Raw genomic sequence first — 53,510 nt, forward strand, 5'->3', positions numbered from 1 at the left:
CCACGTCCCGCCGCGGCCGGGGTCCTACGCCGAGCGGGACCTCAACGTGATCGGCCCCATGGCCCGTTCCGCCCGCGACCTGCGCCTGCTGCTGTCGGTCATCGAGGCCGGTCCGCTCGCCCCCAAGGCGCCGCCGGCCGACCTCTCCCAGACGCGGATCGGCCTGTGGCTCGACGACCCCATGTGCCCCCTCGACCCCCAGGTGTGCGCGGTGATGGAGGCCTTCGCGCAGGAACTGCGCGCGGCCGGCGCGGAGGTGGAGCCGATCGCCTGCCCGGTGGACATGAGGAGCCTGCTGTTCGCCTACCAGACCCTGTTGGGCGCGGTGCTCGGCGAGGACCTGCCGCCGCGGACGCTGCGCCAGATGGAGCGCGTCCGGGCGTTCGCCGGCCTGATGGGCGCAAGCGACGACCCGTTCTCGGCCGGCCACCTGGCGCGCGCCTACACCGCCCGGCACCGGGAATGGATGGCCGCCGACGCGGTCCGGGCGCGTCTCCGCCACGAGATCGGCGAGGCGTTCGAGCGCCGCGATGTGATCCTGGCGCCGATCGCCCCGGTTCCCGCCTTCCCGCACGACCGCAAGCCCTTCACGCGGCGTACGCTGGCCACGAGCGACGGCCGATCCATCCCCTACAGCTCGATGCTCACCTGGATCGCCCTGCCCACCGCCCTGCACCTGCCGGCCACGGCTGTCCCGGCCGGGCGCACGCCGGGCGGGCTGCCGGTGGGCGCCCAGATCATCGGGCCGCGCGGCGGGGACGCCCGCACCCTCGCCATCGCCCAGGCCATCGACGAGAACATCCGCGGCTTCGAGCCGCCCCCGCCCTGAGCGCCTTCCGCCCGGCCGCCCAGCCCCTATCTTGGCTACGATGCCCGCCAGCCCGCCCCTCCTCGTCCGTCCGCCCCTGCTCGTCCGACAGGCCGTCGTCGGCCAGATCCGCAAGCTCGTCGGCGGCACGGGCGACGACAGCATCGAGCGCAACCGCGCCGACACCGGCCTCTTCGGACCCGACAGCGCCTGCTGGAAGGTGCACGGCGACTTCACCAGCATGATGGTGGGCGGGATCGCGGCGCTGTTCCTGCAGATGCTGCACCCCGGGCCGCTGGCCGGGGTCTGGGACCACTCCAACTTCCGGCGCGACATGCGCGGCCGCCTGGGCCGCACCGCGCGCTTCATCGCCGGGACCACCTATGGCGACCGCGCCGAGGCCCAGGGCTACATCGACCGCGTGAGGCACATCCATGCCGGCGTGACCGGCGCGCTTCCCGACGGCCGGCCCTACGCCGCCGACGACCCCGAGCTGCTGACCTATGTGCACGTGGCCGAGGTGAGCGCGTTCCTGGCCGCCTACCTGCGCTACGTGGATCCGGATTTCCCGGACGCCGAGCAGGACCGCTACTACGGCGAGGTGGCCGAGGTCGCCCGGCGGCTGGGGGCGATCGACCCGCCCACCACCCGCGAGGGGATCGCCGCCTACCTCGAGGCGGTCCGCCCTCACCTCCGCTACGACCAGCGCACGCGCGCGGTGGCCGCGGCGCTGCTCTCGCAGCCCCCGCCCAGCCCCGCCGCGGCGCCGGCCATGACGCTGGCCTTCGACGCGGCCAAGGACCTGCTGCCGGACTGGGCGGCCCGGATGCATGGCTTCCGGCTCTCGCCGGTCCGCCGGGCCACGACGCGGGCCGGCGTCCGGACGCTCGGCGCGGGGATGCGGTGGGCGCTGACCAACAGCGCCGAGGCCCGCGCCCGCCGTCGCGCCGCCGAGCTGACCGGCCCCGCGCGCGCCGCCGCCCCGGTTCAGGCCTGAGGGGGCGCCGGCCTCAGCGCGGCCAGGGCCGCACCCCCACGAAACCGCCGTCGATCGGCAGCAGCACGCCGGTGACCCAGCGCGACTCGTCGCTCGCGAGGTAGGTCGCGGCGTAGGCCACGTCCCAGCCGGTGCCCTCGGTCTGCAGCGGGACCGCCCTGGCGCGGCGCTCGCGCGCCTCCTCGCCCATGCCCGCGACCAGGGGCGTGTAGACCGTGCCGACCACCAGGCAGTTCGACCGGACGCCCTCGGCCGCATGGTCGGCCGCCACCGAGAGGGTCAGGCCCTGCAGCCCGGCCTTGGTGGCGGCGTACGCCACGGCGCCCGGCGTCCCGGAAAGGCCGAGCAGGCCGGCCGTGGACGAGATGTTGACGATCGATCCGCCGCCGCCCGCCCGCATGCGCGGGATGCAGGCGCGGCAGCACAGCATGGCCGAGGTGAGGTTCGTCTCCAGCAGGCGATGCCAATCGTCGAGCGACACGGTGACCGTGTTGCCGCCCGCGCCCACGCCGACGTTGTTCACCAGAATGTCGACCCGGCCGTAGCGGTCGGCCGCGAAGGCGGCCATGGCCTCGGTGTCTTCGGGGCGCGTGACGTCGGCGGCGAAGGCGCTGGCCTCGCCGCCCTCGGCGCGGATCGCGGCCTCCAGCGCCGCCGCCCGCTCGGCCGAGCGGTTCACCAGCACGACGCGGGCGCCCTCGCGCGCGAACAGCATGGCGGTGGCCGAGCCGTTGCCGTCGCCTTCGCCGCGCGCGGCCGCGCCCGTGACGACCGCGACCTTTCCCGAAAGCCGACCCATGACGCACCCCAAGCCGATACACCCGGCGCGCAGCCTATCGCCGGACGCCCGGGCGGGGAACGCAGGCCGTCGATGTCAGCGCGAGAGCTCGATCCAGACCGGCCCGTGGTCGCTCGAGCCTTCCTTGGCGCGGTGGTGGCGGTCCACGCCGGCGGCCTCGAGGCGCGGAGCCAGTGTCGGACTCAGCAGCAGGTGGTCGATCCGAAGGCCGGCGTCGCGCTGGAAGCTGTTCCGCCAGTACTTCCAGAAGGTGTAGACCCGCGCCTCGTCGCCGAACACGGCCCGCAGCGCGTCGGTCCAGCCGCGCCCGCGCAGCCAGGCGTAGGTGTCCTTCAGCGAGGGCTGGAAGAGCGCGTCGTCGCGCCAGCGTTCGGGGACATAGACGTCCAGGTCCGTGGGCATGATGTTGTAGTCGCCCACCAGCACCACGGGCTGCCCGGTCTCCAGCAGCCAGTCGGCGTGGGCCATGAAGCGCGCGTACCAGGCCTCCTTGGCGGCGTACTTGGCGCTGCCGACCGGGTTGCCGTTGGGCGCGTAGAGGCATCCGACCAGCACGCCCTTGACCGCGGCCTCGATGTAGCGCGCCTGCGCCCCGGCCTCGTCGCCGGGCAGGCCGCGCCGCGTCTCGATCGGGGTCACGCCTCGCGCCAGGATCGCCACGCCGTTCCAGCTCTTCTGCCCGTGCCAGACGGCGCCGTAGCCGGCCTTCTCGAACGCCGCCGCGGGGAACCTGTCGTCCGTCGTCTTCAGCTCCTGCAGGCAGGCGACGTCGGGCCGCGTGTCGGCGAGCCAGGCGAGCACATGCTCCAGCCGCCCGTTCACCCCGTTGACGTTGTAGGTCGCGATCCGCATGGCGGCCGAAGGCGCGGCCGCGGCGCGAGGTTCCGTTTGGCGGCTCAACGGCCGCCTGTGGACCCGAAGCCGCCGGCGCCCCGGGCGGTGTCGTCCAGGCGCTCGACCTCGGCCCAGCGCGCCTGCGTCACCGGCGCCACGACCAGCTGGGCGATGCGGTCGCCCCGGCGGATCGTGAAGTCCTCGGCGCCGAGGTTGATGAGGATCACCTTCACCTCGCCCCGATAGTCGGCGTCGATGGTGCCGGGCGTGTTGAGGCAGGTGACGCCGTTCTTGAGCGCCAGGCCGGAGCGCGGACGGACCTGCCCCTCGAAGCCGTCGGGCAGGGCGAACGCCAGGCCCGTCGGCACCGCCTGGCGGTCGCCCGGCCGCAGGATCAGGGGCTCGTCCTGCGGCACCGCGGCGCGCAGGTCCATGCCGGCGGCCTGGGCGGTCTCGTAGGCCGGCAGCGGCAGGTCGGCGTTGTGCGGCAGGCGGGTGATCGGGACGGTGGGGCCGGACACGGGGCTAGAACTCCTCGGCGATGCGGGCGGCGAGCCGGCGGGCGACCTCGCCCTTGGGCATCCGGTCCCATCGCTCGATTCCGCCGGCCGAGACGATGGCCACCGCGTTCTCGTCGCCGCCCATGGTCCCCTCGACCGCGACGTCGTTGGCGACGATCCAGTCGCAGCCCTTCTTCGCCAGCTTGGCCTGGGCGTTGGCCTCGACGTCGTTGGTCTCGGCCGCGAAGCCGACGACCAGCCTGGGCCGCGACGCCGCCCGGGACAGCGTGGCCAGGATGTCCGGGTTCTCCACCAGGGCGATGGGCGGCGGCCCTTCCGGCCCCTTCTTGATCTTGCGGTCGCCCGCGCTCTGCGGCCGCCAGTCGGCCACCGCGGCCACGCAGACGGCGATGTCGGCGGGCAGCGCCGCCTCGCAGGCCGCCAGCATCTGCCGCGCCGTCTCCACGTCCACGCGGGTGACGCCGGCCGGCGCGGGCAGCGCCGTGGGGCCGCTCACCAGCGTGACGTCGCAGCCCAGGGCGGCCAGGGCCGAGGCGATGGCGTAGCCCTGCTTGCCCGACGAGCGGTTGGTGATGAGGCGAACCGGGTCGATCGGCTCGGCGGTGGGGCCGGCGGTGACGATGGCCCGCCGTCCGGCGAGCGGGCGCGCCGCGGCGCCGGCCAGCGCGGCCTGGACGGCCGCCAGGATCGCCGCCGGCTCGGCCATCCGGCCGGGGCCGTACTCGCCGCAGGCCATGGAGCCCTCGTCGGGCCCGACGAACAGCACGCCGTCGGCCTTCAGCCGCTCGAGGTTCCGCCGGGTCGCGGGATGATCCCACATCCGCACGTTCATGGCCGGCGCCATCAGCACGGGCTTGTCGGTGGCCAGGAGCGTCGTGGAGGCGAGGTCGCCCGCCAGGCCGTTGGCCGCCTTGGCCATCAGGTCCGCGGTGGCCGGGGCCACCACCACCAGGTCGGCCGAGCGCGACAGCTCGATGTGGCCCATCTCGGCCTCGTCGGTGAGGCTGAAGAGCTCGCTGTAGACCTTGTCCTCGGCCAGCGCCGAGAGGCTGAGCGGCGTCACGAATTCCGCGCCGGCCTTGGTCAGGATCGGCCGCACGACCACCCCCGCCTTGCGCAGGAGCCGCGTGAGCTCCAGCGCCTTGTAGGCCGCGATCCCGCCGCCGACGATCAGGAGAACCCGTCTTTCACTCACAGGCGCCGCCCCGCTTCAGAGGGCCCCGATGTAGGTCATCCCACGGGACTCGACAAACGCCCGCACTTGTGTTCTATGTTTGTTCTTGCACAGCTTCAGCTGGAGAAATTCATGTCGGCAATCAGGACGTTTCTGCTCGCGGCCGTGGCCGCCGTGGCGATCAGCGGCTGCGACAATGGCCCGTCGGCCGTGGCGCAGAAGGACGGGGACCGGGCGGCGCCGGCCGGGGACAGGCGGGACGAGCTCGCCTCGGAGACGTCGGCGCGGGGCCAGGGCGGCGGCGACAGGTCCGGCGTCGATCGCCGCGATGACCCCGTGAAGCTCGTGGACGGCAGGCCGATGTGGTCGGCCAGCCGCCGCTATTCCGCCGAGGAGAACGCCCGTCGCGCCTTCGCCCGCAACGGCGAGGCGTTCGGCGCCGACAGCCTCCAGGCCTTCGTGGAGAAGGCCCACGCCTTCGTCTCGGACCCGCCGAAGGGCACGCAGACGCTGAAGCGCCGCAACGGCGACACCCTGTTCTACGATGCGAAGAGCAACACCTTCGCCGTCGCCAGCAAGGACGGGGCGCCGCGGACGATGTTCCACCCCGACGACGGCCCGGCCTACTGGGCCGAGCAGAAGACGCGCGAGGCGCGGCGCAGCCAGTCCGCCCGCCGCGGTCGCGAGGACGACGACGCGTAGACCCGTCCGTCCGGGGATCAGGCGAGCAGCCAGCCGGCGACGAACGCGAGGCCCGAAGCCAGCGCGCCCAGCGCGAACCAGAGCAGCGGACGGCCCGGCGTCGGGGGTTCGATCACCGCCACGGGCGCGGGCTCCGCCAGCCGGGCGATGTTGCGGATCGCGGCCTCGGCCTCGCCCGCCAGCTGCCTCACGCGGCTGACCGGCGACAGCTCCCGGGCGATCCAGCGGCGGACCACCGGCTCGGCGGCGGCCCAGATGTTGTGGTCGGGATCGATGCGCCGGGCCACGCCTTCGACGGTCACCATGGTCTTCTGCAGCAGCACCAGCTCCGGCCGCAGGTGCATGTCGTAGAGGGCGGTGATCTCGAACAGCTGGGTCAGCACCCGGCTCATGGCCACCGCGTCGGCCGTGCGGCCGAACACCGGCTCGCCCACCGCCCGCAGCGCCTGGGCGAAGGCCTCGACGCTGTGCCGCGCCGGAACGTAGCCGGCGTCGAAGTGGACCTGCGCCACGCGGCGATAGTCGCGGTTCAGGAAGCCCCAGAGGATCTCGGCCAGGTACCGCCGCTCGGGCGCGCCCAGCCGGCCGATGATCCCGAAATCCACGGCGAACAGGCGCGCCGGCGCCGCGCAGAAGAGGTTGCCCTCGTGCAGGTCGGCGTGGAAGACGCCGTGGTCCAGCGCCTGGGCCAGGAAGGCGCGGGTGAGATTGTCGGCCAGCGTCTTGCGGTCGAGACCCGGCTGCTCCAGCGCCGCGTCGTCCGAGAGCGGAAGCCCCTCGGCCCAGGCCATGGTCAGCACGCGCTTGCCCACCCCGTCCCAGACGACGCGGGGGGCCGACATGTAGCCGTCCTTCTCCATCACCTCGCTGAGCTCGTCGGCCCCCGCCGCCTCCAGGCGCAGGTCCAGCTCCAGCTCGGTGGCGCGGATGACCGTGGCGGCGAACTTGCGCGGCTCCAGCCGGCGGACCGGCGGCGCCCAGCGCTCCATCAGCCGCGCGGCCAGGGCGAGCACGGCGGAATCCGCGGCCACCCGCCGCTCGATCCCGGGGCGCAGCACCTTCACGGCCACCCGCCGCCCGTCGCGGAGCGCCGCCTCGTGCGCCTGGGCCAGCGACGCCGCCGCCACCGGCTCGCCGAACGTGTCGTAGAGCGCCGAGAGCGGCCGCCCGAGGTCGGCCTCCACCGCCGCCCGCGCCTGCGCCGTGGGGAACGGCGCCAGCCGGTCCTTCAGGTGGCCCAGGTCCTCGGCGAAGACGCGCCCGAAGATGTCCGCCCGCGTGGACAGGAACTGGCCGAGCTTGATCGCCACCGGCCCCAGCGGCTCCAGCGACCGCGCCAGCCGCTCGCCCGGCCGGCCCTCGCGCCGCGTCGCGAAGACCCTGAGCGTCCGGGCCAGGGTCCGCGAGCCCGCGGAATAGTAGGCGTCGAGCTCGCGCGGCAGCAGCGCGTCGTTGCGGAGCAGGGTCCAGCCGGCCCCGAGCAGCCGCAGGTAGGCGCCGAGCGAAGCCATGCGCCGCTCAGACGGCCCGCGCGGTGTGCAGCGCCGCCACGCCGCCCGAGTAGTTGGTCCAGCCCACCTGGCCGAAGCCCGCCGCGGCGATCATGCCGGCGAACGTCTTCTGGTCGGGGAACCGGCGGATCGACTCCACCAGGTACTGGTAGCTCTCGCGGTCGTTGGCCACCCGCGCCCCGATCTCGGGGATCACCTTGAACGAATAGGCGTCGTAGGCCGCGCGCAGCGCCTCGGTCACCGGCCGCGAGAACTCCAGGCAGAGGAAGCGGCCGCCCGGCTTCAGCACGCGGCGCGCCTCGCGCAGGGCCGCGGGGATGTCGGTGACGTTGCGAATGCCGAAGCTGATGACGTAGGCGTCGGCGCATCCGTCCGGCAGGGGGAGCCGCTGGGCGTCGCCCACGGCCCACGAGATCTCGGGGACCACGCCCCGCTCGATCCCGGCGGCGATCATCTCGGCGTTGTAGTCGATCACGAAGACCTGGGCGTCCGCGCCCCCGCGGCGCTCCTGCGCGCGCCGCGCCATCCGGGCGAACCGCCGCGCCATGTCGCCGGTGCCGCCCGCGCAGTCGACGATGAGCTCGCCGGGCTGCGGGTTCAGGCGCGCCGCGACGGCGTCCTTCCAGAGCCGGTGCACGCCCGCGCTCATCAGGTCGTTCATCAGGTCGTAGCGCCGCGCGACGCGGTCGAACACGCCGCGCACCAGGCCCGGCTTCTCGGCGGCGTCCACGTCGCGGAAGCCGAAGGTGGCGGAAGGTCCCGTCATGGGCGCCCTTCTAGCCTCCCGGGGTCCGCCCGCAAAGGCGAACCGCCCCGCCGGCGCATGTTGGGCCCTTGGCGCATGCGCGGCGGCATGCCAAGCCGGAGCCATGCCCGAACTTCCGGAAGTCGAGACGGTCCGCGGCGGACTCGCGCCGGTCCTGGAGGGCCGTCGCCTGGCGCGCGTCGAGGCCCGCCGGCCCGACCTGCGCTTCCCCCTGCCGCCCGGCTTCGTGCAGGTCCTCACCGGTGCGACCGTCCTCAGGCTGGAGCGGCGCGCCAAGTACCTGCTGGCCCGCCTCGACCGCGAGGACACGCTCGTCATGCACCTGGGCATGAGCGGCCGCTTCGAGATCGCCCGCCCCGAGGGGGAAACCCGGCCCGGGCGCTTCCACTACGCGCCGGACCCCGACCCCAAGCACGCGCACATCGTCTTCGAGACCGACGCCGGCGTGCGGGTGACCTACTACGACCCCCGCCGCTTCGGTTACATGGCGCTGGTCAACAGCTCGACCCTCGAGCTTCACCCTTGGTTCGCGGGCCTCGGGCCCGAGCCGCTGTCGGACGCCTTCGACGCCGCCCACCTGAAGGCCGCCTTCCAGGGCCGCCGCCAGGGGCCCAAGACCCTGCTCCTCGACCAGCGGATCGTCGCGGGGCTGGGCAACATCTACGTCTGCGAGGCGCTGAACCGGGCGCGGATCTCGCCCTTCCGCCCCGCCGGCCGCATCTCGGCCGCGCGGCTGGCCGTGCTGGTCCCGCAGATCAAGGCGGTGCTGTCCGAGGCCATCGCGGCCGGCGGCTCCACCCTGCGCGACTTCGCCCAGGCCGACGGCGCCCTCGGCTACTTCCAGCACAGCTTCCGCACCTACGACCGGGAGGGCCAGCCCTGCCGCAACGCGGGCTGCGGCGGGATCATCGCCCGCCGGGTGCAGGCCGGCCGCTCGACCTTCTATTGCCCGGCCTGCCAGCGATGAAGGCCGTCGCCGCCGCGCTCGCGGCCGCGCTCGCCGTCGCCGCGCCGGCCGCCGCCAGGCCGCCCATCTGGACCGTGAAGGACGCCGATTCCGAGCTGGTGATCTTCGGCTCCATCCACGTCCTGCCGCCCGGCCTGGACTGGCGGCCGCCCGCCCTCGATGCGGCGCTCGCCCGCGCCGACGACGTCTGGTTCGAGCTGCCGGTGGACGCCGCGACGCAGCAGGAGTCGGCGCGGGTCGCCGCGGAGTCGGGCGTCCTGCCGCTGGGACAGTCGCTCTTCCGCCAGCTTCCGCCCGCGGACGCCCGGCGGCTGATGAAGGTCGCCGCCGCCTATGGCGTCGATCCGCTCACGCTCGATCGGCTCGAGCCCTGGTTCGCCGAGGTCGCGCTGGCGGCCGCCGCCTACCGCAAGGCCGGCGCGACCAGCGACTCCGGCGTGGAGGCGGCGGTCGGCGCCGCCGTCCCCACGGGCGCCCGGCGCCGGGCCCTGGAGACGCCGGCGCAGCAGATCGCCCTCCTGGACGGCGCGCACGCGGCCGACCAGCTCGCCTCGCTGCGGTGGACGCTGAAGGCGATGGAGCGCGACCCGCAGGCCTTCGCGGCCCTGGTGCGCGCGTGGATGGCGGGCGACGTCCGCGCGCTCGACGCCCGGGCGCTGCAGCCGCTCCGCCGCACCTCGCCCGGGCTCTTCCGGCGGCTGGTCGCCGACCGCAACGCCGACTGGGCGCGGCAGCTGGACGCCCGGCTGAGGGGCTCGGGCCGCACCGTCGTGGTGGTGGGCGTGGGCCACCTCGTCGGGCCCGAGGGCGTGCCGGCCCGCCTGCGCGCGCTTGGCTATTCCGTCACGGGGCCGTAAGTCGGCTCGCGAACCATCGGGAGCGGACATGGCCTACGAGACCCTCATCGTCGAAACCCCGAGCGCGGGCGTCACGCTGATCCGCCTCAACCGGCCGCAGGCGCTGAACGCGCTCAACAGCGAACTCCTCGCCGAGCTGTCCCACGCCCTGGACGAGGCCGAGGCGGACAACGACGTGCGCTGCGTGGTGCTGACCGGCTCGGAACGCGCCTTCGCCGCCGGCGCCGACATCAAGGAGATGTCCGACAAGTCCTACGCCGAGATGTTCCAGTCGAACTTCTTCGGCGCCGCCGGGCAGCGGCTGGAGCGCTTCCGCAAGCCGATCATCGCCGCCGTCGCCGGGTTCGCCCTGGGCGGCGGCTGCGAGCTGGCGATGCTGTGCGACATCATCATCGCCGCCGACACCGCGAAGTTCGGCCAACCCGAGATCAACCTGGGCGTCATGCCCGGCATCGGCGGCACGCAGCGCCTGCCGCGCGCGGTCGGCAAGGCCAAGGCGATGGACATGGTCCTGACCGCCCGGATGATGGACGCCGCCGAGGCCGAGCGCGCCGGGCTCGTCAGCCGCGTGGTGCCGGCCGACAAGCTGATCGAGGAGGCGCTGGGCGCGGCCGCCAGGATCGCCGGGCAGTCGATGCTGGCCGTGATGATGAACAAGGAGCTGGTCAACGCGGCGTTCGAGACGACGCTGTCCACCGGCGTGACGATGGAGCGGCGGCTGTTCCACTCGCTCTTCGCCTTCGAGGACCAGAAGGAGGGGATGGCCGCGTTCATCGACAAGCGGAAGCCGGACTTCAAGGGCCGCTGAGGTGGCGCAGGACTGGCGGGTCTTCCGGGACGAGAACGCCGCGCGGCTGGAACGCCAGACCGGGCAGGACGTCGCCGCCTGGAACGCCCGCATCGCCGCCGCGGCCCTGCCCGACGTCGACGCCCTGCGCGCCTGGCTGAAGGCCCAGGGCGTCACCGGCTACTCCGCGCAGCTGCTGCGCTGGGAGACCTTCGGCTACCCCGACTTCATGACGGCCAGCGCCGACGAGCTGGTCGACGCCCAGTTCGCCGACCGCCCGGCCCTGCGGCCGGTCTACGATGCGGTGATCGCCGCCGCCCTGGCGCTCGGGGACGTCACCGTCCAGACCCGCAAGACCTATGTCTCGCTCGTCGGCCCGCGCCGCACCTTCGCGCGGGTGCAGCCCACGACCAGGACCCGCCTGGACGTGGGGCTGCGGCTGGACGCCGCGCCGGGCGCGGGACTGAGGCCCAACCGCATCCACGAGAGCATGCCCGTGGGCCTCGCGCTGGCGCGTCCGGAGGACCTGGACGCCCAGGCGCTGGACTGGCTCCGGAAGGCCTATGACGCGAACGCCTGACGCCGGCGATCATCCGCGCCTGCACGCATTGACCGGCGGGCGCCGTTTCAGTATATCCGCGCCTCCCATTTCGCCCGCCGGCCCACCGGCGGGCCCGACCGTTTGAAGAAGAGTTCCGAATGGCCAATACGCCCGGCGCCAAGAAGGCGGTCCGCAAGATCGCCCGCCGCACCGAAGTGAACACCGCCCGCCGCTCGCGCGTGCGCACCTTCCTGCGCAAGTTCGAAGAGGCCGTGGCCTCGGGCGACGCCGGCGCCGCCAAGGCCGCGTTCGTGGAGGCCCAGTCCGAGCTGATGCGGGCCGTCTCCAAGGGCGTGGTTCACAAGAACACCGGCTCGCGGAAAGTGTCCCGCCTGGCCGCCCGCCTGAAGAAGATGTCGGCGGCCTGAGGCGACGGCGGGGACCCTCGGGTTCCCCCTCTTATCCCCTAGGATTTCTGATGCGGCGCCCCGTTCCGGGGCGCTCATTTTTTGTGCTCGAAATGGGCCCGAAAACCCGTCGTCTGCGACCAAACGGCTCAGCTTCCACACCCGGTTTTCGGGCTTTCCCTTGGACTGAAAAGGGTCCCTTGGGAGTCAACAGAAATAAGTCTCGACGGGGCAAAGAATCACCGTTGACCCCCCACGGTCCCAAATTAGTGTCGGGGCTCTTACAGGTTCTTTCCTTGATCCCGGGGACAACCGGGACAGCGGCGGGGCGAACTGCGCTCGCCGCGTAAGCATCTGTTTGCGTTAAAAAATTCGGCGTCAGGGGGTTGGGGGCCCTGGCTGGTCAGCGAGAACTCAATTGGGGTTGTTAAGGATGACGAGCGGGGGGGCTGCGGGAGCAATGGCGAATGCGCCGGCCACGGCCGTTTGGAGCAAGACGTGCCAGGTTCTCAAGCGTGAGCTGGGCGACGCGACATTCGGTTCCTGGCTCGGTCAGGCCGCCCTGCGGGAGAGCGGCGACGAAGTCTGCCTCGTGGCCGCCACCGGCATCGCCCGCGACTGGATCCGTCACAACGCCTGGCGCCGCATCGGGGAGCTGTGGGCGCAGAACGACCCGCTGGGCCGCCGCCTCGACCTCAAGAGCCGCATGGAGGTGGAGAGCGCCTCCCTCAGCAGCAATCCGCCGGTCGCCGCCAACGGTTCCCCCCCAACCGCGCCCGTCACGCTTTCGGCCGCCCCCCAAGCCGGAGCTCCCATGACCGCATCTGTCTTCGAGATCGAGGCCGAGACCGTGGCGCCCGTCGCCGCGCGTCAGGGCCGCCTCCAGGGCCTGCAGGAACGCTATACGTTCGACACCTTCGTCTCGGGCCCGGCCAACGAGTTCGCCTTCGCGGTCGCCCGCCGCGTCGCCAGCTGGGCGGACGGCCACTTCAACCCGGTGATGTTCCACGGGCCCTACGGCTTCGGGAAGACCCACCTGCTGAACGCCCTGGCCTGGGAGGCCATGCGCACCCAGCCCAGCCGCCGCGTGGTCTATCTGTCCGCCGAGCGCTTCACGACGACCTTCGTGAACGCGATCCAGACCCGCCAGACCGCGGCGTTCAAGGACGAGCTGCGCAACGCCGACCTGCTGCTGATCGACGACGTCCACTTCGTGGCCGGCAAGACCCAGACGCAGGAGGAACTCTTCCACACGCTCATCGCCCTGGTGGACGACGGCCGCCGGGTCGTGCTGACCGCCGACCGCTCGCCGACCGAGCTGTCCGAGATGGAGCCGCGCCTGCGCAGCCACCTGCAGGCCGGCCTCGTCTGCGGCATCGAGCCCGCCGACCGCAGCCTGCGCCTGGGCATCCTGGAGCGGAAGCTGCACACCCTGGCTCAGCAGGGCGGCTTCGTGCCGGCCGCGCGCGCCGAAGTGCTGCAGTTCCTGGCCGACCGCTTCACCGACAGCGTGCGGGAGCTGGAAGGCGCGCTGAACACCCTGATCGCCCGCGTGGGCGGCGACATCGCGCGGCTGGGGCTCGACGAGGCCCAGGCCATCCTGCGGCCGCACCTTAGCGTCACCGAGCGCAAGGTGACCGTCGACATGATCCAGAAGGCGGTGGCCGAGCACTACGCGCTGAAGCAGGCCGACCTGATCAGCGAGCGCCGGGCCCGCGCCGTCGCCCGCCCGCGGCAGGTCGCCATGTGGCTGGCCAAGCAGATCACCACGCGGTCCCTGCCCGACATCGGCCGCCGCTTCGGCGGACGCGACCACACCACCGTCCTGCACGCCGTCCGCCGGATCGAGCAGCTGAAGGGCGAGGACGCGGTCATCGCCCGCGACATCGACGTCCTCCTGCGCAAGCTTCGCGGCTAAGAGCGCGTTCCGAAAAGTGGGAACCGGTTTTCGGATCCGAACGCGCTCAAGCTATTGATCTAGAGCCGCATTTTCCAGTTCAGACGGTTCCGTCTGAACGGGTGAGGCTCCAGGCGCTGCGATCCTGCGGACGCTTGGCGAGGGGCCCGCGGAGACGCGGGCCTTTTGCTATGCCCGCGCGCGCAGCAGCCGCAGGGCGACGAGGCCGGCCGGCAGGTTCAGGGCGACGGCCGTCAGCACGCCGGGCGCATAGCCGCCCAGCGCCACGGCCGCGGGGACGTGCGGGACCAGCACATTGACCAGCAGGATCGCCGCGATCGTGCGCAGCGCAGCCGCCTTGGCGGGCGAGCCGGGCCCGCAGCCGGCCCAGAGGGCGACGCCGACGCCCGCCGCCGTCACCAGGGCCAGCATGGTCCAGAACACCGCGACGGGCGGCGCGCCCGGCAGGATCTCCAGGATCGCGGCGCGCTTCAGCGGATAGCCGACGGCCTCCTCCAGATCGTGCAGCGTCAGCGCGGCGGCCAGCAGGCCCGCCGCCAGCCCGCGCCGCCGATCGGGCGTCACGCCCGCAGCGCGTTCACCGCCGCGCCGATGAGATCGTAGGTCTCGAACTCGGAGTCCCCCTCCCACGATTTCCGCCAGGCGCTCCACACGATCGCCACGACCTGCTCGCGCGGGTGGACGTAGATGAACTGGCCGAAGATCCCCTCGGCCGTGAACGCGCCGTCGTGGACGCCGCCGGGGGGCAGGACCCACCACTGGTAGCCGTAGCCCAGCGGGTAGCCCGGTTCGAGCTTGCCGAAGCCCGTGGCGGGAATGTCGGGCCGGCCGGCCAGATCGCGCCAGCCGGCGGGCAGCACGCGTCGGCCGCCGGCGACGCCGTCCTCCAGGATGAACTGCCCGAAGCGGCCGAAGTCGCGCAGGCGCGCGCTGACGCCCAGCCCCGCCAGCTCCAGCCCGTCCCTGGACTCGAGCTGCCAGTAGCCGTCCGCCTCCATGCCGGCGGGCCCCCAGATCTTCTCGGCATAGAGGTCGGCCAGACTCCGGCCGGTGGCGGCGGCGACGATGGCCCCGAGGACACAGGTCTCGCCCGTCGAGTAGTTGAATTTCGTCCCCTGCGGCGCGGCGCGGGGCAGGGTTCGCATGAGCTCGATCACGCCGCCCGGCCGGCCCTCCGCCAGCACCCGGCCGAAGCGCGCCACGTCAGAGGCGCCGCTGGGATCGTAGTCCTCCTTCCAGGCCACGCCCGAGCACATGCGAAGGATGTTGCGGACGGTCACGCCCTCGTAGGCGGAGCCCTTCAGCGCCGGCAGGTAGCGCTCCGCGGGATCGTCCAGGCTGCGGATCGCGCCGTCGTGCAGCGCCGCGCCGGCGAGGGTCGCCGTCATCGACTTGGCCGTCGAGAAACTGGTCCAGCGGCTTTCGGGCGTGTTGCCCATGCCGTAGCGCTCGAGCGCGATCTCGCCCCGCTTCAGGATCAGCAGCCCCGCCGTGCGCCGGCGGGTCATGTAGTCGTCCACGGACCTCGTGGCGCCGCCGCTGCGGAAGGTCATCGCCTCCAGGGACCGCGCATGGGACGGCAGCGCGCGGACCGACGTCCCGCGGCGGATCGCCCGCACCGGCCGCGTCTGGTCCTGGTTGCGGAAGGTGGCGGCCTGGTTCTCGGGCGTGGTGTCCAGCACGTTGGGCGCCGCGACCTCGCCCGACTGGCCCCAGGCGCGACCGGCCATCGCGGCGGCCGCCGCGCCTCCGATCCAGGCGCGCCGATCCATCACCAGTCCGACCATGTTCCCCTCCCGCCCGGCGACGTTCTGGCCGGCTCGACCCCATGCTGCCCGTTTACCTACCGCGCCGCCACCCGGCGCCCCCGCGCCTCGCGCTCGGCCGACCGTGGCCGGCGCGCCCGAACGCGGATGTCGCCCGATGTCATCGCCTATCTCCGAAGATGCCGCTCGAACCAGCCGACCATCGCGGTCATGGCCGCGGTCGCGTAGGCGTCGGTCTTGGCCGGGTCGCCCTTGACGTAGAAGTCGTGATCGGCCCCGGCGAAGAGCCTCAGCTCGTTCTGAACGCCGGCCCTGTCGAGGGCGGCGCGCATCAGTTCCGACTGTGCGGCCGGCACGCCCCGGTCCGCATCGCCGTGCAGGAGCAGAGTCGGCGGATCGCCCGGGTCGACGCTGTGGATCGGCGAGATGGCCGGCAGGAGGCTCGGGTCGACATTGAGGGCCCCGGGCCTGAGGCGGCCCTGCAGGAGAACCGCCAGATCGGTCGGCGGGAAGTAGGCGACGACCGCGGCGATCCGGTTGCCCGAGCGCTCCAGCGCGTTCGTCGCGGCGGGGTTTCCGTCGTCGGCCATCATGCCGGCGACGAGCGCGAGATGGCCCCCGGCGCTGGCGCCCCAGGCGCCGATGCGTCCGGGGTCCGCCCCGTAGTCGGCGGCGTGAAGCCGGATGTGGCGCATCCCGAGCCGGACGTCGGCGACGGCGTCGGGCGCCTGGAAGCGCGGAGCGGACGCGTGATAGAGCGCGACCACCGTGAAGCCCTTGTCGATCAGGGCCTGGTAGCGAGCCTGGCGTTCCTCCGGCGGGCCCCAGGACGAGCGGTAGCCGGCCGACACCATGTTGACCACCAGTGCGCCGTTGGCCTTCTTCACCGGCCTGAAGACGTCGTAGGTCAGCGCCATGCCGTCGCGGTGTCCGTAGACGACGTCGCGCACATAGGTGGCCGTCTTCAGCTCGGCGGGCGTCGGCGCGCGGAGCGCGTCGCGGGGATAGCCGCTCAGCGGCGGGCCGGGGTCCGCCACCGGCGGCGGAGCCGGATCCTGCGCCAGGGCGGAGCCGCCCCCAAGGGCCAGTGCGACGGCGAGCGCAGCGCGGCGGAGCCTGTTCATGGACGATCCCCTCTGACGGCGACCCTAGAGCGCGTTCCGAAAAGTGGGAACCGGTTTTCGGATCGAGACGCGCTCAAGTTCTTGATTTAGCGCCTCATTTGTCCCGCTCAGACGGTTCCGTCTGAACGGGTGAGGCGCTAGCGTCGCCAAGGGCGGCGCGCCAACACCCGACCGGGGGCGGCAGGCTGAACGGGAAAGGGCGGCCGGATCGCTCCGGCCGCCCTCCTCAGGTCTTCCGATCGAGCCGTCGCTTACGCGTCGGCCTTCTCCTCGGCCTTTTCATCCTTCTTCGACAGGTCCTCGCCGGTCTCCTGGTCGACGACCTTCATGGAGAGGCGGGTCTTGCCGCGGTCGTCGAAGCCCAGGAGCTTCACCTTGACCGACTGGCCTTCGGAAAGGACGTCCGAGACCTTCTCGACGCGCTTGTCGGCGATCTGGCTCACGTGGACCAGGCCGTCCTTGGCGCCGAAGAAGTTCACGAAGGCGCCGAAGTCGACGATCTTCACCACCTTGCCGGTGTAGATCTGGCCCACCTCCGGCTCGCTGGCGATCGACTTGATCCAGTCGCGCGCCGCGTCGATCTTCGACTGCTCGGCGGCCGCGATCTTGATCGTGCCGTCCTCGCCGATGTCGACCTTGGCGCCCGTCTCGGCGGTGATCTCGCGGATCACCTTGCCGCCCGAACCGATCACTTCGCGGATCTTGTCGACCGGGATCTTGATCGTCTCGATCTTCGGGGCGAACTCGCCGAGCTGCTCGCGCGGCGCCTCCAGGCCCTTCTTCATCTCGCCGAGGATGTGCTCGCGGCCGCCCTTGGCCTGCTCGAGCGCCTTCTTCATGATCTCCTCGGTGATCCCGGCGATCTTGATGTCCATCTGAAGCGACGTGATGCCGTCGGCGGTGCCGGCGACCTTGAAGTCCATGTCGCCCAGGTGGTCTTCGTCACCCAGGATGTCGGAGAGGACCGCGAAGCCGTCCTGCTCGAGGATCAGGCCCATGGCGATGCCCGACACCGGCTTCTTGATGGGAACGCCGGCGTCCATCAGGGCCAGCGAGCCGCCGCAGACCGTCGCCATCGACGACGAGCCGTTCGACTCGAAGATCTCGGACACGAGGCGGATCGTGTACGGGAACTCGTCGTAGGCGGGCAGCATCGGGCGCAGGGCGCGCCAGGCCAGCTTGCCGTGGCCGACTTCACGACGCCCGGGGGCGCCCATGCGGCCGGTCTCGCCCACCGAGAAGGGCGGGAAGTTGTAGTGCAGCATGAACTTCTCGAAGTACTTGCCTTCGAGGGCGTCGATCAGCTGCTCGTCGTCGCCGGTGCCCAGGGTGGCCACGCAGAGCGACTGGGTCTCGCCGCGGGTGAACAGGGCCGAGCCGTGGGCGCGGGGCAGGACGCCCACTTCGGCCACGATCTGTCGCACCTGGTCGACCTTGCGGCCGTCGATGCGCACGCCGGTATCCAGGATGTTGCGACGGACGACGTCGGCTTCCAGGTCCTTGAAGATGGCGCCCAGCTTGTCGGGGGCCAGACCGTCGGGACGCGCCTCGGACTTCCCGAACGCGGCGACCGCCTTCTCCTTGGCGGCGCCCACGGCGGCGTGGCGCTCCATCTTGGCGACGATCTTGTAGGCGGCGGCCAGGTCGGCGCCGACCACCTTCTTGATCTCGGCCTTGATGGCGTCGGTGTCGTCCGGCTGGAACTCGAAGGGCTCCTTGGCCGCGTGCTCGGCGAGCTCGATGATCGCATCGATCACCGGCTGCATCGACTTGTGGGCGAAGGTCACGCCGCCCAGGACCTGCTCCTCGGAGAGCTCCTGGATTTCGGACTCCACCATCATCACGGCGTCTTCGGTGCCGGCGACCACCAGGTCCATCCGGCTTTCCTTCATCTCGTCGAGCGTCGGGTTCAGGACGTACTCGCCGCCAACGAAGCCCACGCGGGCGGCGGCGATCGGGCCCATGAACGGAGCGCCGGACAGCACCAGGGCGGCCGAGGCGGCCACCATGGCGACGATGTCGGGGTCGTTCTCGAGGTCATGCGCCAGCACGGTGGCGACCACCTGGACCTCGTTCTTGAAGCCCTTCACGAACAGCGGGCGGATCGGACGGTCGATCAGGCGGCTGGTCAGGGTTTCCTTCTGCGAGGGCGCGCCCTCGCGGCGGGGGAAGCTGCCGGGGATCTTCCCCGCGGCGTAGAACTTCTCCTGGTAGTTCACCGTCAGCGGGAAGAAGTCCTGACCGGGCTTCGCGCTCTTGGCGTAGACGGCGGTGGCCAGCACGATGGTCTCGCCGTAGGTGGCGAGGACCGCGCCGTCGGCCTGACGGGCCATGCGGCCGGTTTCGAGCGTGAGGGTCTTGCCCCCCCACTCGATGGTCTTGCGTTTGATATCGAACATCTTGGCTTCTTTCTGGTCCCGCGGGCGTATTCCCGGCGGGGGCGGACAGGGGATCGGTCTTCCGAAATCCTCTCCAATGGCACAGGCTCAAGAGGATCTCGTTGCGACCCTCGGCGTATGGGATGGAGCCTTGGCTCCGGGCGCTGCATCGGACCTCCGGCCTGTGACGGAGGAGCAGCCTTCAAACGAAACGGACCCGGCCCCAGGCGGGGAACGGGTCCGGTCACTTCAACCTAGCGGCGCAGGCCGAGCTTCTCGATGAGCGCCTGATAGCGAGCCGCGTCGGACTTCTTCAGGTGGTCGAGGAGCGAACGGCGGGCGGAAACCAGCTTCAGCAGGCCCCGGCGCGAGTGGTTGTCCTTCTTGTGCGTCTTGAAGTGCTCGGTGAGGTTCGCGATCCGTTCGGACATGATCGCCACCTGAACTTCGGCGCTGCCCGTGTCCGCGTCGCCGCGGGCGTGGGTCTTGATGACTTCGGCTTTACGTTCGGCCGTGATCGACATCGGGTTTCTCCGCTCTTCAAAGGTTGAAGACGCGCGAAGGTTCGAGCCGGCCCGCACGCATCTCGCAGAGCGCCACCATCGACCCGCCCGCCATCGCGGAAACGGTGCGTGAGCCCGGCTTGAGCCTGGCCTTCACCGCTTCGACCTGTCGGGGAACGAGAACGATCGATCGTCCCTGCTTCAATCGGAAGGCGTCTTCGTCGGTCACGGCCAGCACCGGGATGTCGTCCAGTGCGGTCTCGACCGGAAGCAGGGCCTCCGATTGGCGGGCCTCATAGCCCAAATCCTCCAGAAACGCCAGCGCCACCGCCGATTGCTCGGTGAAGGCCCCCACACGCGTGCGGCGAAGGGCGCTCACATGGCCGCACGCGCCGAGCGCCTCGGCGATGTCGCGGACCAGGGCGCGGACGTAGGTGCCCTTGCCGCAGTCCACGTCCAGCGTCACGTGATCCTCGTCCTCGGCGTCCACGACGCGGGCGTCGAAGATCCGCACCTTCCGCGCGGCCAGCTCCACCGTCTCGCCGGCGCGGGCGAGGTCGTAGGCGCGCTCCCCGTCCACCTTGATCGCCGAATAGGCGGGGGGGACCTGGTCGATCTCGCCGATGAACCGCGGCAGCACGGCCTGCACCTGGGCCAGCGTCGGGCGAACGTCCGACTCCGCCAGCGTCGCGCCTTCACGGTCGTAGGTGGCGGTCGTGCGGCCCCAGGCGATGGTGAAGCGGTAGCTCTTGTCGGCGTCCACCAGGAACGGGACGGTCTTGGTCGCCTCGCCCAGGGCGATCGGCAGCACGCCGGTGGCCAGCGGATCCAGCGTGCCCGCATGGCCCGCCTTCTGGGCGTCGAACAGCCGCCGGACGCGGCTCACGGCGTGGGTCGACGTCAGGTCGTAGGGCTTGTCGAGGTTGATCCACCCCGAGATCGCCTGCCCCTTCTTGCGGCGAGCCACCTAGTCCTCGTCCTTCCAGGAGTCCGAGGGCGCGTCGGGGGTCAGGTCGCGCCGGACACGGGGGTCGTCGAACAGCTTCGCCATCCGCGCGGCCTCGTTGAAGCTTTCGTCGTGGCGGAAGTGCAGGTCGGGCGTGAAGCGCATGTCGATCATCCGGCCGAGGTGGCCGCGCACGAACTTCGCGTGCCGGTTCAGCGCCTTGACGACCTCGTCGGCGTTCTCCCCGCCCAGCGGCTCGACGAAGACGGTGGCGTGGCGCAGGTCGGGGTTCACCCGCACCTCGGTGACGGTGACGGACACGCCGGCCAGGACGGGATCGTTGATCTCCTCCTCGCGGAAGATCTCCACCAGCGCATGGCGCACCAGTTCGCCGGCGCGGAGCTGCCGCTGCGACGGACCTTTCGGGGCCGCGCGGCCGCTGGAATGGGGTCGTTTCATGGAAGTCGGCCTTCAGCGACCTGGCGGGCGGATCGGACGCCCGCGCAGGAAAGCGGCGGCTTCTACTTCCTTTCCCGCCGGCGGGAAAGGGGGACCGCTCGCCGGCCCCGGCCCTCGAGCCAGGGGTTGGGGGACGGTTTCCCTGTCGCAAGAGCCGCCCGCTTCAACCGCGGAGATCGCGGAGGCGACGCGGAGACTTCTGCGCTCTCTGCGTTCCTCTCCGCGTCCGCCGCGGTTCAGGAGAGCGCCTGCGGCGTCCGCACGGAAGGCCGTCGGCGACCCGCGATAAGCCCCGCCCCTTCCCGGAGTGGAAGAACTAGGCCCCGGTGCGCTCGCGGAAGAACTGGATCACGCGCTGTTCGGCCGCCTTGGTCGGGCCGTCCTCCTTCAGGTGCAGGGTGAGCACCGAGTGCGGCGGGATGAACGACGGCGCGGCGTCCTCGTCCTCCAGTTCGATGGCCTCGAAGCGGTCGCCGAACTCGCGGCGGTAGCGTTCCCAGCGCGCGTCGCCGACCAGCTTGTCGCTCTTGAAGCGCAGGCCGATCATCGAGAGGTCCTCCTCGGCGAACCGGCGGCGCGCGCAGGCGATCTCGGCCTCGGTGGCGTCGATGCCGCCCTTGTCCTTGGCCGCGCCGGCGGGCATCGACGGCTGCGAGAGCACCGGCGCCACGACCGAAGGCTCGGTCATCATCGCCAGCGCGAACCCGCCCGTGAAGCACATGCCCACCGCGCCCACGCCCTTGCCGCCGCAGTCCGCGTGCGCCTTGCGCGCCAGGGCCCGCAGCCAGTCGACCACCGGGCTCGACTTGTCCTTCGCCCAGATCGTGAACTCGCGCCGCACGCAGATCACGCCCAGCATGCTCTGCAGCGCGTAGCCGCGGCTCGCGGGCTTCCCCGGCTTTCCGAACAGGCTGGGGCAGTAGACGGTCATCCCCGCGGCCGCCACCCGGTCGGCGAACCGGATGACCTGCGGGTGCAGCCCCGGCATCTCGTGCATCACGATCACCGCCGGGCCCGACCCGCGGGTCCAGACGGGGAACGTCCGGCCGTCGTGGGTGAAATCGAACCTCGCGTAGTCCTTCAGCGCCGCTTCGTAGCCCATGTCCTCGCTCCCCCGTCGTCGGAGCAGCTTAGCGCGATCAGCGGCGGACGCGCAGCATCCCGACGTCGCCCTCGAAGCCGGACAGCTTCCATCGCCCGTCGGGCGCGTGCGTGAACATGAGCAGGCACGGTCCGTCCTTCTTGCTGGTGGCGCAGACCCGCCCGTCCGGCAGCGGCCGGAGCAGCGTGGAGATGCCGATCGGGCCGGGGATCTTCGTGTCGCTGCGGTAGCCGTAGCTCGCCGCCACCGCCCGGAACACGTCGGGCTGGATCAGGGCGTCTCCGGCCATCCGGGCCAGGCTCGGCGCGAGAATGGCGGCGAGGCCGGCGGGCACGCGGCTGTCCTTGCCCGCCTCGGCGACGAGGCGGCCCTCGATCTCGCGCTGCAGGGCCGGCCGGTCCACCAGGGCGTCGAAGGCGGCGCGGTCGTTGTCGCGGATGGAGATGAGCAGGGCGTGCACGTCGCTCGCCGCGTCCAGCTTCTGGACGGTGGCGCAGGCCGACAGCGCCAGGGCCAGAACGGCGATCACGAATCCGCGCATGTGCATCCTCCACCCAAGCTGCGCTACAACAGGACGGCATCGCATGGCGAACCGAAACCGCAGATGAACGCGCAAGGCTCCGATCCGGACCCGCCGATCCTGCAAACGGCGCGGATGACCTTCCGTCCGTTCACCGCGGACGACTTCGGTCTCCTGGCCGAGTTGCACCGCGATCCCGAGGTCGGCCGCTACATGGGCGGCGTGTGGGACGACGCCAAGATCGCAGCCGTCCTGGACGATTTCGTGTCCGAGCACGCGCGCCGGGGGCACTCCAAGTGGTGCGTCCACACCCGCGAGGGCGTGTTCGTCGGCCGCGCCGGCCTCAGCCTGTGGCGCGCCACGGACGAGTTCGAGCTGGGCTACGCCTTCCGGCCGGAGTTCTGGGGCCAGGGCCTCGCCACCGAAGCCGCCCGGGCGGTCGCGGCGTGGGCCTTCGCCAACACCGAGGCGCCCTACCTGATCGCCTTCACCGAGCCGCAGAACTACGGCTCCCAGCGGGTGCTGGAGCGGATCGGCATGGTCCGCCAGGCCGACCGCGACATGGGGTTCGCGACCCCCAGCGCCTTCTTCCGCATGGAGCGGCCGGCGCGGTAGGCGCGCCGTGACCGACGGGCCGCTCGTGAAAGGAGCCCCGGGCGCGGGCCCGAGGCTCCAGTTCACGCCACGCCGGGCGTCGGCAGGTCCGGACGGACTATTCGGCCGCGACCGGCGCGCGGGCCAGGCCGCGCAGCACGTAGTTCAGGACGCCGCCGTGCTTGAAGTACTCGAGCTCGGTGGGCGTATCGATCCGGCAGCGGACCGGGAAGCGGGCGATGCGGCCGTCGCTCGGACGGTACATCTCCACGATCAGCTGCTTGCGGGGCGCCAGGTCGGTGAGGCCGCGGATGGTCACGATCTCCTCGCCGGTGAGGCCCAGCTTGTGCCAGCCTTCCTGCAGGAACTGCAGCGGCAGCACGCCCATGCCCACCAGGTTCGAGCGGTGGATGCGCTCGAAGCTCTCGGCCACCACGGCGCGGACACCCAGCAGCTTGGTGCCCTTGGCCGCCCAGTCGCGCGACGAGCCGGTGCCGTATTCCTTGCCCGCGAACACCACCAGCGGCCGGCCCTCGCCCTGGTAGCGCATGGCCGCGTCGTAGATCGACATCTCGTCGCCCGAGGGGAAGTGCTTGGTGACCCCGCCCTCGATGTCGGGCGTGATCCGGTTGCGGATGCGGATGTTGGCGAAGGTGCCCCGCATCATCACCTCGTGGTTGCCGCGCCGCGCGCCGTACGAGTTGAACTCGGACTGCGGCACCTGGCGGTCGCGCAGGTAGACGCCGGCGGGCGACGTCGCCTTGATCGAGCCGGCCGGGCTGATGTGGTCGGTGGTGATCGAGTCGCCGAACACGGCCAGGACGCGGGCCTCGACGATGTCGGTGACGGCCTTCGGCTCCATCTCCAGCCCGTCGAAGTAGGGCGGGTTGGCCACGTAGGTGGACGTCATGTCCCACTCGTAGGTCTGGCCGCCCTTCACCTTGATGCCCTGCCAGTTCTTGTCGCCCTTGAAGACGTCGGCGTAGCGGGTGGCGAACATCTTGTTGGTGACGTGCTTGCGCTGCAGGGCGGCGATCTCGGCGGTGCTCGGCCAGATGTCGCGCAGGTAGACGGGCTTGCCGTCCTTGCCCTCGCCCAGCGGGTCGTTGGCCAGGTCGGTCAGCATCGAGCCGGCCAGGGCGTAGGCCACCACCAGCGGCGGCGAGGCCAGGTAGTTGGCGCGGACGTCCGGATTCACCCGGCCCTCGAAGTTGCGGTTGCCGGACAGCACCGAGACGGCCACCAGGTCGTTCTTCTGGATGGACTCGCTCACGGGCTCGGGCAGCGGGCCCGAGTTGCCGATGCAGGTGGTGCAGCCGTAGCCCACCAGGTTGAAGCCCAGCGCGTCGAGGTGCTTCGTCAGCCCCGCGGCCTTCAGGTAGTCGGTGACCACCTGGCTTCCGGGCGCCAGCGAGGTCTTCACCCAGGGCTTCACCCGCAGGCCCTTCTCGACGGCGTTCTTGGCCACCAGGCCCGCCGCGATCAGCACGCTGGGGTTGGAGGTGTTGGTGCACGAGGTGATCGAGGCGATCACCACGTCGCCGTTGCCGAGGTCGTAGTTCTCGCCCTCGACCTTGTAGCGCTCGGAGAGCGTGTCGGCCTTGCCGAAGTCGCCGGCGAGGGCGGCCTTGAACTCGTCGGCCGCCGAGGTGAGCACCACGCGGTCCTGCGGGCGCTTCGGACCGGCCAGCGAGGCCGTGACCGTGCCGAGGTCGAGCTCCAGCGTGTCGGTGCAGACGGGATCCGGATCGGTCGGGTCGCGCCACATGCCCTGGGCCTTGGCGTAGGCCTCGACGAGGGCCACGCGGGCCGGATCGCGGTTGGTGGCGGCCAGGTAGTCGATGGTCGCCTGGGTGACCGGGAAGAAGCCGCAGGTGGCGCCGTACTCCGGGGCCATGTTGGCGATGGTCGCCTGGTCCTCGAGGGTCATGTTGGCGAGCGCCGGGCCGTAGAACTCGACGAACTTGCCCACCACGCCCTTCTTGCGGAGCATCTGGGTGACGGTGAGCACCAGGTCGGTGGCCGTCGTGCCCTCGGGCAGCTCGCCGGTCAGCTTGAAGCCGATGACCTCGGGGATCAGCATCGGGATCGGCTGGCCCAGCATGGCCGCCTCGGCCTCGATGCCGCCCACGCCCCAGCCCAGCACGGCCAGGCCGTTGATCATGGTGGTGTGGGAGTCGGTGCCGACGACGGTGTCGGGGTAGGCCACTTCCTGGCCCTCGTCGGCGTTCGTCCAGACCGTCTGCGCGAGGTACTCCAGGTTCACCTGGTGGCAGATTCCGGTGCCGGGCGGCACGACGCGGAAGTTGTTGAAGGCCGAGGAGCCCCAGCGCAGGAAGTTGTAGCGCTCCATGTTGCGCTCGTATTCGCGCTCGACGTTCTGCGCGAAGGCCTTCGACGTGCCGAAGTAGTCGATCATCACCGAGTGGTCGATGACGAGGTCGACCGGGTTCAGCGGGTTGATCTTCTCGGGGTTGGCGCCGAGCTTGGTCATGGCGTCGCGCATGGCGGCCAGGTCGACCACCGCGGGCACGCCGGTGAAGTCCTGCATCAGCACGCGGGCGGGACGGAAGCTGATCTCGTGTTCGACCTTGCCCTTGTTGTCGAGCCAGGCGGCGACCGCCTTGAGGTCGTCTGCGCCGACCGAGACGCCGTCCTCGTTGCGCAGCAGGTTCTCGAGCAGGACCTTCATCGAGATCGGAAGCCGCGAAATGCCGGTCAGCCCCGCTTCCTCGGCGGCCGGAAGGCTGTAGTAAGCGTAGGCTTTGTCGCCGACCGTCAGCAGACGGCGGGTCTTGAGGGTGTCCACGGACGCCATAGAGGGAGATCCTTTCTCTGTTCCGGCCACCCAGGACCACCCGAGGGATCGCGCGCTCTCGAAGAGACGGACTCACAGGGTTCGTCTCGGCGCGGCGTTGGCTCCCCCCAGGTGCGGCGGCCGACACGTTCATAGACCCGCCCTCTTACGCCGTCCATGCATGCGACGACGGCGCGACGCGTGGAGCGAAGCCTGCCTGTCTTTCGGCGTCCTTCCGCGATCTCTGCGGTCTAGTGGGAGCAGAGCGTTGATCCGGACGCTGACCATCGAGGACGCAGCGCTGCGGCGGGGCGGGCGGCTTCTGTTCGAGGGGGTGTCGCTGACGCTCCAGGCGGGGCAGGCGTGCGCGCTCACCGGCCCCAACGGCTCGGGCAAGACCAGCCTGTTGCGCGCGGTGGCCGGCCTCGTGCGGCTCGAAGGCGGCGCCATCGGCTTCGGCGACGTCGACCCGCACGACGCGCGCGGCGGCGGGCTGCACTTCGTGACCCATGCCGACGGCCTGAAGCCGGCGCGCACGGCGGCCGAGGAGCTGGCGTTCTGGAGCCGCTGGTGCGGAGGCTCGGAGGCCACCGCCCAGGCGGCGGCCGAGGCGCTCGAACTCGTCCCGCTGCTGCGCCTGGAGGTGCGGCGACTGTCCGCGGGCCAGCGGCGGCGGCTGACGATGGCCCGGCTCCTGGCGGCGCCGCGCGGGCTCTGGCTCCTCGACGAGCCTCTCAGCCCCCTGGACGCCCGCTGGCGCGAGACGTTCGGAAGCCTGATGCGCCGCCACCTGGCGGAAGGCGGCCTGATCCTGGCCGCCGTGCACGATCCCCTGCCGATCCCGACCCTGAGCCTGGAGCTGCCCGCGTGAACCGGCTCGTCGCCCTGCTCGCGCGCGAGACGGCGCTGGCCTGGGGGCGCGGCGGCGGCCCGATGGTCGCCGTGGCCTTCTACGCCGGCGTGGCCACCTTCCTGCCGCTGGCCATCGGGCCCGAGCCGACGCGGCTCGCCGCCATCGCCCCGGGCGCGGCCTGGGTCGCCCTCGCCCTCGCCTCCCTGCTGTCGCTGGAGCGCCTGTTCGAGCGGGACTACGAGGACGGCGCGCTGGACCAGCTCGTGCTCTCGCCCGCGCCGCTCGAGCTCACCTGCCTGATCAAGTGCCTCGGCCAGTGGATGGCGAACGGCGCCCCGCTGGCCCTGGCCGCGCCCGTGGCCGCCATCGGCCTCGGGGCCGACCCCGCCTCGGCGCCGCTCACCCTGGCCTGCGCGCTGCTGGGCGGCCTCGCCTTCGCCTTTCTGGGGGGGATCGGCGCCGCGCTCAGCCTCGGCGCCCGGCGTGGCGGGCTGCTGACGGCGGTGATCGTCCTGCCGCTGTTCGTGCCGCCGATCATCTTCGGCGGCGGCGCGCTGGACGCCTTCGCCGCGGGCCTGCCCTGGACGGGCGGCTTCGCGCTGCTGGGCGCCTATGCGCTGGCGACGGTGGCGGTCGGGCCCATCGCCATGGCGGCCGCCTGCCGCAACGCGCTGTCCTGACCATGACCAAAGCTTAACTGGCGTCGGGATCGCGCCGTCGCATCCTGGGCCCTCGGAGGGGCCTGCAGGAGACGCCGACATGTCGAACACCACCACCTGGCTGCTGGCCGGCGCGGCCTTCGCGCTCTGCGCGGGCGGCGCGATCGCGGCGGCGAGCCCGGAAACCGCCGCCCGCGAAGCCGAGGCCGACGCCCGCGACGCCATGATCCGGAGCCGCGAGGCCGCGATGGCCAGCCGCGAGCAGGCCCGCGAGGCAAGGGAGGCGGCGCGAGAGCGCGCCCATGAGGCCGCGGCCCGCGCCCGCGAGGCCGGCGAACGCGCGCGCGAGGCGGCGCTGGAGGCGGCCCGCTACAGTCGCGAGCTGGGCTCGGCCCACCGGGATTTCGCGCATTTCGACCATGGCGAGGGCCGGGCGGAGTACCTGACCCGGGCGCTGCAGCTTCGCCCCGACCAGACGCCGGCGCTGAGCGCGTTCCTCGAGGCGACGAAGCGGCAGGGCCGCCACGAGGTCCGCCTCGACCGCAGCCGCGGCGACGGCCGCACGACCCTGCAGCGGCTCGACGACATGCAGGCCCGCATGGCCGAGCAGCAGGCCGAGGCCGGCCGCCGGATCGCGGCCGTGAGGACCTTCTACGGTCAGCTCGACGCCACCCAGCAGAAGGCGTTCGACTCCATGCCCATGCTGATGCTGGTCGGCCCCGCGGTGGGCCCGATGGTGCTGCCCGGTCCGATGCCGGTCGTGCTTCGCGCGCCGCCCGCGCCGCCGGTCCCCCCGACGCCGCCCTCCCCCCCGAGCAGCCTCTGAGCCGGGCGGCGTCGCCCACGGCCCCTTGCGATCGCCTGCGTCCCCGCTGCGGGCGCTTGCGGGGGGCCGCGCCGGGCCCTATGGCGAGCACATGAGCTGGGCGCCCGCCTTCCTGTCCAATCCCGAGCGGTTCATGGCGTTCTCGCGCTGGGCCGCCCCGCTGTTCGGCCTGATCGCGGTCGGCCTCGGGGTCTGGGGCCTGTGGCTGGGCTTCAACGTCCCCGACGACTACCAGCAGGGACAGACGGTGCGGATTATGTTCATCCACGTGCCGGCCGCGTGGATCTGCATGTTCATCTACGTCTGCCTGGCGGTGGCGAGCTTCCTGTCGCTGATCTTCCGCCACGCCCTGGCCGACGCCGCCGCCCAGGCTGCGGCCCCCCTGGGCGCCGCCTTCACCTTCCTGGCGCTCGTCACCGGAGCGCTCTGGGGCCGGCCCATGTGGGGCGCCTACTGGGTCTGGGACGCGCGCCTGACGTCGGTGCTGGTGCTGTTCCTGATCTACCTGGCCTACATCGCGCTTCGGGCGTCGCTCGACGACGAGACCAAGGCCAGCCGCGCGGCCGCGATCCTGGCGCTGGTCGGCGCCATCAACCTGCCGATCATCAAGTACAGCGTGGAATGGTGGAACACGCTGCACCAGGGCGCCTCGGTCTTCCGCGCCGACGGGCCCACCCTGGCGCCGGTCTTCCTCTGGCCGCTGCTCATCATGGGCGTGGCCTACCTGGCCGCCTTCGGCTCGCTCTGGCTCGTGCGCATCCGCGGCGAGGTCTGGAAGCGCCGCGCCGAGGCGGCGGCGATGCGGACGGCGAGGGGCTGACGTGTTCGACGCGAAGTACGCCGAGTTCATCATCCCCGCGTTCGCCGTCACCGCCGTGGTGTTCGCCGGAATGCTCTGGACGTCGCTGGCGCACGCGCGGCGCTGGCGGAAGCGCTTCGAGGAGCTGGACCGCAAGTGAGCCGCTGGCTCGCCGCCCTCCCGCTGGTGGCGCTGGTCGCCCTGGGCGGCCTCTTCTACTTCTACGCCCTGCGGCGCGATCCGCAGGTCCAGCCCAAGGCCCTGGTCGGCCGCGAGATGCCCGACCTGACGCTTCCCACGCTCGCCGAAGGCCAGCCCGTCCGCCTGCGGAGCGCCGTGCAGGGGCCCGCGCTGGTCAATTTCTACGCGTCCTGGTGCGCCCCCTGCGAGGTCGAGCACCCGGTGCTGATGGGGCTGAAGGGCCGCGGCGTGCGGGTGGTCGGCGTGGCCTACAAGGACGCGCCGTCGAATGCGCAGGCCTTCCTCACCCGCCTGGGCGACCCCTTCGCCGAGGTGCTGGTGGACCGCGACGGCCGGGCCGGCGTCGAGTTCGGCGTCACGGGCGTGCCCGAGACCTACCTCGTGGGGGCGGACGGGAAGGTCATCGAGAAGCACACCGGGCCGCTCACCGAGGCCGACGCGACGCGGCTCGCGAACCGCGCGCGTTAACCGCGCGTTGAGGGACCGGCGGCAATGTCGCCGGACCCGTTAACCATGTTCGGCCCAGCCCCGTGACCACCATCCGCCCGAACATCCTGCCGCCGTCGCACCAGGGCCCGCAGCCCCAGGACCGCGACCGCATGGCCGCCCAGCGCGCGTTCTTCGCCCAGGCCATGGGCCAGGCGCAGGCGGCCGCGGCGCCCGCCCCGTCGCCCGTCTCGGCGCCGGTCTCGGCGCCGGTCTCCTCGGGCGCGACGGTCGCGGCCGCCCGGACCGCCGCCTCCCCGTCCAGCGCCGAGGCCCCGCAGAAGATCCTGCGGCCGGGGTCCCTGGTCGACATCCGCGTGTGACCGGTCGGACGGCTAAGACTCGAAATTAACTAGAATTTATCTGGGAACACGGTTCGGGGCTGCGGGTTTAGCAGCATCATGGCCACCCAGCGCGACAGTCGGATTCGGCAGGAAGCCGCCGCCCTATGGCGCGAGCTCTATCAGGAGCCGCCGCCGGCCGCCGAGGGCGCCGACCTGCTCGACATGATCGTGGGCGGCCTGCCCGAGCCGTCCTACGACAGGATCGCGAACCCGCACCTGCGGCCGGCGAACATCAGCTTCCCGAAGCGCTGAGCGCCCTATTCGGTGGGCGGCGGCGGCAGGTCTTCCGTCTTCATGTAGCGCATCAGCAGCGGCACCTGGCTGAGCGTGAAGACGAGCGTCAGGATCATCAGGCCGGGGAAGCGGAACACCACCCAGACGGTGTCCGGCTGCGTGCGCCAGACCACCTCGTTGATCGCCGCGAGCGCGAAGAACATCCCCGCGTAGCGCAGGGTGAGCTGCCGCCACACCGGCTCGGGCATGGTGAAGGCGTCGCCCAGCACCAGCTTGAGCGGGTTCTTGCGCATGGCCAGGCCGACCAGCAGGGCGGCGCCGAACAGCCCGTTCATGATCGTGGGCTTGATCTTCAGGAAGCGCGCGTCGTCGAAGACCAGCGTGAGCCCGCCGAACAGCAGCGCCGCGCCGCCGGCGATGGCGGGGAAGGGCGCGATCCGCCGCTCCACGGCCAGGCCCACGGCCAGGGCCAGCGCCGAGCCGCCGACCAGCCACCAGCTCGCCTGCACCAGGTTGCGGCCCGTGGCGAAGTAGGCGGCCAGGAAGATCGCCAGCGCCGAATAGTCGACGAACCAGCGCACCCAGTGCCTGCGGCTGGAATCGCTCATCTGATGGGCTCCGAAAGGCCCACGAGGCTGCGGGCGAAGGCGTGGGCGTCGAAGGGCTGCAGGTCGTCCACGCCCTCGCCGACGCCGATCAGCTTGATCGGGCTGTCCGACGCCTGGGCCACCGGCACCAGGACGCCGCCGCGGGCGGTGCCGTCCAGCTTGGTCATCACGATCCCCGACACGCCGATCTGGTTGCCGAAGATGTTCTCCTGGGCGAGCGCGTTGCGGCCGACAGTGGCGTCCAGCACCAGCAGCGTCTCGTGCGGCGCGTCGGGGTCGATCTTCTTGACCACCCGGATGATCTTGAGCAGCTCGTCCATCAGGCCCTGCTTGTTCTGCAGGCGTCCGGCGGTGTCGACGAGCACCACGTCGTAGCCCTCGTCCTTCGCCTTCTGCACGGCGTCGAACGTCAGCCCGGCGGCGTCCGATCCCGTGGGCCGGCCCATGAAATCGGCCCCGGCCCGCTCGGCCCAGATCTTGAGCTGCTCGACGGCGGCGGCGCGGAAGGTGTCGCCGGCCACCACCAGCACCTTCGCGCCCTGGCGGACGAGGTCCGTGGCGATCTTGCCCAGGGTCGTGGTCTTCCCCGACCCGTTCACGCCGATGAACAGGACCACGTAGGGCCGCGGGCCGGCGAGCGGCTCGAAGCTGCCCGCGCGGGTCGCCAGTTCCTCGCCGATGGCCTTGCTCAGCGCCTCGCGGATCTCGGCCTCGTCGACGTCCTTGCCGAACTTCTCGGCGGCGAAGCGCTCGGTGATACGGGCGGCGGAGTGCGGGCCGAGGTCGGCCTCGATCAGCATCTCCTCCAGCTCGTCGAGCTTGGCCTGGGTGAGCGGTTCCTTGGCGACGAACACCTGGGCGATCTGCTCGCCCATCTGCTTCGACGACTTCGTCAGGCCCTCGGTGAGCCTCTGGAACCAACCGCGTTTGGGTTCGGACATGGGGCGGGCTTCTAGCCGTCTCCGGCCGCCCTGGAAACCGGGCGCAACGCCCTGCCCGCCGCTGGCCTTTCCCGCTTGCGGGAAAGGGGGACCGCTCGCCGAGCCCGCAGGGCGTAGAGCGAGGGGTGGAAAGGGTAAGCCCCAGTCCCCGCGCTCAAGACACGCCCCCTGCCCGCCGCTCGCCCTTCCCACCACCCGCTCTTCGCTTCGCTCGGCGGGCGGTCCCCCCTTCCCGCGCGCGGGAAGGGAAGGTGCAACACGCGCCCCCTTCCTTTCCCGCCTGCGGGAAAGGGGGACCGCTCGCCGAGCCCGAAGGGCGTAGAGCGAGGGGTGGAAAGGGCAAGCCCCAGTCCCCGCGCTCAGGACGCGCCCCCTGCCCGCCGCTCGCCCTTCCCACCACCCGCTCTCCGCTTCGCTCGGCGGGCGGTCCCCCCTTCCCGCAAGCGGGAAGGGAATTTGCTTTGCCGTGGATGGCGGTCGACCGCATCAAGGGGCGCATGGATCCGCTGGCGACCACGCTGATGGTGCTCGACTACGCCGCCGTGGCCGTGTTCGGCGCCTCGGGCGCGCTGGCGGCCGCCCGGCGCAAGCACGACATCATCACCTTCGGCTTCTTCGCCGCCGTCACCGGCGTGGGCGGCGGCACGCTGCGCGACCTCCTGATCGGCGCGCCCGTCTTCTGGGTGGCCAAGCCGCAGTACGTGGCGGTCTGCCTCGCCGCCGCGACCGCCGTCTGGGTGTTCGGCTGGGGCCGGCGGGGCGAGCGGATGCTGAACTGGCTCGATGCGCTGGGGATGGCGGCCTACTGCGTCGTGGGCGCCCTGAAGGCGCTGTCCCTGGGCGTGCCGGCCTTCTCGGCCGTGGTCATGGGCGTGCTCACGGCGGCGTTCGGCGGCGTCATCCGCGACGTCCTGGCCGAGGAGCCGTCGATCCTGCTGAAGCGCGAGCTCTACATCACCCCGGCGCTCCTGGGCGCGGGCGTCTTCGTCGGCCTGGACGCCATGGGCCTCGCGCCGGGAGTCGCGGGCGTGCTCGGCTTCCTCTGCGCCTTCGCGCTGCGGGCGGGCGCGATGCTGTTCGGCTGGCGGATGCCGGGCTTCCCCGGCCGCGGCCCGCCCCCGGACGCGGCGCCCTAGGGCCTGTCCGTCTGCCTCGACACCACGCCGGCGAAGGCCTCGGACGGGCTCTCGCCGGTCCTGGGGTGGGTCCAGGGCGGCAGGTCGCCGAGGTGGTCCACGTAGGAGAGCTTGGCCGGCCAGACGAGCTGGGTCGCCGGGGCCGCCGCCTCGGGGTCGTCCAGGGCGCCGATCGAGACGCCGACGCTGTCGCCCATCTCGAAGCTGAGCGGCGTGCCGCAGGCCTCGCAGAAGCCGCGCTTCACGGCCTCGGAACTCTGGAAGTACTTCGGGGGCCCGGGGATCCAGCGGAACTCGAACACGTCCACGTACGGCCCGAAGAAGCCGCCCGTCGCCCGCTGGCACATGCGGCAGTGGCAGATGCTGGACCGTCCCAGCCGCCCCGCCTCGAACCGCACCGCGCCGCATTGGCATCCGCCGGTGAACGTCATGCCGCCTCCTCAGGTGTCGCGGTCAGGATGCTGCAGGCCGACGATGCTGGCCAGATGCGCGGCGGCCCGCGGCTCGTCGGGCGCGTGGGTCGGAAGGTCCGGGAGCCCGTCGACCCACGGGAGCTTGGCCGGGCTGCCCAGCTGTTCGCCGGGCCGGGCGGCCGCGGGATCGTCCAGCGCGCCGATCATCACCGACGTCAGGCCCGCGGCGTGCTCCCAGGTCAGCGGCGTGCCGCAGGCCTCGCAGAACCCCCGCCAGACCTTGTTGGAGCTCTGGAAGCGCTTCCGCGCCCCGCGCGTCCATTCCAGCCCCTCCAGCGCGACGTAGGGCCCGAACAGGCCGCCGGTGGCCTTCTGGCACATGCGGCAGTGGCAGATGCTGGCCTCGCTCAGACGCGCCGCGCGGAACCGGACGGCCCCGCACTGGCAGCCGCCGGTGATGCTCATGCCGGCGCCATGTGCAGCGTTCGGGCCAGCAGCCGCCGCTCGTCGCGCCCGGTGACGCGCAGGTCCACGATCCCGCCCACCGGCGCCTCGCCTTCGAAGGCGATCTCGGTGAAGTCCTCGGCGCGCGCGACGCCCGGGCGTTCGACCAGGCCCGACAGCGTCCGCCCGGCCTGCCGCGCCAGGTGGCGCGCCAGCCCCGCCGCGCCTGCGCTCCGCAGCGCGGCCGCGCGCGCCTTGACGACGTCGCGCTTCACGGCCGGCATCCGGGCCGCCGGCGTGCCCGGCCTGGGGCTGAAGGGGAAGACGTGCAGGAAGGCGAGGTCCGCTTCTTCCACCAGCTTCAGCGTGTTGGCGAACATCTCGTCCGTCTCGGTCGGGAAGCCCGCGATGAGGTCGGCGCCGAACGCCACGTCCGGCCGCACGGCGCGGACCTCGCGCACCAGCTTCAGCGCGTCGGCGCGGCTGTGCCGGCGCTTCATCCGCTTCAGGATCATGTCGTCGCCGGCCTGCAGCGACAGGTGCAGGTAGGGCATCAGCCGCGGCTCCTCGGCCAGGCAGCGCATCAGGTCGGGGTCGATCTCGGCGGCGTCGATCGACGACAGGCGCAGGCGCGGCAGCTCGGGGACCAGCTTCAGTATCCGGGCCACGAGCTGGCCCAGGGTCGGCCGGCCGGGCAGGTCGGCGCCCCAGCTGGTCACGTCCACGCCCGTCAGCACCACCTCGCGATAGCCCTGGGCGGCCAGCTTCCGGACCTGCTCCACCACCTCGCCGGCGGGGGCCGAGCGGGAGTTCCCGCGGCCGTAGGGGATGATGCAGAAGGTGCAGCGGTGGTCGCAGCCGTTCTGCACCTCGACGTACGCCCGGGCCCGGTCCTTCAGGCCGTCGATCAGGTGCCCGGCCGTCTCGCGCACGCTCATGATGTCGTTGACGCGCACGCGCGGGGGCTCGGCTCCGTCCGCCTGCGACAGCGGGGCGTAGGCGCCGGTCTGGCTCTTCTCGGCGTTGCCCAGCACGAGGTCGACCTCGGGCATGGCGGCGAAGGCGGCGGGGTCGATCTGCGCCGCGCAGCCGGTGACGATGAGCCGGGCGCCCGGGCGCTCGCGCCGCGCCTTGCGGATGGCCTGGCGGGCCTGCCGCACCGCCTCGCCCGTCACCGCGCAGGTGTTGAACACCACGGCGTCCGAAAGCCCGTCCTCGGCAGCGCGGGTGCGGATGACCTCGCTCTCGTAGGCGTTCAGCCGGCAGCCGAACGTGACGATATCGACGTCGCGGCTCACGGGAGCTCGCCCGTGAAGTCCACGGCCGCCGGGCCGGTCATGATCACGTGGCCGTCGTCGCGCCACTCGATGAAGAGCTCGCCGCCGTCCAGCTCGAGCGTGGCGTGGCGGCCCGTCAGGTCGCGCCGGGCGGCCGCCACCAGCGCCGCGCAGGCGCCCGTGCCGCAGGCCCGGGTGAGGCCGGCGCCGCGCTCCCACACGCGCAGGCGGATGCGGTCGCGCGCCTTGATCTCGGCGAAGCCCACGTTGACGTGCTGGGGGAACAGCGGGTGCCGCTCCACGGCGGGCCCGGCTTCGGCCACGGGAGCCTGGGCGACCTCGGGCACGAAGAAGACCACGTGCGGGTTGCCCATCGACACGCAGCCGGGCGGCGCCATGAGGTCGGCGTGGTGGTACAGCGCCACCGGCAGGGCGGCGGTGTCGTGCGCCTCGGCCAGGGGGATCTCGCGCCAGTCCAGGCGGGGCTCGCCCATGTCGACGCTCACCAGCCGCTCGCCGGCCCGGGTGGCGACCAGGCGGCCCGCGGCGGTCTCCATCACCGCCTCGTCCTTGCCCGACGACTGCATCAGGAGCCAGCCCACGCAGCGGGTCCCGTTGCCGCAGGCGCCGACCTCCTCGCCGTCGGCGTTCCAGAACCGGACGCGCGCGTCGGCGCCCTCTGCCCTGTCGATGGCGATGAGCTGGTCGCAGCCGACGCCCGTCTCGCGGTTCGCGATGGCGCGCACCTCCTCGGCCGTCGGCTCGAACGGCGCGCTGCGGGTCTCGACCACGACGAAGTCGTTGCCGAGCCCGTTCATCTTCAGGAACGGGCGGCTCATGGGGCCGGCTATATAGGCGAAACCCGGCCCCGACGCACGGTGCGCGCTCGGGCCGCGCCGTCGCGGCCCTCGACCGGGGTCATTCGAGCTCGTCGGGCCTCAGGCCGATCACCTTGCGTTCGGCCAGGCGCACCTCGGGGACGGCGTCCCTGGTGAAGGGCAGGTACCAGGTAGCGCCGCCCTGCGCGGGCGCGATCTCGAGCAGGTCGCCGGCGCCGAAGTCCTGGACCGAGCGGATCGTCCCCAGGGCCTCGCCCTCGGGCGTCTCGACCGCGAGGCCGATCAGGTCGGTGACGTAGAACTCGTCCTCCTCGGGTTCGGGGAGGACGTCGCGCGGGATGTAGAGCCTTAGGCCCCGCAGCGCCTCGGCCTGCTCGCGGGTCTCGATCTCGCGCGCACGCGCGACCACGCCGCCCTTCGCCGCCCGGCCGCCGGTCAGCGTGAGGGCGGGCGTCCCGTCCTCACGCTTCAGGTCGCGGTACGCAAGCAGCGCGGCGGGCTCGGCCGTGTAGCTGGTGAGGCGGACCTCGCCGCGGACCCCGAAGGCGCCCGCGACGCGGCCGACCAGGATGAGATCGTCTCCCATCCGGCTTCGACTTTAGGCCTGCTCTTCGGAGCCTTCGGCGGCCGGAGCCTCTTCGGCGGCCGGCGCGTCCTCGGCCGGAGTCTCGGCGGCGGGAGCTTCCTCGGCGGCGGCCTCCACAGGAGCGGCCTCTTCCGCGGGCGCCTCTTCGGCCGGCGGATTGGCGGCGGCCTCGGCCGCGGCGGCGGCGCGGTCGGCCTCGCGCTGGGCGCGCTCCTCGGCGCGTTCCTTGGCCTTCTGGCCGGGCTCGCCCTTCTTCGGGTTCGAGCCGGCTTCCCACTTCACGATGCCCAGCTTGCCCAGCTCGCGGGCGACGCGGTCGGTCGGCTGCGCGCCCTTGGCGAGCCACTCGGCGATGCGCTCCTGCTTCAGGACCACGCGGTTCGGGTCGTCCTTCTTCAGCAGCGGGTTGTAGCTGCCCACCTTCTCGATGAAGCGGCCGTCGCGGGGCGAGTGGCTGTCGGCGACGACGATCGAGTAGTAGGGGCGCTTCTTGGCGCCGCCACGGGCGAGACGGATCTTCAGCATTTCAGTCGGTTCCTAGGTCGTTATTTCTTGAAGGGGTTGAAGCCCGGCGGCAGGCCGCCGCCGAGGCCGGGAAGTTTCGGGAGGCCGCCGGGCATCTGTTTCAGCCGGGCCTGCATCTCCTCGAGCTGCTCGGGCGTGGGCGCGGGCTGGCCGGTCATCTGGGCGATCTTGCCCATGTCGAGGTTGCCGCCGCCCAGCATCTTGGCCATCTGGCCGAAGCCCTTGCCGCCATTCTTCGAGAGCGCCTTGAAGGCGTCGGCCATCTGGCGGTGCTGCTTCAGCAGCCGGTTCACCTCGGCCACGTCCACGCCCGAGCCCGCCGCGATCCGCCGCTTGCGCGAGGCCTGCAGGATGTCGGGCTTCTTGCGCTCCTGCTTCGTCATCGACGAGATGATCGCCATCTGGCGGTCGAACGTCTTGTCGTTGAGGCCGCTCTCGGCGATCTGGCGCTTCATCTTCGCCACGCCGGGCAGCAGGCCCATCATGCCTTCCATGCCGCCCATGCGCTTCATCTGGGCCAGCTGGTCGGCCATCATGTCGAGGTCGAACTGGCCCTTGGCGAGCTTCTTGGCCGTGGCTTCCGCCTTGGCCATGTCGAGTTCCTGGGCGGCCTTCTCGACCAGGGCGACGACGTCGCCGCGCCCCAGGATGCGGCCGGCCACGCGGTCGGCGTCGAAGACGTCGAGGCCGTCGATCTTCTCGGAGACGCCGAGGAACTTGATCGGCAGCCCGGTGACGGCGCGCATCGACAGCGCGGCGCCGCCGCGGCCGTCGCCGTCGGCGCGGGTCAGCACCAGGCCCGTGAGCGGCAGGCGCTCGTGGAAGGCCTTGGCCGTGCGCACGGCGTCCTGGCCGGTCAGGGCGTCGGCCACCAGCAGGGTCTCGGACGGCGTCGAGATCTTCGCGATCTCGGCCGCCTCGGCCATCATGGCCTCGTCGATCGTCGTGCGGCCGGCGGTGTCCAGGATCAGGACGTCGAAACCCTGCAGGCGCGCGGCCTGCATGGCGCGGCGGGCGATGTCGGGGGCGGCCTGGCCCTGGACGATGGGCAGGAAGTTGGCGCCGGCCTGCTCGGCCAGCATGCCCAGCTGCTCCATCGCCGCGGGACGGCGGGTGTCGAGCGAGGCCAGCAGCACCTTCTTGCGCTCGCCCACCAGCCGCTTGGCCAGCTTGCCGGCGGTGGTGGTCTTGCCCGAGCCCTGCAGGCCGGCCATCAGGATGACCGTGGGCGGGTTGAGCGAGAGGTTGAGGCCCTCGGCCGCCTGGCTCCCGCCCAGCATCTCGACCAGGCCGTCATAGGTGATCTTGACCACCTGGTCGGCGGGACGGACCGAGCGGATCACCGCCTCGCCGGTGGCGCGCTCCTTGGCCTTGGCGATGAAGTCGCGCACGACCGGCAGCGCGACGTCGGCCTCGAGCAGGGCCACGCGCACCTCGCGCAGGGCCTCGTCGATGTCCTTGTCGGACAGCACGCCCCGCCCGGAGAGCCGGTCGAAGACTCCTGTCAGCCGATCTGTCAGTGCGTCGAACAAGTCGAACTCCTAAGGCCCAAACGCAGTCGACCCCCGTGCACGATTGCGTGGACGGGGGGCCTCGCCGCTCTCGTCCGATATGGGGATCGGGGTCGTAGCGGTAGAGGGCGCTGACCGAGGTTGGCGCCGGAAGCGGCGGCTTATGCGGGAAAGACGCTGTAAGGTCAAGGAAGTGGGGCCAGGGGGCCAGCCCGGCCCCGAGCGCCGTCCGATCGCGTTTCGCCCCTCACCAACCGCGGCGTCACGGAAGACGGCGGCGAGCGTTCTGGTCTGCCAGCGGGCATCGGAGATGCTTCCGCCGCCTAAATCTCACGGTCGATGCGGGCCCCGACCCGCGATCCATGTCCGATAACCGCCAGCGCCTTTCGGCGAACGCGCCTATCTTGCGGCCATGACCCAGTTCGCCCTCTTCGACACCGCCATCGGCTTCGCGGGGATAGCCTGGAACGACGCCGGCCTCGTCGCCTGCCATCTGCCCGAGCGGGATCCGGAGACCAGCCGCCGCGGCTTCCTGCGCCGCTTCCCCGACGCCGTCGAGGCCGAGGTCCCGACCCGGCTCGCCGCGACCGTGGAAGGCATCCGCGCGCTCATGCGCGGCGAGAAGGCCGACCTCGCGAACGCGCCGCTCGACCTGTCCCGGACGCCCGAGTTCCACGCCCGGGTCTACGAGATCGCCCGCGCCATCCCGCCGGGCGAGACGCTGACCTACGGCGAGATCGCGGTGAAGCTGGGCGACAGGCTGCTGGCCCGCGAAGTCGGGCAGGCGCTGGGCAAGAACCCGTGGCCCATCGTGGTGCCCTGCCACCGGGTGACGGCGGCCGGCGGCAAGCCAGGCGGCTTCTCGGCCCGGGGCGGCGTGGAGACCAAGATGAAGCTGCTGGCCATCGAGGGCGCGAAGGCCGCCGCCCAGGCCGACCTGTTCGCCGGATGAGCCCCGCCCTCGAGCGGCGGCTTCTGCAGGTCGCCATCGCCCTGGCCGGGGTCGTGCCGGTCGCGGCCGGCGCCTGGGGCGTTCTGGGCGAATGGCGGCCCGACAGCCACGCCCGCTATCTCTCGGGCCTGCTGCTGGGCGTCGGGCTGACCTTCTGGGCCTGCATTCCCACCATCGAGCGACGCGGCGAGGTGGTGCGCGCGCTGGCGCTCATCGTCGTGATCGGGGGCCTGGCGCGGCTCGGCGCCGTCGTCGAGCGCGGCCTGACGCCGGGGTCGGGGCTTCCGCTGGTCATGGAGCTGGGCGTGACGCCGCTCATCGCGCTGTGGCGCGAGCGGGTCGCGCGCCGTCTCACCTAGGGATCGGCCGGGCGGGCGCCGTCCTCAGGATGTGGCCCGGACGTTGCGAACCGACGGTCCGGACCCGCGTTGAGACCCAAGATGATCCATCGAGCCCTCGGACCCGCGATCTTCCTGGCCCTCGCCCTCGGCGGGACGGCGCAGGCCGGCGTGTGCGGCGGCGCGCCGCCGGCCGACGCCGAGGCGTTCCGCGGCCCCGTCCTCGAGGTGCTGGACGGCGAGCGCCTGTGCGTCGCGCTGGGCCCAAGTCCCTCGGCCTGGGTCCCCGTGCGGCTCGCCGACCTCCCGATCCGGGCCGCCACGGCGCCGCCGTCGCGCGGCGCGCTGATGGCCGCCGCGTTCGGCCAGGACGTGACCTGCCGCATCGTGGGCCGCGAAGAGGACGCCGTGGTCGCCGAATGCGTGGGCGCGCGCGGGCCGGTGGGCCGCCTCGCCCAGACCCGCCGGATCATCAACGCCGGCGAGGACTGGCGCTGAGCGCTCAGCCCGTCGGGAAGCCCTTGTCCTTCAGGTAGGCCTTCACGTCCGGGTCCCGGCCCCGGAACTTGCGGTAGCCGTCGCGCGGGTGGATCGCGTTGCCCACGCTCATGACGTTGTCGTGCAGCCGCTGGGCCACGCCCTTGTCGTAGAGCCCGCCCGGCGCCTCGCGGAACGCCTCCACCGCGTCCAGCGCGATCACCTCGGCCCAGAGGTAGGAATAGTAACCGGCCGAATAGCCGTCGCTGGAGAAGACGTGCCCGAACTGCGGCGTGCGGTGGCGCATCGGCAGCTCCGCGGGCATCCCCAGCTTCGCCAGTTCCGCCCGCTCGAAGGCGTCGGGGTCGATGTCGGCGTCGCCCGCCAGGTGCAGCTTCATGTCGATCAGCGCCGAGGCCAGGAACTCGGTGACGTCGAAGCCCTGCCGGAAGGTGGCGGCCTTCTCGATCTTCGCCACCAGGTCGGCGGGGATCGGCTGGCCGGTCTCGTGGTGCAGCGCGAACCGGTTGAGCACCTCGGGCGTCCGCAGCCAGGACTCGTTCACCATCGAGGGGAACTCGACGTAGTCTCGGAACACCCGCGTCCCGGACACCGACGGATACGTCACGTTCGAGTTCAGCCCGTGCAGGGCGTGGCCGAACTCGTGGAACATGGTCTCGGCGTCGTCCCACGAGATCAGCACCGGCGCGCCCGGCGGTCCCTTCACGAAGTTCGAGTTGTTCGAGACGATGGTGGTGGTGGCGGCGGCGCCCAGGCGATGCTGCGGCCGGTAGGCGTTCATCCAGGCGCCCGAGCGCTTGCCGGCGCGGGCGTAGGGGTCGAAGTACCAGAGGCCGACGTGCCGGGCCCCGCGCTTCACCTCCCACACCCGCACGTCCGGATGCTGCACCGGGACCGTCACCGGGTGGAACGAGAAGCCGTAGAGCTGGCCCGCCGCCCAGAACATGCCTTCGCGCAGCTTCTCCAGCTGCAGGTACGGCTTCACCGCGTTCATATCGAGGTCGTAGCGGGCGACCCGCACCTTCTCGGCGTAGAAGCGGTAGTCCCAGGGCGCGATCCGGATCCCGGCGCCTTCCTTGTCGGCGATGGCCTGCATCTCGGCCACCTCCTCCTTCACCCGGGCGACCGCGGCCGGCCAGACGCGCATCATCAGGGCCATGGCCGCGTCGGGCGTCTCGGCCATCGAGTTGTCGGCCAGGCGCCAGTGGGCGTGGGTCGGGTAGCCGAACAGCTTCGCGCGCTCGGCCCGCAGCTTCAGGATCCGGCTGATCAGCCGGTTGTTGTCGTAGGCGTCGCCGTTGTCGCCGCGGCTGTAGAAGGTCTTCCAGACCTTTTCGCGCAGGTCGCGCCGCTCGGCGTAGGTGAGGACCGGGTCCACGGACGAGCGCGTGTTGACGATCACGAACTCGCCCGGCCGTCCCTTGCCCTGCGCCTGGGCGGCCATGCCGGCGCGCACGTCCGCCGGCAGGCCCGCGAGGTCGCCGGCGCCCAGGAACAGGTCGCGCTCGGTCTCGTCGTGCAGCAGGTTCTGGCTGAAGGCGGTGAAGGCCTGCGCCAGCTCCTTGTTGATCTCCGCCACGCGGGCCTTGGCCTGCGGGCTGAGCTTGGCGCCGTTGCGGACGAAGCTGTTCCAGCGCAGCCACAGGACGCGGTCCTGCTCGGGCGTCAGCTTGAGGCTTCCGCGCTGCCGGTAGACGGCGTCGATCCGCTCGAACAGCCGGGCGTTCTGCAGGATCGCGTCGCCGTGGGCCGCCATCCTGGGCGACATCTCCTTGTCGATGGCGCGCACCTCCGGCGTGGACAGCGTGCCGGTCCAGACGCCGTAGACGGTGCGCACCCGATCCAGCGCCTCGCCGGTCTTCTCCAGCGCCTCCAGGGTGTTGGCGAAGGTGGGCGCCGCCCCGGCGCCGGCGATCGCGTCGATCTCGCGCAGCTCCTCCGCCATGGCGGCTTCGAGCGCCGGCTTGAGATCGGCGACGCGGACCTTGTCGAACGCCGGGACCCCGCCGAACGGCCCGCGCCAGGGTTCCAGCAGCGGGTTTCCGGCCTGGGCAAGGGCGGCCGGCGGGAGGAAGGCTGCTGTGGCCGTGGCCGTGGAGGCGGCAAGGAACGTGCGCCGGCGCATGAGATCTCCGCAACGACTTTCGAGAGGGACGCACAAACTAGGCACGTCCAACCTGAACGTCACGTGAGCATTCGCCGTTCAGGCGCCGGCCGGGCGGAAGGCGGCGGGTTCGCGGGGGTTGTCCGGGTCGATGAGCTCGAGGTCCGTCTCCGTGCCGCGCTCGGCGGGGATGCAGACCATGTTCCGGGACATGTAGTTGCGGTCGAAGATCAGCCGGTCGAGGCCGTTGAAGTTCTGCGGGCTGGCGAGCGGCGGGGTGTGCCAGAACAGGCGGTAGCCCAGGCCGTGGATCAGCCGGATCAACGCCTGGGCATGCTGCGGCCGGTCGTTCTCGACATAGAGCAGCGGCCGGCAGCGGCCGATGGTCTCGCGGGCGCCCTCGATGACCTCGATCTCGAACCCTTCCACATCGACCTTGATCAGCCCGCAGGCAGGCAGGGCCAGCGCATCGAGCGGCGTCACCCGCACCTCCAGCCCCGGCTGCCCCACGGGCGCGAGCGAGACGCCCCCGAAGTTCTCCTGCGCGGCATAGTCCAGCGGCGGGATCACGGCGCGGCTCTCGGCGCGGCCGCAGGCGTCGGGCGAGGCGATCACATTGCCGACCCCGTTCATGGCCAGGTTCGCGCACAGGATCTGGAAGATCCGCTGCTGGGGCTCGAAGGCGTAGAGCAGGCCGGGCGCGCAGGCCCGCGCCATGGCGAGCGTGAAGGCCCCCATGTTGGCCCCGACCTCGACCACGCACATGCCCGGGCGGATCATCTGGAGCAGCAGCGCCCGCTCGGCGGGGCTGAGTTCGCCATAGGCCTCCAGGCAGGGCGTGATGTAGCGGTCGCCCGCCAGCGCCAGCATGCGCCCGTCGCGCGTGTTCAGCATTTTGGTGGTCATCGAACGCCATTCGCATTGAAGCGGCGCCGTGGGCAAGCTTGCTGGACCGTCCGGCCGACCGCCGCTAACACCGGCGCATGAGCATCGGCGTGTTCGATTCCGGCGTGGGCGGCCTGACCGTGCACCACCGGCTCGTGGACCGGTTCCCGCAGGCGGACCTCATCTACCTGGCCGACCAGGCCAACGCCCCGTACGGCGGGCGCTCGGGCGAGGAGATCGTCGAGCTCACCCGGGAAGGCGCCCGGCGGCTGTTCGAAGAGGGCTGCGACGTGGTGGTCCTGGCCTGCAACACCGCCGCCAGCGTCGCCCTCCGCCGCCTGCAGCAGACCTGGCTTCCGGGCTACCGCCGCGAGGCGGGGCGGCCGCTGAACATCCTGGGCATCGTGGTGCCGACCATCGAGGCGGCCACGGGCCTGCCCTGGGAGCACGAGGCGGACCGCCTGGGCGACAAGGTCGAGCACGTGGACATCCTGGGCGTCTTCTCGACCCCGGCGACGGCGGCCAGCCGGGTCTACGAGATCGAGATCGACAAGCGCCGCCAGGACGTGGCCGTCTTCTCGCAGCCCTGTCCCGACCTGGCCCGGATGATCGAGGCCGGCGCCTCGCGCGACGAGCTCGCCGCCGCGATCGCCGGCCACGTGAGGGCCCTGGCTACGCGGATCGGCCGGCCGCCCGACCGGGCGATCCTGGGCTGCACGCACTACGAGATCGTGGCCGACCTGTTCGCCGCCGCCCTGCCGCCGGGCACGCCGCTCATCCGCCAGCCCGAGGCCACGGCCGACGCCCTGGCCCGCTATTTCGAGCGGCACCCGGAGTTCCGGACGGGCCACAGCGCCGTTCGTCGCTTTTTGACGACCGGCGAGCCGGGCATGCAGAACAAGCTCGTTGAGGCGTTCTGGGGCGCACCGCTAAGCTTCGAGGCGGCCTGACAAGCGGGGGGCGAGCCATGAGGTCCGGGGTTTTGGCGGCGGCGGTCGTGCTGGCGCTCGCCGGCGCGGCGCGCGCCGAGGTGGTGGAGCAGCTCCCGGGCGGCTTCCGCCTCAAGTCGGTGGTGCAGATCGCGGCGCCGCCCGAGCGGGTGTACCAGGCGATCGGCCAGCTGGGCCGCTGGTGGGACCCCCAGCATTCCTACTCCGGCCGCGCCGAGAACCTGAGCCTGGACCTGCGGCCGGGCGGCTGCTGGTGCGAGACCCTGGGCGGCGGCGACGGCGTGCAGCACGGCGTGGTGGTGCTGGCGGCGCCCAAGCTGGGCATGATCCGCGCGCACGCGGCGCTCGGCCCGCTGCAGGACGAGGGCGTCAGCGCCGCGCTGCTCTGGCAACTCAAGGCCAAGGACGGCGGCACGGAGCTCACCGCGACCTACAATGTGGGCGGCGCGCGGGACTTCATCGTGAAGGCCGCGCCGGTGATCGACGGCGTCCTCTCGACCAACTGGGGCCGGCTGAAGCGCTACGTCGAGACCGGCGCACCCTGACCACGCGCCTGGGCGCTGCGGGCGGCCTGGGCCAGCGCCTCGTCGAGCCGCGCGCCCTCCCGGTAGGGCGCGAGGTCGAGGGTCGGCGCCCCGCCCGCGCCCATGGCGGGCTCGGGCAGCGCCGCGCCGATCCGGGTCTCCACCGGGAACACGCCGCACCAGGCGGCCCAGCCCGTATCGGCGGGCAGGTCGGCGACGCCGGTCTGGCGGATCTTCGCCGAGGCCTCCTCGATGTCCATGACGACCATGGCGGTGGCGGCGACCTCCTCGTCGGTGGCCGGCCGCAGCTTGAGGGGCCGGCCCGCGTAGAGCCGGTCGATGAACCGGTCGAGCGCCGCCCGGCGCTCCGCGATCCCCTCCACCCGCCGCGCGCGGCCGAAGGCCATCACCGAGCGGTAGTTCAGCGAGTGCACGAAGCCCGAGCGGCCGACGATGAAGCCGTCCAGGAAGCTGACCGTCACGCAGACGGGCGCGCCGTCCACGGCGTCAAGCATCCGGCTCATGGCCGAGCCGTGCCAGTAGAGCCGGCGGCCCTCGCGCCAGTAGGCCGTCGGCGTCACATAGGGCTGGCCGTCGAGCACATAGCCGACGTGCGCCATCACGCCCGCGTCCAGCACGGCGTGGACGGTGGCTTCGTCGTAGTGGGCCCGTTGCGGCCGGCGGCGCACGCGGGCGCGGTCGGTGGGGGCGTAGGCGGTGGTCTGGTCCATGGCGGCTTCCGGGGCGGCGCGCGGCCGCGATCTCTTTCGCCTTGGCGAGCTAGGCCGCGCGTGGTCTGGTGGACAGGTCCAATAATGGACAATCCTGCAGACCACTTCGGGAGGGACGGTGAGCTGGTCCGAGGTGTATCCGTGGCGTGAGCCGGACCCCGGCGGCCCGGTGATCCGCCAGGTCTACGAGCAGGTGCGCGCCGCCATCCACGACGGCGCCCTGAAGCCGGGCGGCCGTCTGCCGTCCAGCCGCGACCTCGCGCAGCGGCTCGGCGTCGCGCGCGCCTCGGTGGTGGCGGCGTACGACCAGCTGCTGGCCGAGGGCTACGCCGAGGGGCGCCAGGGCTCGGGCACCTACGTGAGCGGCGACCTGTCTGGCGTGGTCGACGTGCGGCCGGCGCCGGCGCCCGCGCCGCCATCGGACGCCGCCGAGGCCGAGCTCGGCTTCGGTCCCCTCTCGCCCGCGTCGCAGACCTTCTCGAACGGTCGCACCCTGATGGACGCCCGCGCCCTGGACGCCTGGTCGAAGTCCACCCGCCGGGCCCTGCGGCACCTGGACCCCGTCCACTTCGGCTACAGCGAGGCGGCGGGCGACGCGCGGCTGCGCGCGGCGGTGGCCGACTACCTGCGGGCGGCGCGCGGCGTCGTCTGCGCGCCCGACCAGGTGATCCTGACCTCCGGCGCCCAGCAGGCGACCGACCTGGCGCTCCGCACGCTGCTGCGGCGGGGCGACGAGGTGTGGCTGGAGGACCCGGGCTACGCGCCCACCTGGCACGCGGCCGAGCGGGCGGGCGCGGCGGCCGTGCCGGTGCCGGTCGACCGGCACGGCCTCGTGGTCCAGGCGGGGATCGACAGGGCGCCGCGGGCGCGCGCCTGCTTCGTCACGCCGTCGCACCAGTTTCCGTACGGCGTCGCCATGTCGATGGCGCGGCGGCTCGAGCTGGCCGCCTGGGCGCGGTCGGCGGGCGCCTGGGTGATCGAGGACGACTATGCGGCCGAGTTCCGGTACGCGGGCGCGCCGTTGCCCTCGCTCCAGGGCCTCGATGGCGGCGAGCGGGTCGTCTATGTGGGCACCTTCAACAAGTCGATCTTCCCGGGCATCCGCCTGGGCTACATCGTAGCCCCGCGCGAGCTGGTCGCGCCGCTCTCGGCCATGCGCCGGCTCACCGACCGCCAGCCGCCGACCATCACCCAGGCGATCACCCTGGATTTCATGGAGAGCGGCCAGTTCGCCGCCCACATCCGCCGCCGACGCCTGGCCTACCGGGCCCAGCGGGACGCCCTGGCCGAGGCGCTCGAGCGGCGCCTGGGCCACCTGCTGGCCGTCGACGTCCCGCCCCAGGGCATGCACCTGATCGCCTACTTGAAGGACGGACGGTCCGACGTCGATGTCGAGGCGCGCGCCCTGGACCACGGCGTGACGGCCCGCGCGATCAGCCCCCTTTTCCACGACGAGACGCCCAGACGCGGGCTGCTCCTCGGCTTCACGGGCTTCCCGGTGAGCGCGATGGCGCCCGGCGTCGCGAGGCTGGCCGCGGTGCTGGAGGCCTGAGAGCCCGCCGGACGTCCGGCTCGGCCGGCGTCAGGTCCGGGGCTTCGGGGCGCGCATGCGCATCAGGCCTTCCTGGGCGCAGCTCGCCACGAGGGCCCCGTCCGACGCGCGGTAGATGTAGCCCAGGTTGAAGCCGCGGCCGCCGGAGGCCGAGGGGCTCTCCTGCACATAGAGGTGCCAGTCGTTGAAGTCGGTCGGCCGGTGGAACCACATGGCGTGGTCCAGGCTGGCCGACATGAAGCCCGGCGTGCGCCAGCTCACGCCGTGCGGCCGGATCGAGGTGCCCAGGAGGCTCATGTCCGAGGCGTAGGCCAGCACCACCTGGTGCATGTGGGCGTCGGCGCCGATCGGATGGCGGGCGCGGAACCACACCTCCTGGCGCGGCTCGCGGGGCTCGGGCGCGGCGCTGTCCCAGCGCTCGCCCACGGTGCGCATCTCGATGGGCTGGGCCTTGTCGATCCAGTCCAGTTCCTCGGGCGGCGGGTTCGGGTTCATCCGCCGGCGCACCGCCTGGTCGTCCTCGACCTCGTCCCATCCGGGCGCCGCGGGCATGTCGGACTGGTGCTCGTAGCCCTGCTCGTCCACCTGGAACGAGGCCGCGAGGTTGAAGATCTGCTGGCCCTTCTGCACCGCGATCACCCGCCGCGTGGTGAAGCTGCCGCCGTCGCGGCTGCGGTCCACCTCGAAGATGATCGGGATCGAAGGATCGCCCGGCCGGATGAAGTAGCAGTGCAGCGAGTGGCAGGCCCGCGCGTCCACCGTCTCGTAGGCCGCCAGCAGCGACTGGGCGATCACCTGGCCGCCGTAGATGCGCTGGCGCGTGCGCTCGTCGTCGGGCGTGAAGCCGCGGAACAGGTTCACCTCGAGCCGTTCCAGCTTGAGGGTGTCCACGAGGGTCTGGCTGTCCATGACCGCGCCTATGCTGCAGTGCGAAAGGCTCGGCTGATACGCCCCGGCGGGGGCGTCGGCAACTAGGTCGGCTTGCGCATCCGCATCAGCCCCTCCTGCGCCACGGAGGCGACCAGCGTCCCGTCCTCGGCGTAGATCGCCCCCCGGATCAGCCCGCGGCCGTCCGAGGCCGAGGGGCTGTCGTGGACGTAGAGGTGCCACTGGTTGAAGTCGGTGGGGCGGTGGAACCACATGGCGTGGTCCAGGCTGGCCGACTGGAAGCCCGGCGTCTGCCAGTGCACCGCATAGGGGCGCATGGCGGTCGACAGCAGGTTCATGTCGGACGCGTAGGCGAGGATCACCTGGTGCATGTGCGGGTCGTCGCCGATGGGCGTCGCGCACCGGAACCAGTTCTGCGCCACGGGCTCCTTGGGCTTCCCGTCCCGCCAGTACGAGCGCGCGTCCTGCGAGCGCATCTCGATCGGCTGCGGCCGGGACAGCCAGCGCTTCGCCTCCTCGGGCGCGTGCTTCATGGCCTCCTTCAGCATCTCCATCTGGTCGGGCAGCTCGGACCAGTGCGGTCCGGGCGGCATCGGCGACTGGTGGCTGAAGCCCTCCTCCGGGTCCTTGAACGAGGCGGCGAGGTTGAAGATCTGCTTGCCGTGCTGGACGGCGATGACGCGCCGCGTGGTGAAGCTGCCGCCGTCGCGCGAGCGGTCCACCTCGAAGACGATCGGCACGGTGGGGTCGCCCGGCCGGATGAAATAGCAGTGCATCGAGTGGCAGACGCGCGCCTCGATGGTCTCGTAGGCCGCCAGCAGCGACTGGGCGATCACCTGGCCGCCGAAGATCCGCCCCGGCCGGTTGTCGGGCGACGTTCCGCGGAACAGGTTCTCCTCGATCCGCTCCAGCTGCAGCGTCTCGACCAGGGTCTCGTCCTGGGCTTCGTCTTCGGGGGCGATGGGCGTATCGGTCATCGGCGCCGCTTACGCGCCCGGCCGCAGTCGGGCAAGGTGTTGCCTCGCAGGCGCAAGCATCATCATCCTCCCCACGATGGACAACCCTGGCGACAGCTATACGCCCGTCTGGCGCACGCCGCTGGCCATGGCGCTGCTCGCCTGGATGGGGCTGGCGATCGGCGCGATCGTCGGCGTCTGGCGCGGGCTGGAGACGCTGCCCCCCGGCGTCGTCCTGGGGCTGGCGGCGGGCCTGCTCGTGGCCTGCCCCGTGCTGCTGCTGATCTGGTCGTTCTGGACGATGATGCGCGATCCGGTCACGGGGTGGATCGCGCCCTCGGCCCTCCTGGCGTTCCTGGGCGGCATGGTGCCCGCCTGGGGTCCGCTGCTCGACGCCGGAGTGCGGCTGAACTTCGAGAGCCATCGGCCCACCTACGAGGCCGTCGTCGCCGACGCGGCGGCCGGCCGGCTCGCGCGCCTCTCCGCGGCGCCCGGCGGCTGGGTGGAAGAGGACCGCGATGGCCTGCGCTTCCGTTACCGGGGCGGACGGCCCGAGCGGATCGACTTCATCTGGGCGCGCAACGCCTACATCGAGGCCGGCGTGCGCTACAACGCCCGCCCCTGCCGCCCCACCCCGCGCATGAAGTGCCTCGGCGCCGGCCTGCCCCTCGCCAACGGCTACAGCCACTACGTCCTGCTGCGGCCGTGAGCCCTTGACCTCGCGCCGGCTTCCGCGCCCTAGGAAGCCGCCATGTCGTTCGACTGCACCGTGCTGACCATGTTCCCGGAGGCGTTTCCGGGGCCGCTGGGCGTCTCGCTCATCGGCACGGCGTGGCGCGAGGCCGCGCTGTGGACGCTGGAAACGGTGGACATCCGGGGCTTTTCCACAGATAAGCGCGGCTTCCTGGACGACACCCCTGCGGGTGGCGGTCCGGGGCAGGTGATGCGGGCCGACGTGATCGCCTCCGCGCTCGACAGCGTGGAGCGGCGCGAACGCCCGCTTTTGTACATGAGCGCCCGGGGTCGCCCCATCACCCAGGCGCGCGTGAAAGCGTGGGCTTCCGGCCCGGGACTGATCGTCCTGTGCGGGCGGTTCGAGGGGGTGGACCAGCGGGTGCTCGACGCCCGCGGGTTCGAGGAGGTCGCGATCGGAGACGCGGTCCTCGCCGGTGGCGAGGCGGCGGCCATGGTGGCGATCGAGGCGTGCGTACGGCTGGTCCCGGGTGTGCTGGGGCAGGCCGAGAGTCTGAGTGAAGAGTCCTTCGAGGACGGGCTTCTCGAACATCCGCAGTACACGCGACCGCGGACGTTCGAGGGGATCGACATCCCGGAGATCCTGCTGAGCGGCCATCACGCGGAAATCCGCAAGTGGCGGCAGGCGCAGCGGGAAAGCGTCACGCGGGAACGGCGACCCGATTTGTGGGCCGCCAGGACCGCCAATCAACAGGCAAAGGGCGCCCCCAGATCCAAAGGGTAAGCCCAGTAAGGACAAGACCGATGAACGTGATCGAACAGCTGCGCAAGGAAGAGGCCGACCGCCTCCTGGCCACGCGCAAGGTCCCCGAGTTCCGCCCCGGCGACACGGTGCGCGTGAACGTGAAGATCAAGGAAGGCGAGCGCGAGCGCGTCCAGGCCTACGAGGGCGTCTGCATCGCCCGCTCGGGCCAGGGCATCGACGAGAGCTTCACCGTCCGCAAGATTTCCTTCGGCGAGGGCGTGGAGCGGGTGTTCCCGATCCTGTCGCCGATGATCGAGAGCATCGAGGTGAAGCGCCGCGGCGTCGTGCGCCGCGCCAAGCTCTATTACCTCCGCGACCGCCGCGGTAAGAGCGCCCGCATCGCCGAGCGCCAGATGACGGCGGCGAAGGAAGAGGCGCCCGCGGGCGACTGACGCAGCCCTCACAGCTCCAGACAGCAAAACGGCGGCTCGAGCCCTCGAGCCGCCGTCTTCGTGTCATCCCTGCAGAACGAACGACGCCCCGGCCTGCAAGGTCGGGGCGTCGCCGCCGTCGGAAATGTGGATCAGGCGAAGGCGAACCTGCGCCGCGCGCCGCGCAGGAGAGCGCCGACGCCGCCGAAGCCCATCAGCATCATGGCCCAGGTCGAGGGCTCGGGCACCCCCGCGCTGATGCTGTCGACATTGCTGGCGATCAGGGCCGGGTTGCCGTTGTCGAACTCGAGGATCACCCGGTTCGGGTTGTAGCCGGTGACCGTGGCCCCGAACTCCACCTGCGTGTCGTTGTAGGGCAGCGAGACGCCGGCGAGCAGCGAACTGGCGGCCCCGATCGCCGTGGCGTTGACGTTCCCGGACGAACCGCCTTCACCGCCCCCGTGCGGCCCCGCATTGCCCTGAACCAGGCCGATGGGGTTGATGCCCTGGTCGTTCGTCGCGAACGCCGCGAACGAGCCGCGATACTCGCCGATGTAGCCGCCGCCCGGGTTGGACAGCACATAGTTGATGGCGTTGGTGAACAGCTGCCCCGTGGTGGCGTCGCTGCCGAGGCCGTCCTGGAAGTCGCCGTTGAACAGCACGACGTTGCCGGAGACATAGGCCTTCACGTTGGCGGCGGCCGTCGCCGAGAGCCCAACGCCGAAGCTGCTGCCGTCCCGCGTGTAGACGAAGGCGTCATAGCTGTTCAGGAAGCCGGACGTGGCCAGTTGGGCGTCGCTGACGTACGTCACGCTGTGGCCCAGCCCGGTGTACCAGCTGCCGATGTTGTTCTGGCCGAAGATGGCGAGATTGGCGGCGGAGGCGCTGGACGCGACCCCGGCGGCCAGAGCCACGGCGGCGGCGGCGGCCGTAAACTTACCCCAGGTCATTGTATTCCCCTTTTGTACCGGCCGGCCAACGGGTCGGCGCCCACATGACGTCACCAGACGCCTTTGGCGACTCTTCCACAACGCAGTTCGCCCAACGGGGGATTCCAAGCGCCGCCACAACCTCGGTCAGTCTGCGGCGTAGTCAGCGAGCTCGCGGGCCAGGTGGTCGAACATCAGCCGCATGCGCGGGCTGCCCCGCAGCGTCTCGTGCATGCAGATCCAGATCTCCAGCTTGAAGGAGAAGAGGTCCGGAAGCACCGGCGTGAGGCCGAAGCGCCGGCCGATCTGGCGCTGGCATGCGCCGATCCCGAAGCCCGCCTTCAGCGCCGCGAGCTGGGCCACGTCGTTGTCGGTCCGCAGGGCGAAGAGGTCGCGCGTGATCGGCCGTCCCACCGACAGGTCGTTAACCATGGCGGGGAACTGCCGGTCGAAGCCGATCAGGGTATGGTCCGCGAGCTCGTCCAGCGAAGCCGGGGCGCCCTTGCGCTCCAGGTAACCGGGCGCGGCGTGGAAGCCGATCGTCAGCTCGCCCACCTTCTTCGCCACCAGGCTGTTCTGGGTGGGCCGCCCCATGCGCACCGCCACGTCGGCGTCGCGGCGGCTCAGGTCCTCGTTCCTGTTCGAGAGCACCAGCTCCACGTCGATGCCCGGATTCGCGGTCCGGAACCGGGTCAGGATCTCGGGCAGCACCTCGATGCCGATGATGTCGCTGGCGGCCACGCGCACCACGCCGCCTTCGCCGCTGGCGACCCCCGAGGCGTCCCGCCCCGCCGCCTCCGCCGCCGCGGCCATGTCGGCCAGGTGCGGGCGGAAGGCCAGCGCCAGGTCGGTGGGCTGCAGCCCGCGCGGGCTGCGCAGGAACAGCGGCGCCCCGAGCTGCCGCTCAAGCTGGTCGATGTGCCGGCCCAGCGTGGGCTGGGTGAGCCGCCGCAGCCGCGCGGCCGCCGAGAAGCTGCCCGCCTCCAGCACCGCGTGCAGGCTCTGCAGAAGGTCCCAGTCCAGCGCTCCAGGCATGCGCATATGAAGACCTGTTCCGCCGCAAACGGCAATTCCGGCCAGAGCGGGAGTTGCGGCGAGAGGTTCCGTCCCAAACCCTTGTCATCCCGGTTTCGCCGCAGGCGAACACCGGGACCCATAGACTCCGCGGGTCCGGAAGGGGCGCGGCGGTGACGCTGGCGGGCCGCCACGGCGATCGGGCGCGTATGGGTCCCGGTGTTCCGCTTTCGCGGAAACCGGGATGACAGCTGAAAGGGTGGGAGCGTTGTGGATGATCGGGTGTCGAGGGGAGGCGCTCGTGGGGGTCCGGGCTCGACTCAAAGTCTCCGACCGTCCCGGCGAATGCCGGGGCCCAGATCCATGGGCGCGGTGGTGGTGGGAAGGCCTGTGGAACCCGCTTCCGAGCCCTTCCATCTGGATCCCGGCATTCGCCGGGATGGTCGGGCCGGGGCGTTCGGACGGCGTCAGGGATCGTAGATGATGAGCGCGCAGCCCCACTTCAGCGCGGTCTCGTAGGCGGCGCGGAAGTCCTCGGGCAGGGCGGGCAGGTCGATCACCTCGGCGGTCCGGAGGACCGCGATCTCGCGCCACCCCTGGTTCTCGAGGTCGGCGACCGCCACGGCGCGGGCGGCCTCCTCGTCGTTCCCGGCCGCAAACGCCAGGATGGTCAGCGGCGCCGGCGCTCCCGCCTCCACCGCCTCCAGCGTCACCACGAACATCCCCGGCGGCGTCTCGTCCATCCGTGATGGTTATCCGGCGATCCGGGCCCCAGGGGAAGCAAGCCTGCCGACCTTCTCCGGGCCCTCCGCGGGGCCCGCGAGGCACATCGCGCCCTGGCGCCATTCCCCCGCCCGAGG

61 protein-coding genes are annotated in these 53,510 nt (G+C 71.9%); 28 read left to right on the plus strand and 33 right to left on the minus strand.

From position 1 onward, the window contains the following. Both JNK30_RS00145 and JNK30_RS00150 read left to right on the plus strand, forming a co-directional pair. On the plus strand, positions 1–829 hold an 829-nt coding region (locus JNK30_RS00145), incomplete at its 5' end, for an amidase family protein (RefSeq protein ID WP_293479036.1). Between the two features lie 40 nt (positions 830–869). After that, a complete protein-coding gene (locus JNK30_RS00150) occupies positions 870–1,805 on the plus strand; it encodes an oxygenase MpaB family protein (RefSeq protein WP_293479037.1) in 936 nt (311 codons plus the stop codon). A gap of 13 nt (positions 1,806–1,818) precedes the next feature. On the opposite strand, the gene JNK30_RS00155 is transcribed toward JNK30_RS00150, so the two are convergent. The 4 genes from JNK30_RS00155 to coaBC form a co-directional block, all read right to left on the minus strand. Next, on the minus strand, positions 1,819–2,604 hold the full coding sequence (locus tag JNK30_RS00155; RefSeq protein WP_293479039.1) for an SDR family NAD(P)-dependent oxidoreductase: 786 nt from the start codon (positions 2,602–2,604) through the stop codon (positions 1,819–1,821). 75 nt (positions 2,605–2,679) lie between these two features. After that, on the minus strand, positions 2,680–3,504 hold the full coding sequence (locus tag JNK30_RS00160) for an exodeoxyribonuclease III (RefSeq protein WP_293479041.1): 825 nt from the start codon (positions 3,502–3,504) through the stop codon (positions 2,680–2,682). Continuing rightward, positions 3,501–3,959, minus strand: a complete 459-nt coding sequence (dut, locus tag JNK30_RS00165; RefSeq protein WP_293479043.1) for a dUTP diphosphatase — start codon at positions 3,957–3,959, stop codon at positions 3,501–3,503. Before dut ends, JNK30_RS00160 begins: the two co-directional genes overlap by 4 nt. Before the next feature lie 4 nt (positions 3,960–3,963). Then, positions 3,964–5,154, minus strand: a complete 1,191-nt coding sequence (gene coaBC, locus JNK30_RS00170; RefSeq protein ID WP_293479045.1) for a bifunctional phosphopantothenoylcysteine decarboxylase/phosphopantothenate--cysteine ligase CoaBC — start codon at positions 5,152–5,154, stop codon at positions 3,964–3,966. 111 nt (positions 5,155–5,265) lie between these two features. Here coaBC and JNK30_RS00175 point away from each other — a divergent pair, with 111 nt between their 5' ends. After that, positions 5,266–5,835 carry a hypothetical protein gene (locus JNK30_RS00175; RefSeq protein ID WP_293479047.1) on the plus strand — a complete coding sequence of 190 codons (570 nt, stop codon included), beginning with the start codon at positions 5,266–5,268 and terminating at the stop codon, positions 5,833–5,835. Positions 5,836–5,852: 17 nt separating this feature from the next. Here JNK30_RS00175 and ubiB read toward each other — a convergent pair whose 3' ends face one another. Continuing rightward, a complete protein-coding gene (ubiB, locus tag JNK30_RS00180; RefSeq protein WP_293479048.1) occupies positions 5,853–7,346 on the minus strand; it encodes a 2-polyprenylphenol 6-hydroxylase in 1,494 nt (497 codons plus the stop codon). A 7-nt stretch (positions 7,347–7,353) separates the two neighbouring features. Continuing rightward, a complete protein-coding gene (locus tag JNK30_RS00185; protein WP_293479049.1) occupies positions 7,354–8,112 on the minus strand; it encodes a class I SAM-dependent methyltransferase in 759 nt (252 codons plus the stop codon). Between the two features lie 103 nt (positions 8,113–8,215). On the opposite strand from JNK30_RS00185, the gene mutM reads away from it, so the two are divergent. The 6 genes from mutM to dnaA all read left to right on the plus strand — a co-directional run bounded on the left by mutM (position 8,216) and on the right by dnaA (position 13,589). Continuing rightward, positions 8,216–9,079: a bifunctional DNA-formamidopyrimidine glycosylase/DNA-(apurinic or apyrimidinic site) lyase gene (gene mutM / locus JNK30_RS00190; protein ID WP_293479050.1), complete on the plus strand. Its 864-nt coding sequence runs from the start codon at positions 8,216–8,218 to the stop codon at positions 9,077–9,079. Beyond that, complete coding sequence (locus tag JNK30_RS00195) at positions 9,076–9,936, plus strand: TraB/GumN family protein (protein WP_293479052.1); 861 nt, start codon at positions 9,076–9,078, stop codon at positions 9,934–9,936. Before mutM ends, JNK30_RS00195 begins: the two co-directional genes overlap by 4 nt. Positions 9,937–9,964: 28 nt before the next feature. Next, positions 9,965–10,744: an enoyl-CoA hydratase gene (locus tag JNK30_RS00200; RefSeq protein ID WP_293479054.1), complete on the plus strand. Its 780-nt coding sequence runs from the start codon at positions 9,965–9,967 to the stop codon at positions 10,742–10,744. A 1-nt stretch (position 10,745) separates the two neighbouring features. Further along, a complete protein-coding gene (locus tag JNK30_RS00205; protein ID WP_293479056.1) occupies positions 10,746–11,303 on the plus strand; it encodes a DUF5655 domain-containing protein in 558 nt (185 codons plus the stop codon). 119 nt (positions 11,304–11,422) lie between these two features. Continuing rightward, a complete protein-coding gene (gene rpsT, locus JNK30_RS00210; protein WP_293479057.1) occupies positions 11,423–11,692 on the plus strand; it encodes a 30S ribosomal protein S20 in 270 nt (89 codons plus the stop codon). A 412-nt stretch (positions 11,693–12,104) separates the two neighbouring features. Continuing rightward, positions 12,105–13,589, plus strand: coding sequence for a chromosomal replication initiator protein DnaA (gene dnaA / locus JNK30_RS00215; protein WP_293479059.1), 1,485 nt, complete (start codon positions 12,105–12,107; stop codon positions 13,587–13,589). A 168-nt stretch (positions 13,590–13,757) separates the two neighbouring features. Here dnaA and JNK30_RS00220 read toward each other — a convergent pair whose 3' ends face one another. From JNK30_RS00220 to JNK30_RS00260, 9 genes are all read right to left on the minus strand, one after another. Next, positions 13,758–14,153, minus strand: coding sequence for an HXXEE domain-containing protein (locus tag JNK30_RS00220; RefSeq protein ID WP_293479061.1), 396 nt, complete (start codon positions 14,151–14,153; stop codon positions 13,758–13,760). After that, positions 14,150–15,376: a serine hydrolase gene (locus JNK30_RS00225; protein WP_293479063.1), complete on the minus strand. Its 1,227-nt coding sequence runs from the start codon at positions 15,374–15,376 to the stop codon at positions 14,150–14,152. Before JNK30_RS00225 ends, JNK30_RS00220 begins: the two co-directional genes overlap by 4 nt. A 146-nt stretch (positions 15,377–15,522) precedes the next feature. Next, entirely contained in the window at positions 15,523–16,479 is a 957-nt protein-coding gene (locus tag JNK30_RS00230; RefSeq protein WP_293479065.1) for an alpha/beta hydrolase, read from the minus strand. 251 nt (positions 16,480–16,730) lie between these two features. Beyond that, positions 16,731–18,878: a polyribonucleotide nucleotidyltransferase gene (pnp, locus tag JNK30_RS00235; protein ID WP_293479067.1), complete on the minus strand. Its 2,148-nt coding sequence runs from the start codon at positions 18,876–18,878 to the stop codon at positions 16,731–16,733. A gap of 233 nt (positions 18,879–19,111) precedes the next feature. After that, positions 19,112–19,381: a 30S ribosomal protein S15 gene (rpsO, locus tag JNK30_RS00240; RefSeq protein WP_293479069.1), complete on the minus strand. Its 270-nt coding sequence runs from the start codon at positions 19,379–19,381 to the stop codon at positions 19,112–19,114. Positions 19,382–19,397: 16 nt separating this feature from the next. Continuing rightward, entirely contained in the window at positions 19,398–20,327 is a 930-nt protein-coding gene (gene truB / locus JNK30_RS00245; protein WP_293479071.1) for a tRNA pseudouridine(55) synthase TruB, read from the minus strand. Further along, positions 20,328–20,765: a 30S ribosome-binding factor RbfA gene (gene rbfA / locus JNK30_RS00250; protein ID WP_293479073.1), complete on the minus strand. Its 438-nt coding sequence runs from the start codon at positions 20,763–20,765 to the stop codon at positions 20,328–20,330. Between the two features lie 316 nt (positions 20,766–21,081). Next, complete coding sequence (locus JNK30_RS00255) at positions 21,082–21,867, minus strand: dienelactone hydrolase family protein (protein ID WP_293479075.1); 786 nt, start codon at positions 21,865–21,867, stop codon at positions 21,082–21,084. A gap of 37 nt (positions 21,868–21,904) precedes the next feature. After that, positions 21,905–22,408 (minus strand): DUF2939 domain-containing protein, encoded by a 504-nt coding sequence (locus JNK30_RS00260; protein WP_293479077.1) that lies wholly within the window; start codon positions 22,406–22,408, stop codon positions 21,905–21,907. A 63-nt stretch (positions 22,409–22,471) separates the two neighbouring features. Between JNK30_RS00260 and JNK30_RS00265 the strand changes: the two genes are divergently transcribed. Continuing rightward, entirely contained in the window at positions 22,472–23,002 is a 531-nt protein-coding gene (locus JNK30_RS00265) for a GNAT family N-acetyltransferase (protein WP_293479079.1), read from the plus strand. Between the two features lie 97 nt (positions 23,003–23,099). Here the strand turns inward: JNK30_RS00265 and acnA are convergent, their stop codons facing one another. Further along, positions 23,100–25,799, minus strand: coding sequence for an aconitate hydratase AcnA (acnA, locus tag JNK30_RS00270; RefSeq protein ID WP_293479080.1), 2,700 nt, complete (start codon positions 25,797–25,799; stop codon positions 23,100–23,102). Positions 25,800–26,046: 247 nt separating this feature from the next. Between acnA and ccmA the strand changes: the two genes are divergently transcribed. From ccmA to JNK30_RS00310, 8 genes are all read left to right on the plus strand, one after another. Continuing rightward, on the plus strand, positions 26,047–26,649 hold the full coding sequence (gene ccmA, locus JNK30_RS00275; protein ID WP_293479082.1) for a heme ABC exporter ATP-binding protein CcmA: 603 nt from the start codon (positions 26,047–26,049) through the stop codon (positions 26,647–26,649). After that, the gene (gene ccmB / locus JNK30_RS00280; RefSeq protein ID WP_293479084.1) at positions 26,646–27,311 is read left to right on the plus strand and encodes a heme exporter protein CcmB; all 666 of its coding nucleotides are present in this window, start codon (positions 26,646–26,648) and stop codon (positions 27,309–27,311) included. The genes ccmA and ccmB overlap by 4 nt, the downstream gene beginning before the upstream one ends. 79 nt (positions 27,312–27,390) lie before the next feature. After that, positions 27,391–28,116, plus strand: a complete 726-nt coding sequence (locus JNK30_RS00285; protein ID WP_293479085.1) for a Spy/CpxP family protein refolding chaperone — start codon at positions 27,391–27,393, stop codon at positions 28,114–28,116. 91 nt (positions 28,117–28,207) lie between these two features. Beyond that, positions 28,208–28,936: a heme ABC transporter permease CcmC gene (gene ccmC / locus JNK30_RS00290; RefSeq protein WP_293479087.1), complete on the plus strand. Its 729-nt coding sequence runs from the start codon at positions 28,208–28,210 to the stop codon at positions 28,934–28,936. 1 nt (position 28,937) lies between these two features. Beyond that, positions 28,938–29,075 (plus strand): heme exporter protein CcmD, encoded by a 138-nt coding sequence (gene ccmD, locus JNK30_RS00295; RefSeq protein ID WP_293479089.1) that lies wholly within the window; start codon positions 28,938–28,940, stop codon positions 29,073–29,075. Further along, complete coding sequence (locus JNK30_RS00300) at positions 29,072–29,584, plus strand: DsbE family thiol:disulfide interchange protein (RefSeq protein ID WP_293479091.1); 513 nt, start codon at positions 29,072–29,074, stop codon at positions 29,582–29,584. The genes ccmD and JNK30_RS00300 overlap by 4 nt, the downstream gene beginning before the upstream one ends. Positions 29,585–29,646: 62 nt before the next feature. Further along, the gene (locus JNK30_RS00305; RefSeq protein ID WP_293479093.1) at positions 29,647–29,925 is read left to right on the plus strand and encodes a hypothetical protein; all 279 of its coding nucleotides are present in this window, start codon (positions 29,647–29,649) and stop codon (positions 29,923–29,925) included. A gap of 78 nt (positions 29,926–30,003) precedes the next feature. Further along, positions 30,004–30,198, plus strand: a complete 195-nt coding sequence (locus tag JNK30_RS00310; RefSeq protein WP_293479095.1) for a hypothetical protein — start codon at positions 30,004–30,006, stop codon at positions 30,196–30,198. Between the two features lie 5 nt (positions 30,199–30,203). On the opposite strand, the gene JNK30_RS00315 is transcribed toward JNK30_RS00310, so the two are convergent. Beyond that, complete coding sequence (locus JNK30_RS00315) at positions 30,204–30,788, minus strand: inner membrane-spanning protein YciB (protein WP_293479097.1); 585 nt, start codon at positions 30,786–30,788, stop codon at positions 30,204–30,206. Further along, positions 30,785–31,729 carry a signal recognition particle-docking protein FtsY gene (ftsY, locus tag JNK30_RS00320; RefSeq protein WP_293479099.1) on the minus strand — a complete coding sequence of 315 codons (945 nt, stop codon included), beginning with the start codon at positions 31,727–31,729 and terminating at the stop codon, positions 30,785–30,787. The genes JNK30_RS00315 and ftsY overlap by 4 nt, the downstream gene beginning before the upstream one ends. A gap of 497 nt (positions 31,730–32,226) precedes the next feature. Between ftsY and JNK30_RS00325 the strand changes: the two genes are divergently transcribed. Further along, complete coding sequence (locus tag JNK30_RS00325; RefSeq protein WP_293479147.1) at positions 32,227–32,865, plus strand: trimeric intracellular cation channel family protein; 639 nt, start codon at positions 32,227–32,229, stop codon at positions 32,863–32,865. Here JNK30_RS00325 and JNK30_RS00330 read toward each other — a convergent pair. The 7 genes from JNK30_RS00330 to ffh all read right to left on the minus strand — a co-directional run bounded on the left by JNK30_RS00330 (position 32,862) and on the right by ffh (position 38,481). Then, complete coding sequence (locus JNK30_RS00330; RefSeq protein ID WP_293479101.1) at positions 32,862–33,296, minus strand: GFA family protein; 435 nt, start codon at positions 33,294–33,296, stop codon at positions 32,862–32,864. The two genes, JNK30_RS00325 and JNK30_RS00330, sit on opposite strands and share 4 nt — an antisense overlap. A gap of 9 nt (positions 33,297–33,305) precedes the next feature. Then, the gene (locus JNK30_RS00335) at positions 33,306–33,743 is read right to left on the minus strand and encodes a GFA family protein (RefSeq protein ID WP_293479103.1); all 438 of its coding nucleotides are present in this window, start codon (positions 33,741–33,743) and stop codon (positions 33,306–33,308) included. Further along, positions 33,740–35,020, minus strand: coding sequence for a tRNA (N(6)-L-threonylcarbamoyladenosine(37)-C(2))-methylthiotransferase MtaB (gene mtaB, locus JNK30_RS00340; protein WP_293479104.1), 1,281 nt, complete (start codon positions 35,018–35,020; stop codon positions 33,740–33,742). Before mtaB ends, JNK30_RS00335 begins: the two co-directional genes overlap by 4 nt. Next, positions 35,017–35,838, minus strand: coding sequence for a diaminopimelate epimerase (dapF, locus tag JNK30_RS00345; protein WP_293479106.1), 822 nt, complete (start codon positions 35,836–35,838; stop codon positions 35,017–35,019). The genes mtaB and dapF overlap by 4 nt, the downstream gene beginning before the upstream one ends. A gap of 79 nt (positions 35,839–35,917) precedes the next feature. Further along, complete coding sequence (rimM, locus tag JNK30_RS00350) at positions 35,918–36,424, minus strand: ribosome maturation factor RimM (protein ID WP_293479108.1); 507 nt, start codon at positions 36,422–36,424, stop codon at positions 35,918–35,920. Positions 36,425–36,436: 12 nt separating this feature from the next. Beyond that, the gene (gene rpsP, locus JNK30_RS00355; RefSeq protein ID WP_293479110.1) at positions 36,437–36,949 is read right to left on the minus strand and encodes a 30S ribosomal protein S16; all 513 of its coding nucleotides are present in this window, start codon (positions 36,947–36,949) and stop codon (positions 36,437–36,439) included. A 20-nt stretch (positions 36,950–36,969) separates the two neighbouring features. After that, complete coding sequence (gene ffh / locus JNK30_RS00360) at positions 36,970–38,481, minus strand: signal recognition particle protein (RefSeq protein WP_293479112.1); 1,512 nt, start codon at positions 38,479–38,481, stop codon at positions 36,970–36,972. Between the two features lie 391 nt (positions 38,482–38,872). Between ffh and JNK30_RS00365 the strand changes: the two genes are divergently transcribed. From JNK30_RS00365 to JNK30_RS00375, 3 genes are all read left to right on the plus strand, one after another. Beyond that, positions 38,873–39,412 carry a methylated-DNA--[protein]-cysteine S-methyltransferase gene (locus tag JNK30_RS00365; RefSeq protein WP_293479114.1) on the plus strand — a complete coding sequence of 180 codons (540 nt, stop codon included), beginning with the start codon at positions 38,873–38,875 and terminating at the stop codon, positions 39,410–39,412. Beyond that, positions 39,409–39,771, plus strand: a complete 363-nt coding sequence (locus JNK30_RS00370; protein WP_293479116.1) for a DUF4345 family protein — start codon at positions 39,409–39,411, stop codon at positions 39,769–39,771. The genes JNK30_RS00365 and JNK30_RS00370 overlap by 4 nt, the downstream gene beginning before the upstream one ends. 81 nt (positions 39,772–39,852) lie before the next feature. Beyond that, positions 39,853–40,248: a hypothetical protein gene (locus JNK30_RS00375; protein ID WP_293479118.1), complete on the plus strand. Its 396-nt coding sequence runs from the start codon at positions 39,853–39,855 to the stop codon at positions 40,246–40,248. Positions 40,249–40,252: 4 nt separating this feature from the next. On the opposite strand, the gene JNK30_RS00380 is transcribed toward JNK30_RS00375, so the two are convergent. Beyond that, positions 40,253–42,373, minus strand: coding sequence for a M3 family metallopeptidase (locus JNK30_RS00380; RefSeq protein WP_293479120.1), 2,121 nt, complete (start codon positions 42,371–42,373; stop codon positions 40,253–40,255). A gap of 78 nt (positions 42,374–42,451) precedes the next feature. Next, positions 42,452–43,258 (minus strand): FkbM family methyltransferase, encoded by an 807-nt coding sequence (locus tag JNK30_RS00385; RefSeq protein ID WP_293479122.1) that lies wholly within the window; start codon positions 43,256–43,258, stop codon positions 42,452–42,454. Between the two features lie 77 nt (positions 43,259–43,335). Here JNK30_RS00385 and JNK30_RS00390 point away from each other — a divergent pair, with 77 nt between their 5' ends. Together JNK30_RS00390 and JNK30_RS00395 are read left to right on the plus strand one after the other, a co-directional pair. Further along, positions 43,336–44,187: a glutamate racemase gene (locus JNK30_RS00390; protein WP_293479124.1), complete on the plus strand. Its 852-nt coding sequence runs from the start codon at positions 43,336–43,338 to the stop codon at positions 44,185–44,187. A gap of 17 nt (positions 44,188–44,204) precedes the next feature. Then, positions 44,205–44,732, plus strand: a complete 528-nt coding sequence (locus JNK30_RS00395; protein ID WP_293479126.1) for an SRPBCC domain-containing protein — start codon at positions 44,205–44,207, stop codon at positions 44,730–44,732. On the opposite strand, the gene JNK30_RS00400 is transcribed toward JNK30_RS00395, so the two are convergent. Next, positions 44,708–45,442, minus strand: a complete 735-nt coding sequence (locus tag JNK30_RS00400; protein ID WP_293479127.1) for a pyridoxamine 5'-phosphate oxidase family protein — start codon at positions 45,440–45,442, stop codon at positions 44,708–44,710. The genes JNK30_RS00395 and JNK30_RS00400 overlap by 25 nt on opposite strands. A gap of 118 nt (positions 45,443–45,560) precedes the next feature. Here JNK30_RS00400 and JNK30_RS00405 point away from each other — a divergent pair, with 118 nt between their 5' ends. Beyond that, positions 45,561–46,994 carry a PLP-dependent aminotransferase family protein gene (locus tag JNK30_RS00405; protein WP_293479129.1) on the plus strand — a complete coding sequence of 478 codons (1,434 nt, stop codon included), beginning with the start codon at positions 45,561–45,563 and terminating at the stop codon, positions 46,992–46,994. Between the two features lie 30 nt (positions 46,995–47,024). Here the strand turns inward: JNK30_RS00405 and JNK30_RS00410 are convergent, their stop codons facing one another. Continuing rightward, on the minus strand, positions 47,025–47,903 hold the full coding sequence (locus tag JNK30_RS00410; protein ID WP_293479131.1) for an acyl-CoA thioesterase II: 879 nt from the start codon (positions 47,901–47,903) through the stop codon (positions 47,025–47,027). A gap of 62 nt (positions 47,904–47,965) precedes the next feature. After that, the gene (locus JNK30_RS00415) at positions 47,966–48,859 is read right to left on the minus strand and encodes an acyl-CoA thioesterase II (protein WP_293479133.1); all 894 of its coding nucleotides are present in this window, start codon (positions 48,857–48,859) and stop codon (positions 47,966–47,968) included. A gap of 76 nt (positions 48,860–48,935) precedes the next feature. Between JNK30_RS00415 and JNK30_RS00420 the strand changes: the two genes are divergently transcribed. The 3 genes from JNK30_RS00420 to rplS are packed head-to-tail and all read left to right on the plus strand — an operon-like array spanning position 48,936 to position 50,728. Further along, entirely contained in the window at positions 48,936–49,547 is a 612-nt protein-coding gene (locus tag JNK30_RS00420; RefSeq protein WP_293479135.1) for a hypothetical protein, read from the plus strand. Between the two features lie 42 nt (positions 49,548–49,589). Then, the gene (gene trmD / locus JNK30_RS00425; RefSeq protein ID WP_293479137.1) at positions 49,590–50,315 is read left to right on the plus strand and encodes a tRNA (guanosine(37)-N1)-methyltransferase TrmD; all 726 of its coding nucleotides are present in this window, start codon (positions 49,590–49,592) and stop codon (positions 50,313–50,315) included. Between the two features lie 20 nt (positions 50,316–50,335). Next, complete coding sequence (gene rplS, locus JNK30_RS00430; RefSeq protein ID WP_293479139.1) at positions 50,336–50,728, plus strand: 50S ribosomal protein L19; 393 nt, start codon at positions 50,336–50,338, stop codon at positions 50,726–50,728. Positions 50,729–50,859: 131 nt separating this feature from the next. On the opposite strand, the gene JNK30_RS00435 is transcribed toward rplS, so the two are convergent. From JNK30_RS00435 to JNK30_RS00445, 3 genes are all read right to left on the minus strand, one after another. Further along, positions 50,860–51,657 (minus strand): PEPxxWA-CTERM sorting domain-containing protein, encoded by a 798-nt coding sequence (locus JNK30_RS00435; protein WP_293479141.1) that lies wholly within the window; start codon positions 51,655–51,657, stop codon positions 50,860–50,862. 126 nt (positions 51,658–51,783) lie between these two features. After that, on the minus strand, positions 51,784–52,671 hold the full coding sequence (locus tag JNK30_RS00440) for a LysR family transcriptional regulator (protein WP_293479143.1): 888 nt from the start codon (positions 52,669–52,671) through the stop codon (positions 51,784–51,786). A gap of 446 nt (positions 52,672–53,117) precedes the next feature. After that, positions 53,118–53,393, minus strand: coding sequence for a hypothetical protein (locus JNK30_RS00445; RefSeq protein WP_293479144.1), 276 nt, complete (start codon positions 53,391–53,393; stop codon positions 53,118–53,120). Between the last annotated feature and the right edge of the window lie 117 nt (positions 53,394–53,510).

The sequence above is a fragment of the Phenylobacterium sp. genome, assembly GCF_016793225.1.
In the GTDB taxonomy this organism is placed as follows: Bacteria; Pseudomonadota; Alphaproteobacteria; order Caulobacterales; family Caulobacteraceae; genus Phenylobacterium.

Coding starts and splice junctions, on each gene's coding strand:
- JNK30_RS00225 (WP_293479063.1), bottom strand. CDS start 15,376: ATGGTCGGACTGGTGATGGATCGGCGCGCCTGGATCGGAGGCGCGGCG.
- JNK30_RS00370 (WP_293479116.1), top strand. CDS start 39,409: ATGAGCCCCGCCCTCGAGCGGCGGCTTCTGCAGGTCGCCATCGCCCTG.
- JNK30_RS00325 (WP_293479147.1), top strand. CDS start 32,227: ATGGATCCGCTGGCGACCACGCTGATGGTGCTCGACTACGCCGCCGTG.
- JNK30_RS00230 (WP_293479065.1), bottom strand. CDS start 16,479: ATGAACAGGCTCCGCCGCGCTGCGCTCGCCGTCGCACTGGCCCTTGGG.
- JNK30_RS00195 (WP_293479052.1), top strand. CDS start 9,076: ATGAAGGCCGTCGCCGCCGCGCTCGCGGCCGCGCTCGCCGTCGCCGCG.
- JNK30_RS00330 (WP_293479101.1), bottom strand. CDS start 33,296: ATGACGTTCACCGGCGGATGCCAATGCGGCGCGGTGCGGTTCGAGGCG.
- rpsT (WP_293479057.1), top strand. CDS start 11,423: ATGGCCAATACGCCCGGCGCCAAGAAGGCGGTCCGCAAGATCGCCCGC.
- rimM (WP_293479108.1), bottom strand. CDS start 36,424: ATGGGAGACGATCTCATCCTGGTCGGCCGCGTCGCGGGCGCCTTCGGG.
- JNK30_RS00285 (WP_293479085.1), top strand. CDS start 27,391: ATGTCGAACACCACCACCTGGCTGCTGGCCGGCGCGGCCTTCGCGCTC.
- rpsO (WP_293479069.1), bottom strand. CDS start 19,381: ATGTCGATCACGGCCGAACGTAAAGCCGAAGTCATCAAGACCCACGCC.
- JNK30_RS00415 (WP_293479133.1), bottom strand. CDS start 48,859: ATGACCGATACGCCCATCGCCCCCGAAGACGAAGCCCAGGACGAGACC.
- JNK30_RS00315 (WP_293479097.1), bottom strand. CDS start 30,788: ATGAGCGATTCCAGCCGCAGGCACTGGGTGCGCTGGTTCGTCGACTAT.
- JNK30_RS00150 (WP_293479037.1), top strand. CDS start 870: ATGCCCGCCAGCCCGCCCCTCCTCGTCCGTCCGCCCCTGCTCGTCCGA.
- JNK30_RS00155 (WP_293479039.1), bottom strand. CDS start 2,604: ATGGGTCGGCTTTCGGGAAAGGTCGCGGTCGTCACGGGCGCGGCCGCG.
- JNK30_RS00445 (WP_293479144.1), bottom strand. CDS start 53,393: ATGGACGAGACGCCGCCGGGGATGTTCGTGGTGACGCTGGAGGCGGTG.
- ftsY (WP_293479099.1), bottom strand. CDS start 31,729: ATGTCCGAACCCAAACGCGGTTGGTTCCAGAGGCTCACCGAGGGCCTG.
- rpsP (WP_293479110.1), bottom strand. CDS start 36,949: ATGCTGAAGATCCGTCTCGCCCGTGGCGGCGCCAAGAAGCGCCCCTAC.
- JNK30_RS00390 (WP_293479124.1), top strand. CDS start 43,336: ATGAGCATCGGCGTGTTCGATTCCGGCGTGGGCGGCCTGACCGTGCAC.
- JNK30_RS00395 (WP_293479126.1), top strand. CDS start 44,205: ATGAGGTCCGGGGTTTTGGCGGCGGCGGTCGTGCTGGCGCTCGCCGGC.
- JNK30_RS00380 (WP_293479120.1), bottom strand. CDS start 42,373: ATGCGCCGGCGCACGTTCCTTGCCGCCTCCACGGCCACGGCCACAGCA.
- JNK30_RS00310 (WP_293479095.1), top strand. CDS start 30,004: ATGGCCACCCAGCGCGACAGTCGGATTCGGCAGGAAGCCGCCGCCCTA.
- mutM (WP_293479050.1), top strand. CDS start 8,216: ATGCCCGAACTTCCGGAAGTCGAGACGGTCCGCGGCGGACTCGCGCCG.
- JNK30_RS00440 (WP_293479143.1), bottom strand. CDS start 52,671: ATGCCTGGAGCGCTGGACTGGGACCTTCTGCAGAGCCTGCACGCGGTG.
- JNK30_RS00435 (WP_293479141.1), bottom strand. CDS start 51,657: ATGACCTGGGGTAAGTTTACGGCCGCCGCCGCCGCCGTGGCTCTGGCC.
- JNK30_RS00200 (WP_293479054.1), top strand. CDS start 9,965: ATGGCCTACGAGACCCTCATCGTCGAAACCCCGAGCGCGGGCGTCACG.
- JNK30_RS00410 (WP_293479131.1), bottom strand. CDS start 47,903: ATGGACAGCCAGACCCTCGTGGACACCCTCAAGCTGGAACGGCTCGAG.
- JNK30_RS00185 (WP_293479049.1), bottom strand. CDS start 8,112: ATGACGGGACCTTCCGCCACCTTCGGCTTCCGCGACGTGGACGCCGCC.
- dnaA (WP_293479059.1), top strand. CDS start 12,105: ATGACGAGCGGGGGGGCTGCGGGAGCAATGGCGAATGCGCCGGCCACG.
- pnp (WP_293479067.1), bottom strand. CDS start 18,878: ATGTTCGATATCAAACGCAAGACCATCGAGTGGGGGGGCAAGACCCTC.
- JNK30_RS00175 (WP_293479047.1), top strand. CDS start 5,266: ATGTCGGCAATCAGGACGTTTCTGCTCGCGGCCGTGGCCGCCGTGGCG.
- JNK30_RS00255 (WP_293479075.1), bottom strand. CDS start 21,867: ATGGGCTACGAAGCGGCGCTGAAGGACTACGCGAGGTTCGATTTCACC.
- JNK30_RS00385 (WP_293479122.1), bottom strand. CDS start 43,258: ATGACCACCAAAATGCTGAACACGCGCGACGGGCGCATGCTGGCGCTG.
- acnA (WP_293479080.1), bottom strand. CDS start 25,799: ATGGCGTCCGTGGACACCCTCAAGACCCGCCGTCTGCTGACGGTCGGC.
- JNK30_RS00260 (WP_293479077.1), bottom strand. CDS start 22,408: ATGCGCGGATTCGTGATCGCCGTTCTGGCCCTGGCGCTGTCGGCCTGC.
- JNK30_RS00265 (WP_293479079.1), top strand. CDS start 22,472: ATGAACGCGCAAGGCTCCGATCCGGACCCGCCGATCCTGCAAACGGCG.
- rplS (WP_293479139.1), top strand. CDS start 50,336: ATGAACGTGATCGAACAGCTGCGCAAGGAAGAGGCCGACCGCCTCCTG.
- rbfA (WP_293479073.1), bottom strand. CDS start 20,765: ATGAAACGACCCCATTCCAGCGGCCGCGCGGCCCCGAAAGGTCCGTCG.
- JNK30_RS00335 (WP_293479103.1), bottom strand. CDS start 33,743: ATGAGCATCACCGGCGGCTGCCAGTGCGGGGCCGTCCGGTTCCGCGCG.
- JNK30_RS00365 (WP_293479114.1), top strand. CDS start 38,873: ATGACCCAGTTCGCCCTCTTCGACACCGCCATCGGCTTCGCGGGGATA.
- JNK30_RS00375 (WP_293479118.1), top strand. CDS start 39,853: ATGATCCATCGAGCCCTCGGACCCGCGATCTTCCTGGCCCTCGCCCTC.
- ubiB (WP_293479048.1), bottom strand. CDS start 7,346: ATGGCTTCGCTCGGCGCCTACCTGCGGCTGCTCGGGGCCGGCTGGACC.
- ccmC (WP_293479087.1), top strand. CDS start 28,208: ATGAGCTGGGCGCCCGCCTTCCTGTCCAATCCCGAGCGGTTCATGGCG.
- trmD (WP_293479137.1), top strand. CDS start 49,590: ATGTCGTTCGACTGCACCGTGCTGACCATGTTCCCGGAGGCGTTTCCG.
- JNK30_RS00420 (WP_293479135.1), top strand. CDS start 48,936: ATGGACAACCCTGGCGACAGCTATACGCCCGTCTGGCGCACGCCGCTG.
- JNK30_RS00400 (WP_293479127.1), bottom strand. CDS start 45,442: ATGGACCAGACCACCGCCTACGCCCCCACCGACCGCGCCCGCGTGCGC.
- dapF (WP_293479106.1), bottom strand. CDS start 35,838: ATGAGCCGCCCGTTCCTGAAGATGAACGGGCTCGGCAACGACTTCGTC.